Raw genomic sequence first — 56220 nt, 5'->3', positions numbered from 1 at the left:
AGGATCTGGCATCGCTTGTCGGCGTCGACGGCTCGACGCTGGTGCGCCTGCTCGATATCCTCTCCGAAAAAGGGTTGATCGAAAGGCGGACAGGCAGGGCCGACCGCCGCGCCAAACAACTCTTCCTCACCAGCGCGGGTCGCGCCGCAGTAGCGGACATCCGCTCGCAACTGGAGGGTGCCGAGGCCGAACTGTTGAAGGAGATCGGCGATGAGGAAATCGCGACCGTTCTGGATGTGTTGACGCGGATTGCTGCCCGGCTGGAACAGCTTCAGGAAGAATCGGAGCGCAGGGAATGATCGCGCTCGCCGCAAAATGGGGTTTCATCCCGTCGCGCTTTCCCTTTGTCCTCAGGACGGCGATCGGCGCCTGCCTGGCGCTGCTGATCGCCTGGATGATCGGCCTGGAGCATCCGCAATGGTCTGCCATGACCGTGTTCGCAGCCGCCCAGCCCGTTCGCAACTTGCTGGTGGAAAAAAGCGTGTTCCGTGCGGTCGGCACGATTGCCGGCACGCTCGTCGGCATGTTGCTGGTCCTTGCCGCCGAGGGGCACCCGGTATTTCTGGTCGTCGGGCTGGCAGCGTGGATCAGCCTCTGCGCCGGCTTCGGCAATGTGCTTCGCGGTTTCGTCGCTTATGGCACAATCCTCGCCGGTTACTCCGCAGCCATGGTCGCGCTTCTGGAAACGGCCCATCCTGGCCACCTTCTATCCCTCGGCGCCGACCGGGCGCTGACAGTTCTGACAGGTGTCGTTGTCGGCCTCGTCATCGGGCTGATTTTCACCCCTGCGGCGTCCGAAGCCGAAATTGCCGGCCGCACCCGGCGGCTGGCCGCGCGCATGCTCGCCGAAATGGCCACTTTCGCCCGTGGCAGCCCATCCATCTCCGAACGAGACCAGCAGCAGCTGCTTGCCGAAATGGCGGCGATCGATGACGGGCTCGATCCGCACGGCGCAGGCTCCCTTGCTTCCCGCCGCTCGGCACGCAACCTTCGGGCAGTGGTCGCAGCCCAGGTATCCTCGCTCTTGTGGCTGAAGACCGAGCGCTCATTGCCTCTTTCTCCCGGTGTGGCGGACGCGCTCAGCCGTTCCGCGCGGACGCTGGAAGATCCGAATACCGCCGGGCAGACGATCGCTTCATTGCACGAAGCCATCCGACTCGCGCAGCAAAATACGCCGCTCCGCGATATTCTGCAGCGGCAGGCTGCGGCCTTGCGCGACTGGATCGGACCGGAACATCCGTCCGCAGATGTCAGGGCAGTCGCCGAAGATCGTGGTCAGCTGCTTCACCCGGTCGTACTCCATCGCGACTGGATCGGCGCGCGGCACGCAGCGCTCCGCGCGGGATTCGTCATGGTGCTGGTCGGCCTCTTCTGGGTCGTGACAGGCTGGCACGCCGGCCCTTATGTGCTGCTCGGCACCTCGGTGATGATCTCACTGTTCTCCACGTTCGAAAACCCGGCTTTCATGATGCGCAACGTGCTGGCCGGGCAGTTTTTCGGCGCGATTGCGGCCCTTGTCTGCCGCTGGGTGGTCTGGCCGCTCGGGACGTCCGCACTCGATCTTATTTTCCTGCTCATACCATTCATCCTGAGCGGCGTTCTGCCGATGTCGCACCGCCGCACCATGCTCGGCGGAACGGATTATGTGCTGATCCTGCTCCTCCTGTCGCAACCCGCCTATCCATTGTCGGGCAGTTTTGACGCCTCGCTTTCGACCGCGGCTGCCGTCGTCGCAGCGCCCGCGATCGCACTCCTCGCCTATGGACTGATCTTTCCGACCGATGCGCGACGCCGCCTCGACACGCTGATCACGATGATGGTCCGCGAAATTCAGCGGATCGCAGCAGCGCCCGACGCCGCAGCACACAGCCTTGTCTGGCGCGCCCGTCTCTATCATCGCCTGTTGCGGCTCGTGCGGCTGGGCCAGGCATCGGGCGAAAGCCGAATTTCGCCCGCCGGCGGAGGGCTGGCGGTCTACGCATTGGGTGCGACAGCCCTTTCCATGCATGAGCGGATGCAGGATCCGGCCCTGCCGGCCGGCGTAAGGCGCGCGCTGCGCCTCGCCCTCGGCCGAATGGAGCATATCGCAGACCGGCCCCGCGCCGTGCCGGCCGCCCTGTCGCGTGCCGCGGACCGGCTCGATGCCGAGGGGGGCGGGGAGGGGGAGCCCTTGCGCTCCGCCGGACGCGCCATGACGCAGAACCTCGCCTTCTTCGAGCGGGCCGGCAAACGCGGACGAGCCTGACGTTCCTGCCGATTGGTGGGCGGCTACCCGCGCGTGGAGACAGCGCCCACCGACGGCAACAGCAGCCGCATCGCGTTGAGCGTCACGAGCACGGTGGCGCCGGTATCGGCGAAGACGGCGATCCACAGACCGGTCACGCCGAAGATGGTGGTGACGAGGAAAACGGCCTTCAGCCCGATCGCGATCGTGACGTTCTGGCGAATGTTCGCCATGGTCGCCCGGCCAAGCGCGATGGCCCGCGCGACGTCCAGCACGCGGTTGCCCATCAGCGCGACGCCGGCCGTCTCTCGTGCAAGGCCGGTGCCCGATCCCATCGCCATGCCGACGCTGGCCGCGGCAAGGGCGGCCGCATCGTTGATGCCGTCGCCGACCATCACCGTGCCGCGCTGTTGCGAAATCGCCCGCAAGGCCTCGACCTTCTCGGCTGGCAGCAGGCCGCCGCGCGCGTCATCGATCGATAGCGAACGACCGATCGCCGAAGCGGTGACCGGGTTGTCGCCGGAGAGCATCATCGTCTCCACGCCAAGCGCCTTCAGCGCGGCGATGCCCTCCAGCGCGTCGTCGCGCGGCTCGTCGCGCAGCGCGATCGCCCCGATGCCGATCCCGTCGGCGACGACGACCGCGATCGTGTTGCCCGCCTGCTCGAAGGCTTCGATTTTCGCGGCCAGCGCGGGTCCGATCGTACCCTCTTCCGCAGCAAATCGTGGAGCGCCGATGAAAACCATCCGCCCCTGCGCCGATCCGGTCACGCCACGGCCGGCGAGCGCCTTTACTCCGGACGCGGAGGTCGGGGCAAGATCGCGTTTCTTCGCCTCAGCGATGATCGCTTCGGCGAGGGGATGGCTCGAACCCGCCTCGATCGCCGCGGCGAGCGCCAGCAGTCCGTCCTCCGTGCCCTCGGTGGCATGCACGCCGGTCACCGCGGGCCGGCCCTTGGTCAGCGTGCCGGTCTTGTCGAAGGCAACGACGTCGGTCTTAGCCAGTGTCTCCAGGAACACGCCGCCTTTGACGAGGATGCCGGCGCGCGCCGAGGACGACAGCGCGGACGCGATTGCCGCCGGCACGGAAATGACCAGCGCGCAGGGGCAACCGATCAGAAGCAGCGCCAGGCCGCGGTATATCCAGGTGTCCCAGTCCCCGTCGAAGATGAGCGGCGGGATGATGGCCACGAGCAGGCCCAGCGCCGCGACCAAAGGCGTATAGACCCGCGAAAAGCCGTCGATGAACCGCTCTGCCGGGGCCTTGGCGTCCTGCGCCTCCTCGACGAGGGCGACGATCCGGGCGATGGTGTTGTCAGCCGCGGTCTTCTCGGCGCGGATTTTCAGCGCCGCATCGATCGCCACGGAACCTGCGAAGACTTTTTCGCCAGGGCCGCGCGAAACCGGAACGCTTTCCCCGGTTATCGCCGCCTCGTCGAGATGGGCGCGTCCCTCGATAACCGTGCCATCGGCAGCGACGTGGTCGCCCGGACGCGCCAGCACGACATGGCCCGGCCGGATCTCACGCGCGGGAATCTCGCGGACGATCCCGTTTTCCTCGATGAAGGCGCGGTCGGGCACGAGCGAGGCGAGCGCCTCGATGCCGGCGCGGGCGCGGCCGGCCGCATAACCCTCAAGCACCTCGCCGGTCGCAAACAGGAAGACGACCACCGTCGCCTCTGCCGGCTCACCGATGATGACGGCGCCGATCACCGCAACCGTCATCAGCATTTCGATGGTGAATGGGGCACCGGCAATTGCGGCAGCCACGGCCCGGCGCGCAATCGGCAAGGCCAGCAGGATCGCTGCCGCGATGAACATGAAGTGCCCGATTTCCGGCGCCGACTGGCTGACAGCGAAGGCAATGGCGGTGACGGCACCACCGACGATCGCATGCAGCCCCTTGGTCGTCCGCCACCAGGCGATGCGGGCCGGCCGCGGAGCAGGAGTGTCGTCTTCGATGATGTCCGCACCATAGCCGAGGCTCTGCACCCGCTCGCGCACGGCGGAGAGCGGTGTCCTGCCTTCATCGACGGCGACAAACATCATTTCACGCGGGATCGAGACGCGCACGTCGGCAACACCCGGCATGCCGCCGATGGCGGTGCGGATCGTGTTGGCGCAACTGGCGCAGTCCATTCCGGAAACGCGGAAGCGGCGATAGCCGTCACCGGGGGCAATCGGGTCTTCCCCCTTGCCGTTCCCGACCCCGCAGACAGCGCCCTCCGCATGCGCGTGATCGTGGCTGGCAGCACCCGCTGCCGGGTGGCTTTCAAGGTGGTCGTGGTCGGCTTCATGCGCCGCGGCGGGGGCATGTTCGTGGCGGTCGTGGCAGCATCCACATCCGTCATCATGGCCGGCGCCTCCTGCAGGCCCGTGCTCGGCCAGTGCGGGCTTGGTGCCTTTCGTGCCGGCCGGCTTGTCGCCGCGGAATTGCTCGTCCATTGCAAATCTCCTTGATCTGCACCACCTATAAAACCTGTAGTCACTACAGCTTCAAGCGGGAAAATAGCGATGGAACGCACTTTTTCGATCGGCAGGCTCGCCGAGGCCAGCGGCTCCAAGGTCGAGACGATCCGCTACTACGAATCGATCGGACTCCTGCCGGAACCGGAGCGCAACGCCGGCAACCAGCGCCGCTACACCGCGCGTCACTACGACAGACTGGTTTTCATCCTGCACGCCCGCGATCTCGGCCTTTCGATCGACGCAATCCGGCAACTCATTGACCTGTCGAAGCATCCCGACCTGCCCTGTGCCGAGGCCGACGAGATTGCCCGCCGGCAGTTGGAGGACGTGCGCCAAAGGATCGCGCGGCTGAAGCTTCTGGAAGCCGAGCTGGAGCGCACGCTTTCGAGTTGCACCCACGGCACCATCGCCGAGTGCAAGGTGATCGAGGCACTGGCTCAATGCGGCGCCTGCGAGCGACATCAACGCCCCGTTCGCTAATTTTCGGTGCCTAGACCTACAGGTTGCGATATAGTCACCTCTCCAACCCCGACTCAGTGCGTTCAGGTGGCTGTCAGTATCCGATGGTTGATCTGCAGCCGAGCTGAACTGGGGGCGGTCTCGATGCCTCTCGCCTTGCCTATCAGTCTGGGAGAAATGCAGATGGCCGAAACAGCAACATCCATGCCCCTGCCGCTGCGCATCGAGCGCAAGGACCAGGTCTTCGCCCGCGAGGACCTGCCGGTGGGCGACTTCGCCTTCAACGCCACCGTCGCCAACGTCTTCGACGACATGGTCAGCCGCTCCGTTCCCTACTACGAAGAGATGCAGCGGATGGTCTGTGAGCTGGCGGCCGACTTTGCCCAGCCGCAAACCAATCTCGTCGACATCGGCTGTTCGACCGCGACGACGCTTTTGGCACTCGACGGAGCTATCCACCCGGACGTCCATTTCATTGGCATCGACAACGCGCCGGACATGCTCGAAAAGGCCGCGCAGAAGATCCGGGCAGCCAACACGAACCGGCCGATCGAACTCAAGGTGGCCGACCTGAACCATGGCTTCCAGATGGAGAACTCCAGCGTCGCGACCATGCTGCTGACGCTGCAGTTCGTCCGGCCGCTCTATCGCGAGCGCGTGATGAAGGCGATCCATGCCGGCCTCAACGACCAAGGCTGCCTCCTGCTCATCGAGAAGCTGACGAGCGAGGACACCACGTTCAACCGCCTGTTCATCGAGCACTACTACGACTTCAAGCGGCGCAACGGCTATTCCGATATCGAGATCTCGAAGAAGCGCGAGGCGCTGGAAAACGTCCTGATCCCCTACCGGCTGGACGAAAACGTGCAACTCCTGAAGGAAGCCGGCTTCCGCACTGTCGAGGTCTTCTTCCGTTGGTATAACTTCTGCGGCATCGTCGCGGTGAAGTAGGAAGGACACCCATGACCGCAGCCATGATCGGAATCGGCAACTTCTTTTTCAAGTATCGCAACCAGCTCTTCCCTGCGATCATCGTCGCGCTATTCCTGCTGGCGCCGCCCGTGGCGCATGGGAGCACGGCGGTCGAGCAGGTCAGCGCTATCGTCGCGATCCTGCTGGTTCTCGCCGGACTAGGCTTGCGGGCGACCGTTATCGGCTACGCCTATATCCAGCGTGGCGGGTTGAACAAACGGGTCTATGCCAAGGATCTTGTCACCGAGGGTATGTTCGGCGTCTGCCGCAATCCGCTCTACGTCGGCAACATGCTGATCTATTCCGGTGTGTTCCTGTTCAGTGGCAATCCGCTGGCAGTCGTGCTCGGGATCGGTCTCTTCGCCTTCCTCTATCAGTGTATCGTACTGGCCGAGGAGGAGTTTCTCGAGAAGAAATTCGGAGACGCCTACCGGGCATACTGCCGCGACGTGCCGCGCTGGGCGCTGCGGCTGAGACGGTTTCGCAGCGCCACGGAAGGCATGGCCTTCAACGTCCGGCGCGTGATCGCCAAGGACTACTCGACGATGTCGGCAACCCTGATTACTCTGCTCGTCATCGAGTTCTACCGCGCCGCCCTCAATGAAGGCCTGACGCAGAGCCTGCCTTATCTCGCCGTGCTCGCCGGACTGCTGGCCCTGATCGGACTTGCCACCGGTGCGATCAGCCGTCTGAAGAAGCGCGGCGTCTTCAGCGAACCGAAACCAATTCACTGATGCGCGACGCATACCAGGGGGCCGTGCGGTAGCAACCGGCACCTGGCCGCTTGCTCAGCCAGGTGGTCAAATCGCATCCGTCAGCTCGCAAACCGACCGGCATCGGCGCCGTAGTAGTTGATGTAACGGCCCGAAATGCTGCCTATCGGCAGAACGATCAGCACGTCCGTCGTGCGGAAGGCGTGGTCGACGACGGCGCCATTGCCGATCATCGCGCCGAGCCGCAGATAACCCTTGATCAGCGGCGGCATGGCGGCAAGCGCCCGGCGGGCATTTACCGCTTCGCTCGGCATCAGATCCATCGTCCGATACTGGTCAGCATGGGCGTGAACGCTCCACTCATCGCGTGCCAGCAGGTTCTGGTGCAGGAAGGAAAGCGCCAGCGCATGCTCCTCCGGCACGACGCCGCCGAAGGAACCGCATCCAAATAGGACGTCGACGCGGTGCTTCAGCGCATAGGCCCAGGCCCCCTGCCAAAGCAGTTCCACGGTCCGCTTCGTCCGGTATTCCGGCAGCACGCAGGAGCGGCCGAGTTCCATGAAGCGCTTTTCCGGATGGCGGGCCAAGAGCGGCTCGATGTCGAATTCGGACTGCGAGTAGAACCCCCCCGAATTCCTGGCGACATCCTGCCGCAAGAGCCGGTATGTCCCGACGATCTGCTCCTCCGCGTCGCCCTCGATCGAGGTGTCGAGCACGAGCAGATGATCGCAGACCATGTCCCAGGCGTCGATGTCGCGCGCGCGGCGCATCGCGTCGGGGGCCACCTGCGCATTCATTTCCTCGACAAAGACGCGGTAGCGCACTGCCTGCGCCGCATCGATCTCGGCATTCGTCCGTGCAAGCCTGGTTTCCAGATTGCCGATGCGGCCGAACACGTCGGTCGTCTTGTGGACCGGAACCTGGCATGTCGACGGGACAGTCTCGGCCATCACCTGTGGATCTGCAAATTCGACACTCATCGGCGACTTCCTGCTCAAGATTTCCTGTCTCTCTTTAAGCACGAATCTGCAACAGGACCGTGACATCGGACTGCCTGTAGATAGCCCTCCGGTGTTCAGCAGACAAGAAGGCTGTGGCGGTGCGGAAAAGACGGTCAGCGTCCTTTTGCCGTCACCGCGATCAGGCGGGCGACCTCGGCGAGCAAAGCCTTTGGTTCGGCCGGCTTGACCAGGACCGCGGCCGCGCCGCAGGCGATCAAATCGTCGTAGACGCCTCCGCGTCCCTCGGCCGTCAGGACGACAACCGGCACGGCGGCCGCTTCGCCGGTCAGGCGACGCACCACCTCGGGTCCGTCGCCGCCCGGCATGTTCAGGTCCGTTATGACAAGATCCGGCCGCCCCGCCGGGTCGCCGACCGCGGAAAGCAGGGAAGGGAACGTGTCGACGACGCTCACCTCGAAACCCGCCTTCGTCAGCATCGAACGCACGAGCATGGCATTGACGGGGTCGTCTTCGGCCAGAAGGATTCGCGCCGCCTTGCTTGGCCCTTCCGCTATCGGCGCGCACAGCGTCGGCCGGTTGTCGTTGATTGCGTCGCGAACCTCGATGCCCTTCATCCGGCCGCACAGCACTTCGACCAGTGATCGCTCGCGCAAGGGACGGATCAGCCAGGCATCGTAACCCTCGCCGTTGCTGATCGCCCGGCCGGTTCGTTCCTCGGGGTTGACGAGATAGGTGCGGCGGATGTGCCGGGCGTTGAAGGCGGCCAGGCCGGAGAGTTCGCGCCGGTAATCTCCGGAAAGCCGGTTGTCGACGATGATGTCCGTCAACGAGGCGGTCGTTCCCTGCGCGAATTGCAGCGCGTCGGTGGCGGTGGCCGTGTGCGCGCAGGTGCCACCGAGGGTCTCGATCGTGCGTTGCAGCGCGCGCGCCACCGGGCCATCGGGTGCGTAGAGAAAGACCGACGCCCCCCGCAGCGGGCCCGCCCTTCCGCAGACGGCCGCGAGCGTCAGCGCGGCGGGCATTCGAATCGTGAACGTGGAGCCGTGTCCAGGACGGCTTTCCAGCGTCAGCGCGCCGCCAGCTTCGCTTAGGATGCGGGCGGAGATGGCAAGGCCGAGACCGGCGCCGCCACGGCGCTGGGATGCGCCTCCGGCCTGCTCGAACGCCTCGAAGACCCGCATCTGCTCGTCGGCCGTCATGCCCGGGCCGGTATCGGTAACCTTCACGACGATGTGGTCGGGCTCGATCGTCGTTTCGAGATAGACCCCGCCGCTCACCGTGAATTTCACCGCGTTGCCGATCACGTTGTAGAGCACCTGCCGCAGCCGCGATCCGTCAAACGACATGACCGCCGGCACCTCGGCCGAGACGAAGGAGCCGATCTCGATCCCTTTCTCATGCGCCCGCGGCGACATCATCTCGACGACGCCCTCGATCAATGGGCGGACAGGATCCTCGCTCGGGCGCAACTGAAACCGGCCTGCCTCGATCGTGGAAAAGTCGAGCAGGTCGTCGACGAGTTGGACAAGCGCGTGGCCGGACTGGCGGATTCCTGCCAGATAGTTCTTCTGCTCCGCTGTCAGCCGCGTCTGCCCGATCAGGTGCGACATGCCAAGGATGCCCGACAGCGGCGTGCGGATCTCGTGGCTGACCGTCGCAAGCAGCCGCGACTTCGCCTCGCTTTCATCTTCGGCCTTGCTGAGGGCGAGCTCCCGCAGGTGCTCGGCCCTGCGTTCCTCGGTGACGTCGCGGGCGATGGTGTGGATCACCAGTTCACCCGTCGCCGGTTCCCGAATGGTCACATCATGCCACGCATAGACGCGCGTACCGCCCGGTGCCGCAATCTTTACGTCGTAGTGATGTGGCAGGGCCTGCGAGTGGATGTCGAGGCCGATCTGGGTGCAGGTCAGGCCAGCTAGCTCGGCGATACCGACAAGATCGCTTAGGACCGCGTTGGCGCGGATGATCCGTCCGTCCAGCGAGCGCACGAGCACAATGTCGCGCAAAATGTCGTGGATGGCGGCAGACGCCGCCGACGTCTCGCTCTGCTCCCAGGTGCGGTCGTGGTGATGCTCGACATGTCGCCTCAACCGTCGTTCGGCAATGACGCCGCTGCGAAAGAGCAGTAGCGCGCCCGCTAGACCGGCCACGCCAAGACTGAGCGCCGCGACGTGAAACCCCTGCAGGAATCCGGTCACCAGGACGAGGCCGGCTGACAGAACGACGAGGCAGCCGACGATGCCGCTGAGCATCGCATGGTCTGAAGGAGATGCCTGGCCCGCTGCATGCGAGGACATGATCGACGACGAACGCGCGGCGGTCTCCACCCCGCCATCGCGTGGTGGCTGCCTTGCGTCACTCGGCTCGTCCGCGAATTCCGCCTTGAGCCGGTCTTGAAGCTTCGCCGGTTCGCTCATGCGTGCCCGGATAGCACGACAGGCGTTCAAATCCGCTTCAGCAAACCGATCGGATTTTAACGATCAGGCCTTGTGCCTGCGCCCGCGCGATTGCAGCACCTCATCGAGCAGGATGATGCCCGCGCCGATGGTGATGAAGCTGTCGGCGAGGTTGAACACGGCAAACGACCAGGTGGCGGTGTAGAACAGCACGTAGTCGATCACGTAACCAAACAGGAGGCGATCGACGAGGTTACCGATCGCGCCGGCGATGATCAGCGCATAGCCCGCATGGGCCAGCCCCCGCTCCTTGGGCGTCTGCCGCCACAGCCAGGTGACGAAGGCGACGACGACGAGTCTCAAGGCCACGATGAACCAGCCCTCCATGCCCGACAGCATCGAAAAGGCGACGCCGAAATTGTAGGTCCTGTAGAGGGCCAGCATCGGCAGGACATGCACCGGCTGCTCCAATGGCAGCCACGTCTCCACGGCCAGCTTGATGAACTGGTCGACGAGGACGGCAATGACAATGAACGAGACGACCGGGACGGGTCGGGAGAAGAACGGGGCGCGCTTGGTCATTTCGGCTCGTCCAGCGACAGGATGTGACGACGCGCCTCGAACAGCATGATGCCGGTGGCGATCGCGAGGTTGAGGGAATCGGCGCGGCCTGCCTGGGGAATGCGCGCCAGCGAATCGGCTTCGCGGGCCAGTTCCTCCGGAATCCCGGCCTGTTCGTTGCCCATCAGGAGCACGATCGGCTGTTTCCTGTAGTCGATCGTGCGGTAGTCGACCGCACCGGCAAGATGCGTTGCGACCACCTTGACGTGCGTCTCCTTCTTCCAGCGCAGAAAGTCGGCGACCGAGGTTTTGGCGACGGGCATCGCAAACACCGACCCCATGGTCGCGCGAACCGTCTCCAGCGAGAACGGATCGGTCGTCTCGCCGACGAGGATCAAGCCGGAGGCGCCTGCCGCGTCGGCCGTGCGGATGATCGTGCCCAGATTGCCCGGATCGCGCACCCGGTCGAGCGCCACATAGGTCTCGCCCGCCTTCGGGCGGAAGTCCTTCAGGGCGGTATAGCGCTGCTCGAACACGCCGATCACCATCTGCGGATTGTCACGCCGGGTGATTGCCGACATCACCTTCTCGCTGACTTCCAGCACCAGCCCGCCTTTGGCAAAGGTCTTCGCGGCAACCTGCTCGACCTGCGGCTTGCCCTTGGCGGCCTTCGCATAGACCAGCGTGCGGATCGTCCAGCCGAGCTCGAGCGCATCGATCACGAGTTTCAGTCCCTCGGCGATGAAGGATTTCGTTTCATCGCGCGCCTTCTTCTGCGCCAGCGCCTTGATGTCCTTGACGATCGGGTTGGCGAGGCTCGTGACCTCCTTCACCTGCCCCACGCGGTGGGGACCCTGATCGCGGTGGTGATGTTCGCTCATGCGGAAGTCCAACGGCTGAAGAGGGAAGTGGAAAGGGCGCGGCCGGCCGTCCTGCCGTCGGTTCCGCCCTCCCGGATAACAAGTTCGCCGGACTCGACCAGCCCGCCGCGGCCGCGCATCGTTTCCCGCATCAGTTCGTGGATCGAGTAGAAGCTGGCTCGAATCGAATAGGCGGTCAGCACGAAGGCTGCATCGCGTGGCGAGAGGATCTCGCGGCAGACGTCGAGCATCAACGGCAGGCTGTCGAACAGCTGCCACACTTCGCCGTTCGGACCGCGGCCGAATTTCGGCGGATCGGCGAGAATGATGTCGTAGCGGCTGCCGCGACGCTCCTCGCGCAGGATGAACTTCATCGCATCCTCGCAGATCCAGCGGATCGGCAGCGCTTCACCGCGCCCGAGCGCCTGGTTTTCCCGCGCCCAGCCGATCGCTTTCTTCGAGGCGTCGACGTGGGTCACTTCTGCGCCGGCGCGGGCGGCGACGAGCGAGGCGACACCGGTATAGCCGAACAGGTTCAGGACCTTCAGCGGCCGGCCTGCCGCCTCGATCCGCGCCTTCATCCAGCTCCAGTGCGCCAGTTGCTCCGGAAAGACCCCGACGTGGCGGAAGGCGGTGAAGCGGCCATGGAAATCGGTATCGAGCAGACGCATCGGCCAGGTCTCGCCAAGTGCGGCCTCCGGAAAGCGCCAACGGCCCATGCCGTCTTCGTCGGTATCGCCGGTGAACAGGGCGTCCGCTTTCTCCCACACGTGCGCCGGCAGGCTGCGCGGCCAGAGCGCCTGTGCTTCCGGGCGCACGATCCGATAGGGACCGTATTGCTCCAGCTTCTCGCCGGCGCCGCTGTCGATGAGGCGGTAGTCGTCGGTGCCGGCCGTCTCGAGGATCACCGGCACCCGCTCGGAAGGTTTGTCGCCGGTGCGGACGATCAGCTTGCGCTGAGGTTCGGCGGCCTGGGACGCCGTGCGGGCGTTCCTTTCAGGTGCCGTCTTGGTCGCGCCTGCGCCAAAATCCTTTCGCATTGCCGCCGGTTCGATGCGTGAGGCGTCTGCGTGCTTGGCAGCCACCCCGGCCTGCGGCTTGGGGCCAGTGTTGCGCATCGGCGATGGCTGGCGAACGCGTTCGCCAGATCGCGCGGGACCCGTCATGGCGGGCCCCTTCTTCTGCCGGCGGTTCTTGTCCTTCACGTCGGGTCCGTTTCGATTAGTCAGATGGCGGACGCTGGTCCGCGGGAAAGCCAGACCAAATAGCACCGCTGCTCCAGTTGGCAAAGTCCCACTTGGCAAAGCGCTTTCCCATCTGCGATAAATCGGCAAGCACCCGGGCCAGGAGGAGGAACGCCATGGACATGTCAGGTGAAGAGCGCATCGCCGCCCCTCGTGAGGCCGTCTGGGCGGCACTCAACGATCCCGAGACCTTGAAAGCCTGCATCCCGGGCTGCCAGTCGCTGACGATGAAGTCGCCGACCGAGCTCGAAGCCACCGTCAAGATCAAGATCGGCCCGGTCTCCGCCACGTTCAACGGCGAGGTCACGCTGTCCGACCTCAACCCGCCGGAAAGCTACACGATCTCCGGCGAAGGAAAAGGCGGGATTGCCGGCTTCGCCAAGGGCGGCGCCGACGTGAAGCTCGCCGAGGACGGCAACGAGACGGTGCTGACCTATACGGTCAATGCGCAGATCGGCGGCAAGCTCGCCCAGCTCGGCTCGCGCCTGATCGATTCGACCTCGAAGAAGCTCGCAGCCCAGTTCTTCGCTGATCTCGGCCAGCGGCTCAACGGTGGGCCGAATGCCTGAGTTTTGCGATTGAATAGCCGCTCGAGCTAGCCCGGGACGGAAGCGGGCGCGGTGCGGCCGCTTCCCCGCTTCTAAGCCTGGGCAGGCGGATGAGGGGCAAGGATAACGAGTTCCCCTGAGCAGCGAACCCTATTTCGGCGCGGACAGAAGCGACTGGGCATGCAGTGTCTCGGCGCGGGCCTTGTGCTTGTCGGCCTCAGTGTGCCACTTCACCGCCTCGCTCGCCTCGATCCGAGCACGCTTGCGGTATTTGTGCTGGCCGATCCAGGTCGCGGCCGCTCCGAGGATCGCGCCAAGGATCAGCGCCAGGAACAGATAGACGAAAAACGGAGCCGTCATCGACAGCACCGAGTCTTCCGGCCGGAACGGATTGAGCGCCAGGCGCACGGGCTGGCGATTGGCGACCGACAGTACGATCAGCACGATGGCAATCGGCGCCAGGATGACGATATTGATGATCTTCTTGAACATGAAACCACCTCCAGCAATCGGGCTGGTTGAGGGTTGCGGTACCGCAGACGTCAATCGGCGTCGTCGTCCGCGTGATTGGGGTTCAGCCGCTCGCGCAGCTCCTTGCCGGTCTTGAAGAAGGGGACCCACTTCTCTTCGACGAACACCGCATCGCCGGTACGCGGGTTGCGCCCGGAGCGCGAAGGACGGTTCTTCACCGAGAAAGCACCGAAGCCGCGAAGCTCCACACGGTTGCCGGCGGCAAGCGCATCGGTGATCTCGTCCAGGACCGCGTTGACGATGTTTTCGACGTCACGATGATAAAGATGTGGATTGCGTGCGGCGACGATCTGTACCAATTCTGACTTGATCACGGTTGTCCCCTCAAAACGCTTGTCTTTTCAATCACGTCCAACCTGCCAAACGGAGACAAGACCGTCAAGGAACAACTTCTCGCCGCCAAGCTTTTCGAGAGCCTCCGACGGACCGAAACCAAGGCCGACGAGTCCCTTCAACCAGTCAGCGGAGTCCAGACCAAAACCGAACAGGCCGGAACGACGTGGCGGCTCGTAGTCGACCATCGGCAGGCTGCGGCCGACCTTGCGCGTCTCGAGGTAGTCGCGGATCTCGTCCGTCCCGCCAAGTCTGTCGACGAGTTTCGCCTGCAAGGCCTGCCGGCCCGTGTAGATGCTGCCGTCGGCCAGTCGCAGTGCCTCCTCGCGCGGTAGCTTGCGACGCTCTGCGACAAGATCGACGAACCAGGCAAAGCTGTCATCGACCATGCGGCGTATCATCGCCTTGGCGTCCTCGCTTGCGGGATGGAACGGTGAAGGCTCTGCCTTCAACGGGGCAGACTTGATCTCTTCGAGAGAAACGCCGAGCTTGTCCATCAACTCGCTCAACTGCGGATACTGGAAAATGACGCCGATTGAGCCGGTGATCGAACTATCCCCGGCGATGATCGTGTCGCCAGCCGTGGCAATCATATAGCCCGCTGAGGCGGCGAGCGTGCGCACGTCGGAGACGACCGGCTTCTTCTCGGCCACCTTGCGCAGTGCCTTGTAGATCACCTCTCCGCCATAGGTCGTGCCGCCCGGCGAGGTGATGGACACGACCAGCGCCTTCGCCCGGTCGTTCTTGGCGATGCGGTCCAACCGTTGCAGAAGTTCCTCATCGTCCTTAATGATGCCTGTGATCGAAACGTGTGCGACATGGTCCTCGATGGAGGCCGCCTGCCAGTTCCACGTTATGGCTGCGAAACCGGCAATGGCGGCGACGAGGATGGCCGCGACACGCCAGAACGTGAGCTTGCGGCGCAACTGCCGACGGTCGGCTATAGCAGACTGGTCCATCTCGAAAGGTTCCCGTTCGATGGTTTCTTGCGACAAACGACGGTTGCGCCATTTGCCAAATGCCTCATCGATATGGCATTAGCCGGGCAAATAGCAAATCATCTGAGCCGCTTTTTCGGGCATCCATTGTTTGTTCAGGAATAAACTCCATATGGGGCCCGTTATCCTGATTCAGGACGGAGGCGGTTCAACCGGCACTGTCGGCCCTAGACAACAGACCAGAAAACAACGAACAAGGCACATGCTGACCACTGCCGCTGACATTCAATCCGTCGACTACCGGACGGTCTCGCCGATGGAAGCCTACCGTCGCGCGGCACGGCACTCCGCGCGCGTGCGATTTCTGAAGATCGCCTTGCCGGCGATTGGGCTTGTTATTGCCGCCATCTTCGCCGTGGTCTCCATCGTCAGCACCTACCTGCCCGAAGAGCTGGCTGTCGAAAGCGCCACGATCGAAGACGGCAAGGTGGTGATGAAAAACCCGGCGATCTCCGGTCGCAACCGCGACGGCATCAGCTATTCGATGAAGGCCGACCGGGCGCTGCAGGACATGAAGAACCCGGACATCATCCAGCTTGAGAACATCCGGGCGAAAATGCCGGTCAACGAGAAGCTGATCGCGCAGGTAGACGCCGTTACCGGCATCTACGACCGCGGCCGCAACATTCTCGACATGACCGCGCCGTTCACCATCCGTCTGAACACAGGCCTCGAAGCCGCCTTCCGCGACGCACACCTCGACATCAACGGCGGCCGCATGTCGACGCAGCAAGCCGTCTCCATCCAGGCCAAGGAAGCTTCGATTGTTGCGCAGTCGCTGCGAATGACGGATAAAGGGCGAACCGTCGTCTTCGAGGGGGACGTCGTTGTCAATGTAGATCCCGCCGCCATCCGCAACAGAGAGAAGTAGGGCCACGATGTCCGCATTTTCTGAACCCGCGCAAAGACATGCCATTCTCCCGCTGCTTGCCGCCGGCTTCGTGCTGGTCGCAACGACCGCCGGAGCGCAGGAAACGAAGAGCCAGCTGAAGGGGCTTCAGCTGTCCAACGACAAGCCGATCCAGATCCAGAGCGACAAGCTGGAAATCCAGCAGCAGGCCAACACCGCCCAATTCACCGGCAACGTCAAGGTCGTCCAGGGCACGACGACGCTGCAGGCCGGCAGCATGGTCGTCCATTACAAGGCCGATGGCGGCGGATCGATTTCGAGCGGCGATGCCGATATCGAGAAAATCGACGTTGCCGACAAGGTCTTCCTGCAGTCCGGAGTGCAGCAGGCGACCGCTGATACCGGAACTTTCAACCTCATTGACGAGGTCTTCGTGCTGAAGGGTGACAAGGTCGTGCTGTCGGAGGGCAAGAACGTCTTTGTCGGCTGCCAGCTGACGGTGCTGATGCGGACCGGCGAGGCCAAGCTCGACGCCTGCGGCGGCCGGGTCATGATCCAGCTCGATCCGAAGTCCCGTAAAACCACGAACTGACGTACGCCCGTGTCACTTCTATCCCTTTCCCGCATGACGCGTCATGCCAAGAAGTCTGCGCCGGCGGTCCAGCGCAGCCTCGACGCGTCGCGCTACGAAGGCACGTTGATCGCCCGCAACCTGACCAAGACCTATGGGGGCAGGCGGGTGGTCAATGGCGTTTCACTCGTCGTGCGGCGGGGCGAAGCCGTCGGGCTGCTCGGCCCTAACGGCGCCGGCAAGACGACCTGCTTCTACATGATCACCGGCCTGGTCCCGGTCGATGAAGGGGCGATCGAACTGAACGGCAACGACGTCACGACGATGCCGATGTATCGGCGTGCGCGGCTCGGCGTCGGCTACCTGCCGCAGGAGGCCTCGATCTTCCGTGGCCTGACGGTTGAGCAGAACATCCGCGCCGTGCTCGAGGTGCACGACAAGAACAAGGTGCGTCGCGAGCACAAGCTCGACAGCCTGCTGGCCGAATTCTCGATCTCGCACTTGCGCAAGGCTGCGGCCATCGCGCTATCCGGCGGTGAGCGCCGGCGACTGGAAATCGCCCGCGCGCTTGCGACGGATCCGACCTTCATGCTTCTCGACGAACCCTTCGCGGGCGTCGATCCGATTTCGGTGGCCGACATCCAGGCACTCGTTCGCCATTTGACGTCGCGCGGTATCGGCGTGTTGATTACCGATCACAACGTCCGCGAGACGCTCGGCCTGATCGACCGCGCCTACATCATCCACGCCGGCGAGGTCCTGACCCACGGTCGCGCCAACGACATCGTTGCCAATCCCGACGTGCGGCGTCTTTATCTCGGCGACAATTTCAGCCTCTGAGCGTCCGACGTCCTCGACGCCGGACTTTTCTTCGCCTTGATCGGAGGAATTCGTCGGCATCTCCTCCCGGCCGCTTGACCAGTTCCGCCAAAAAAGCAATTTTTGGGCCAGTCCGAATTCCGGATCGGCAAGTGAGGTTTGCCACCCGGTGTTCCGGCAGTCGGCACTGCTCCACGATCCGATCGGTGAGGACATTGCCAGGCAATTCATCGGGTACGGCGTCCATGACGCGTCGTAAAAGACGTGTGGCGGCGTAAGGAGTTCAAGCGTCCGCATGGCACTCGCAGCCAGCCTTTTTCTGCGCCAGAGCCAGTCACTGGTCATGACGCCGCAACTGATGCAGTCGATCCAGCTGCTACAGATGACGCATTTGGAACTGGTTCGGTTCATCGAGACCGAGGTGGAGAAGAACCCGCTGCTTGAGCTCGTCTCGGGTGACGAGAACTCGCGCGGCGCGGACGAAGTTTACCCGGCGGATGGCGCCTATTATTCCGTCAACGAAGAACAGCCGGCTCGGGATATCGCAGACACGGAGGCCGGACCTTCCGGGGACCTTTATGAGACCGCCACAGGCGGCAACGCCAGCGCGATCGCCGAGTCCTTCGATTCCAATCTCGAAAACGTCTTTCCCGATGATGCCGGCCCGCGCACGGCGGATGCGCCGGAACTCCTTGGCCAGTGGAAATCGATGCCGGGCGCGAGCTACGGCGAAGGCTATGAACTCGATGAGTTCGTCGCGGCCCAGACGACGCTGCGCGACCATCTTGCCGCCCAGGTCCCGTTTCTGCTTGTCTCGCCGGTCGATCGGCTCATCGCTGGATACCTGATCGACCAACTCGACGAGTCCGGCTATCTTCTGGCGGACCTGTCAGAGGCGGCGCTCAAACTCGGCAAGCCGATCACCGATGTCGCGCGCGTGCTCGACGCTCTGCAGGAACTCGACCCACCCGGCGTCTTCGCTCGCACCCTGTCCGAGTGCCTGGCGATCCAGCTTCGCGCCCGTGACCGCTTCGATCCTGCGATGGCTGAGCTGGTCGGCAATCTTGAGCTGTTGGCGCGCCGCGATTTCGCCACGCTGAAAAAACTTTGCGGCGTCGACGAGGAAGACCTGGTCGACATGCTGGCGGAAATTCGCAAGCTCGACCCCAAGCCGGGCGCGCGTTTCGAGCCTGGGGTCTCCGATTCCGTCGTCCCCGACATCACCGTTCGTGCGGCCCCCGACGGGACCTGGCTCGTCGAGTTGAATGCCGAGACGCTGCCGCGCGTGCTGGTCAACAACGACTACTATGCCTCCGTCTCCCGCCGCACCGAGCGGGCGAGCGAAGATCAGTCCTTCCTGAGCGAATGTCTGCAGAACGCCAATTGGCTGACCCGCAGCCTGGATCAGCGGGCAAAGACGATCATGAAGGTGGCGACCGAGATTGTGCGGCAGCAGGACGCCTTCCTTCTCAACGGCGTGGACCATCTGCGGCCGCTTAATCTGAAAGCGGTTGCCGACGCCATCAAGATGCATGAATCGACCGTCAGCCGCGTCACCTCGAACAAGTACATGCTGACACCGCGGGGGCTGTTCGAGCTGAAATATTTCTTCACCGTGTCGATCGGCTCCACCGACGGCGGCGACAGTCACTCGGCCGAATCCGTGCGTCAACGCATCCGCACCTTGATCGCCGGGGAGACGCCCGAGGCCGTGCTTTCCGACGACGATATCGTCGACGTCCTCAAGAAGGGCGGCATCGACATTGCGCGGCGAACCGTGGCGAAATATCGCGAGGCGATGAACATTCCCTCCTCGGTGCAGCGCCGCCGGGAGAAGCGCGCGCTTGCCAAAGCCTCCGGTTTTTGACCGTCTGCCAAAGGCGTAGGGCGGTGTCCCGGGAGGGTTGCCACCGAGGGAGCAGTTGACACTTTCATCAGGAACAGATAGATGCCCGCCGCAATTCCGAAGGGAAGACAAACCGGCTCGCCATATCCCCATTTTCCCCCGGTACCGCTGGCGAAAGGGGCGTTGTGCGCGCGAAGTGCTTGGATGACGGGTCCGGTTGGAATAGACTGTTACGCGCAAATCACAATGAGAGAGGAAGCTCCATGAGTGTGCGTGTATCCGGCAAACATATGGACATCGGCGACGCGTTCCGCTTGCGCATTGAAGAACAGATCGGAGCGGCCGTGACCAAATATTTCGATGGAGGCTATTCGAGCCACGTCATAGTGGCAAAGTCCGGTCCGCGATTCAGTGCCGACTGCAAGGTTCACCTCGACACCGGTGCCGCCCTGCAGGCCAATGGCGAAGCGAACGATCCGGTTCTCGCTTTCGACGCCGCGTCGGGGCGGATCGAGAAGCGCCTTCGCCGCTACAAGCGCAAGCTCAAGGATCACCACAACGGAAATGGCCAGGCCTATGCGGAAGTCGCATACACGGTCATGGATTCGATTCCGGAGGATGCGGACGAACTGCCGGCGGACTACGCCCCGACCATCGTCGCGGAAAGCACCAAGACGCTCAAGACCATGTCCGTTGCCAGCGCCGTGATGGCGCTCGACATGACGGACGAGCCGGTGCTTCTGTTCCGCAGCGTTGGCCAGGAGGATCTCAATATCGTCTATAGACGTAACGATGGAAATATTGGCTGGATAGATGCAGCCAATATCAAAGGCTAAAGTGGCAGGGGGGTGCGCCCAGGGGCTGGGCGCATCCCGCCTTACTCCCTTCACTGCGGCTCACGAGGACAAAGGCATGGCATTGGCAGGTTTGCTGCAGCAGAGTGCGATTATTCCGGCGCTGAAGGCCAGTTCGAAAAAGCAATTGCTTCAGGAACTGGCGATAAAGGCGGCAAAGGTCACCGGGCTTCAGGAACGCGAAATCTTCGATGTGATCCTGCAGCGCGAGCGTCTCGGGTCGACGGGAGTCGGCAACGGCATCGCCATCCCGCACGGGAAGCTGAAGGATCTCACCCAGATCACGGGCCTTTTCGCTCGCCTGGAGACGGCGGTGGACTTCGAGGCGCTCGACGACCAGCCGGTCGACCTCGTCTTCCTCCTGCTGGCGCCCGAGGGCGCGGGCGCCGACCATCTGAAGGCCCTTTCACGTATCGCCCGCGTGCTGCGCGATCCGGCCATGGTGGCCAAGCTGCGCGCCTCGGATTCGGCGACGGCGATCTATGCCTGCCTCAGCGAGGAACAAGCCAACGCCGCCTGAGCCGGCCGGGCCGCGAGCGCCGGGGGAACGCGTGTCGCGTCCTTCGCCGATCGTTGCGCGAATCGATCGCGCGCCGATGATTGCGTACGTCGGCTCTCCGCGGAGCCCCTTTCTGCCTTCCTGACTCTCAGCCGGTGATCGCCAGGTAGTGGCGGTAGCGGCCGTAGTGGTTGACGACGTCGGCGATCACCTGGTCTAGATCATAGCCGTAGATGTCATAGCCGCGGCTGCCCTGGGCGAGGAAGACCTCGGCGCGATAGTAGCGGTTGCGCCCGCCTTCATTGCGCGCGGCGTCAATGACGACAAAGGCCGGGATCGGCTTGCTGACGGGACGGACCTCATAGACGAAGGGCGGCACCGTCTCGCCATGGCTGATCACAAAGCGCAGGCCGTCCTCGGTCTTTTCAACGTCGGCCTCGATGTCCTCGGGTTTTTCCAGTTCGCGCGCCACCGTCTCGAACGCCTTGGCTACGGTCGAGGCGATGAACCGCTCCACCTGCGGGCGGCCGGGGTGGTCGATGATGGCGCTGATGCGCCGCCGCCAGAACTTGGCCGCCTCGTGCGGCACCATCGGCGCGGCGGGCAGGCTGGCGCTGGTCGTCAACGCCACCTCGTCGCTCAGCGCCTTCCAGATTCCATAGCACATCAGGACCATGAGGACCGACAGAGGCAGCGCCGCGATCACGGCCGCCATCTGCACAGCATCCAGCCCGCCGGCCAGGAGCAGGCAGGCGGCGACGCCGCCGCAAACGAGCGACCAGAACACCCGCAGCCACAGCACCGGCTCCTCGTCGCCCTGCGAGGTGATCATGGCGATCACCAGCGCGCCGGCGTCCGAGGCAGTGACGAAGTAGACCGCCACCAGCAGACCCGTCAGCCAGGCGAGGAAGGTGGACCAGGGCAGGTACTCGAAGACGGTGAACAGCGCGATCGGCATGTTCTCCGTGACGGTCCTGGTGATCTGCCCATCCGCCACATTCCTGTCGAGCCAGATAGCGACGTCGCCGAAGACGGTGAACCAGATGAAGCTGAAGCCTGCCGGCGCGAAGAGCACGCCTAAAAGAAACTGGCGGATGGTGCGACCGCGTGAGATGCGGGCGATGAACAGCCCGACAAACGGCGACCACGAGATCCACCAACCCCAGTAGAACAGCGTCCAGCTGCCCAGCCATTCGGTCGGCTCGTAGGCATAGATGTGGAAGGTGCGCGCGACGAAGCCGTTCAGGTAGAGGCCGATGTTCTCGACAAAGGCCTGCAGCAGGAAGCGTGTCGGCCCGAGCACCAGGATCAGGAACATCAGGATGAACGAGACGATGATGATCATCTCGCTGAGGCGGCGAATGCCGTTGTCGAGGCCGGTCGCGACCGTGACCGTGGCGAGCCCGGTAACGATTGCGATCAGCACGAGCTGCGTCTCCAGGTTCTGCGCCAGGCCGAAGAGGTAGGTGCCTGTGGCATTGAGCTGCGCGACGCCGAGGCCGAGCGAAGTGGCGAGGCCGGCCAGCGTGCCAACCACGGCGAAGATATCGATGACGTCGCCGAGCGGGCCGTTGATCCGGTCGCCCAGCAACGGACGGAAGGCCGAGCGAATGACCAGCGGCTCATCCTTGCGGTAGCCGAAATAGGCGAGCGCCAGCCCCATGACGGCGTAGATCGCCCAGGCGTGAACGCCCCAGTGGAAGAAGGTTACTTCCATCGCGTCCCGCGCCGCCTGCGCCGTGCGGGGCTCTGCATCCGGGGGGGCGCTGAAGTGCATGATCGGCTCAGCGACGCCGTAGAAGACGATGCCGATGCCCATGCCCGCGCTGAACAGCATCGCCACCCAGGTGCTGTAGCTGTAGTCGGGCTCGGCTTCGTCGGGGCCGAGCTTGACCCGGCCGAGCGGGCTGATGGCAAGAAACAGCAGGAAGATGACGAAGCCGCCGACGGCGAGCATGTAGAACCAGCCGAGCTCGGCGATGATCCAGTCATTGGCGCGCTTGAAGAGGGCTGCGGCCACCTCGGGGAAAATGGAGGCGAAGAGGATGAGCCCGAGCGAGATGATGGCCGAGCCGTAGAAGGAGATGGGCGAAATCCCGGTGAGCGGCTGTTTCATTCCAAGCCTCCCTTTTCCGCGGCCATTCGACGGCACGGGGGTGCACCAGATCCGAGAGTAACGCTCCACGCTCGGGCGGAACAGGCCTTTCATCCCGCCTGTGGAATGCACGGAGGGCCCTGCGGTCGCGCGCGAAAAGCATCCTTTCCGAACCGATTGCGGCAAGGCTAACAAAAAATGCCCGGCGCCGAAGCGCCGGGCTTTCATCCCGTTCATGCCGGAGGCTTGATCGTTCAGCCTTGCTCGGGGTTGTCGCCACCGTTTGCCGGTGCCTTCGGGCCACCCTTGGAGACGCCGACCATGGCCGGGCGAAGCACGCGCTCACCGATGGTGTAGCCGTCCTGGATGACCTGGACGACGGTGCCGTTCGGCACCTCGGTGTTGGGCACCTCGAACATCGCCTGATGGAAATGCGGGTCAAACTTCTCGCCCATCGGCTCCAGCTTGCGCACGCCGTGGCGCTCGAGCGCCGCCAGCATCGACCGTTCGATCATTTCCACGCCTTCAATCAGCGCCTTCAGTCCGGCCTCGCCGGCTTCCAGCGCCTCGGCGGGAACGGCCTCCAGCCCGCGGCGCAGATTGTCGGAAACGCCCAGCATGTCCCGCGCAAAGCCTGCAATGGCGTAGGACTTGGCGTCCTTGACGTCGCGTTCGGTGCGACGGCGAAGATTGTCCATCTCGGCGGCAAGGCGCAGATACTTGTCGCGCAGTTCGGTGTTTTCCGCCTGCAGCAATGCGGCCGGATCGGCCTCTGCCGCCTGCGCGCCGGCTTCGTTGTTCTCGGGCGACACAGCGGCGGTCTCGGCCTCGTCATTTGCGGCTTCGGGGCCGTGTTTGCTGGTATCGTCGGTCATTGGTTTCTCCGGATTGAGAAATCGCGTGCATCGCGCGGGATTACAATACCCAGGCCATGCACAGGTTGATCGGCCAAAGCGACCCTGCCCATCCGGCGGATGCGCGGCGCTCATGTTCCCTCCCAGCCGTCCGCGCGCCTTTTAAGTTGCGCGGACAATGGGAGGGAGTTGAGGCGGATATCGAGCTTCGGATCGAAAAAATCAAGGCTTGTTCGACAAACTTGCAGAACTGGCTTCAGCGCGACAGTCGCGACATCAGTTGTGCGGTGTAGTCGACCATCGGCACGATCCGTGAATAGTTCAGCCGCGTTGGCCCGATCACGCCGACCGCGCCGATGATGCGTTCGTCGCTGTCACGGTACGGAGCCACAATCAGTGAAGAGCCGGAGAGCGAGAACAGCTTGTTCTCGGAGCCGATGAAAATGCGCACTCCCGACCCGGCTTCGGCGAGGTTCAGAAGCTCGATCAGGCTGTCCTTCTTCTCCAGGTCATCGAACAGCATCCTCAACCGATCGACATCTTCGATACCGGCCAGCCCTTCGAGCAGATTGGCGCGGCCGCGCACGATCAACTGCGTCGGCTTGCTCTCGTCGATGCCGCCAGACCAGACTGCAAGCCCGCGCTCGACCAGGTCCTGTGACAGCAGATCCAATTCCTGGCGCACCTCGCGGCGCAACCGTTCGAGCTGGGTGCGAGCCTCGTGGATCGTACTGCCGGCGAGGTGTGCATTGAGAAAGTTCGCCGCTTCGTTCAGCTGCGAATTGGTCGTGCCGGCCGGCAGCTCGATGATGCGGTTTTCGACCTGGTCATGCTCGCCAACCAGCACAACCAGCGCCTTGGTCGGTTCCAGCCGGATGAACTCGACGTGCTTGAGCACCGAATCGTTCTTCGCCGTGATCACGATTCCCGCGCCGCGCGACATGCCGGAAAGCACCTGGCTTGCCTCACCCATCATCGTCTCGATGCTCTGTCCGTGCACCGGTCGATGAACGTGCCGGGCGATCGAGGCGCGATCCTCGTCTGAGATGTTGCCCACCTGCATGAAGGCGTCGACGAAAAACCGAAGGCCCAGCTGGGTGGGAAGCCGCCCGGAACTGACATGGGGCGAATAGATCAGCCCGAGCGTCTCCAGGTCGCTCATGACGTTGCGCACGGAAGCCGGCGACAGTGACATCGGCAGGATGCGGGATAGATTCCGCGACCCGAGCGGCTCGCCATGCTCCAGATAGCTCTCGACGATCCGGCGGAAAATCTCGCCAGAACGCTCGTCCAGCTTTTTGTGAATGTCAGTCTCCGCAGAGTGTCTCAATACCATGCCGGTCAACGTTTCCCTTTGCCTTTGGAACTATAGTGACCCGGCCCACTTGCAGACAAGGGCAAATGCGACCGGCCGGGGAGGCGCCGCGTGAACGAAATTCCCGGAAATCGGCCAATTCGACGATTTCCTCTCCCGGCGAAGTCGTTTAGAAGCATCGCCAGACAAGGACACGACACGGAGTTCGCGATGCGGCCGTCAGGCAGAAAAACCGACCAGATGCGCAAGGTTTCCTTCGAGCGCAATTATTCCAAGCACGCGGAGGGCTCCTGTCTGGTGAAGTTCGGCGATACGCATGTGCTGTGCACGGCGAGCCTTGAGGAAAAGACGCCGCCGTGGCTGCGCAACAGCGGCAAGGGCTGGGTCACGGCCGAATACGGCATGCTGCCGCGCGCCACTGGCGAGCGGATGCGGCGGGAGGCGGCGGCCGGCAAGCAGGGCGGCCGCACCCAGGAAATCCAGCGCCTGATCGGCCGGTCGCTGCGTGCCGTAGTCGACCTGACCGCGCTCGGCGAAAAACAGATCACCATCGACTGTGACGTCATCCAGGCCGACGGCGGCACGCGCACCGCCTCCATCACCGGCGCCTGGATCGCGTTGTACGACTGCCTGAAGTGGATGGAAACGCGCGGGATGATCAAGGTCGAGAAGGTTCTGAAGGACCACGTCGCCGCGATCTCCTGCGGCATTTTCGCCAGCCAGTCGGTGATCGACCTCGACTATCTCGAAGACTCTGCGGCCGAGACGGACGCCAATTTCGTCATCACCGGCACAGGCGGCATCGTCGAGATCCAGGGCACGGCTGAGGGCAAGCCGTTCACCGAGGAGGAATTCGCAAGCCTGATGGCGCTGGCTAAGAGCGGCATCGCCGAACTGGTCGAGCTGCAAAAACAGGCGATCGCCTGACGGCTTCGCGCGCCGGCGTGAGAGACGTTGCATTTCGCCCTTGCCCCTCATCCGCCCTTCGGGCACCTTCTCCCCGCGAGCGGGAGAAGGGCCTGAGGGACGGGGAGAGTGAGAGGCGAACGCAATGCCTGACACGAGACCAGCCCTTCAGAGCATCCTCGAAACGGCTCTCTACGCCGAAAACCTCGATGCGGCGGAGGCTTTCTACGGGGGCCTGCTCGGGCTGGAGAAGATCAGCCGGCATGCGAACCGCCACGTCTTCTTCCGCTGCGGCTCCGGCGTGCTTTTGATCTTCAACCCGAGGGAAACGATCGTCCCACCGCCGCCGCAATCCTTGCCGGTACCCGTCCACGGCACGACCGGACAGGGGCATGTCTGCTTTCGCGTTCCCGCCAGCGATCTTGATTTCTGGGCGGAAAAGCTCAAAGAAGCAGGAATCGCCATCGAGGCCGATTTCCGCTGGCCGACCGGCGCCCGCTCCATCTATTTCCGCGACCCCGCCGGAAACAGCCTCGAATGCGCCGAACCCGGCCTCTGGGGCCTGACCTGACAGGAAACGATATGCGCAAGCTCGACACCCGGACGATCATCGTCGCCAGCCACAATGCCGGCAAGATCCGCGAGATCCGCGACCTGATCGGCCCGCTCGGGTTCGAAGCCAAGTCGGCCGCCGAACTAAACTTCATCGAGCCGGACGAAACCGGCACCACCTTCGAGGAGAATGCCGCGATCAAGGCGCTGGCCTCGGCGAAGGCCGCCGGCCTGCCGGCACTTTCCGACGATTCCGGGCTGGTGATCGACGCGCTCGGTGGCGCGCCCGGCGTCTACACCGCCAACTGGGCGGAGAAGGAAGATGGCAGCCGCGACTTTTCCATGGCCATGGAGAAGGTGGAAACAGCGCTCGTGGAGAAGGGTGCGGACACGCCCGCGGATCGCACCGCCCGCTTCGTCTCCGTCCTCTGCCTCGCCTGGCCGGATGGGCACACCGAGTTGTTCCGCGGCGAGATCGAGGGCGCCGTCATCTGGCCACCGCGCGGCACGCAGGGCTTCGGCTATGATCCGGTCTTCCAGCCGGAAGGCTTCGAGACCACCTTCGGCGAGATGAGCGCGGAAGAAAAGCACGGCTGGAAACCCGGCGACACGCAGGCGCTTTCCCATCGCGCCCGCGCGTTCAAGCGCTTCGTCGAAACCTGCCTGGAGGCTTGAGCCATCCATGACGGCGGTCACCCCGTTCGCACCGAAGCAGCCGATCACCGCGGATCCCCTGGATCCGGGTTTCGGCATCTATGTGCACTGGCCCTTCTGTGCCGCCAAATGCCCGTACTGCGACTTCAACAGCCATGTCCGCCATCAGCCGGTCGACCAGGAGCGCTTCGTTGCCGCCTTCCTGAAGGAGATGGAGACGATGCGGCGGCTTTCCGGCCCGCGCACGGTCACCAGCATCTTCATGGGCGGGGGCACGCCGTCCTTGATGGCGCCGTCGACCGTCGACGCAATCCTGTCCGGCATCGCCCGCCACTGGCACACTCCTGACGGCATCGAGATCACGATGGAGGCGAACCCCTCCAGCGTCGAGGCGGAGCGCTTCCGCGGCTATCGCGCAGCCGGCGTCAATCGCGTCTCGCTCGGCGTCCAGGCGCTGAACGACCGGGACCTGAAGTTCCTCGGTCGCCTGCACGACGTCGACGATGCGCTCAAGGCGATCCGGCTTGCCCGCGAGATCTTCCCGCGCATGTCGTTCGACCTGATCTATGCCAGACCAAACCAGACAGTCGCCGACTGGGATGCGGAGCTGAAGCAGGCTGTCTCCTATGCGGTCGACCACCTGTCGCTGTACCAGCTGACGCTCGAGGAAGGCACGCCCTTCTTCGGTCTGCACAAGGCCGGCAAGCTTGTTCTTCCCGATGGCGAGCAGTCGGCGATCCTCTACGAAGCGACGCAGGAGATTACTGCGCGCGAAGGCCTTCCCGCCTACGAGGTCTCCAATCATGCGCGCCCCGGCGCCGAAAGCCGGCACAACCTCACCTACTGGCGCTATGGCGATTATGTCGGCATCGGTCCCGGCGCCCATGGTCGCGTGTCCACGGGCGGCGCAAAAATCGCCACCGCGACCGAGCGCCACCCCGAGACCTGGCTCTCGCGGGTTGAGGAAAACGGCCACGGCATGGTCGACCAGGAGGTGCTTGAGCTGCCGGAACAGGCCGACGAACTGCTGCTGATGGGGCTGCGGCTCACCGAAGGCGTCGATCTCGCCCGCTGGCAGATGCTGTCGGGCCAAGGCCCGGACCCCGACCGCGAACAGTTCCTGATCGACCACGGCTTCATCGAGCGTCTGGGCAATTCCCGCCTGCGCTGCACGCCCGCCGGCATGCTGATCCTCGACGCGGTGGTGGCGGACCTGGCCTGCTGAAGCGCCAACTCGCCGTCGCGCATCCGCCCAGCCTGCGGCACAGCACCATGGTCACATCAAGTGGCTATCTTGCGAACCGCGCCAACATCAAGTCGGACACGCTTGCAAAATAGTCCCCGCCGCGTCGTTCAGAGCAAATGCGCCTCGATTCGCTGCTCTTCGGGTTTGGCGTGCAAGGACGGATTTCTCCGCCCAGGATAAACATAGACCGGTCTGCCGATTCCGCAGATGAAGATCGGCGAACTGTCGATCTCGGCGCCGGTCTCCTCCTGTTCGTCGGCCTTCCGATGGAAAAACAACCCAAGCCACTCGAATGACGTCCGCCGGGCCGCGCCGAACGACAACCGGCTGCCAAAGTGGAGCGCCATTTTGCCGAGCACATCGCCAGTCATTTCCGCTCTCCCGAGCTGTTTTCCGCAGCCACGGTACAGACCGTTGAGGGCCAAACCTAATTTGTTTCTTAAATGGTGGTATTTCGCAGCCTTTTGCTTTGGCGCGTTCCAGCCTCTCGCGCGCAAAGGGCGGGCTGACGCATGAACATAAACTTTCTAAATGACGCCATGATATGAATAAATTTTGCTGATACAGCCTTCCTCTGTAACGTCGACATCATTCGGTCCTGAGCGATGGAGGAATGCAATGATGGACGACATGCTGCACGTGATGAAATGGCACAACGGCGAAAAGGAGTACTCGCCGTTCTCTGATGGTGAAATGAAACGCCGACAGGACGACGTGCGTCGCTGGATGGCCGAAAACAATGTCGATGCGGCACTGTTCACCTCCTATCACTGCATCAACTACTATTCCGGCTGGCTCTACTGCTATTTCGGCCGCAAATACGGGATGGTCATCGACCACAACAACGCCACCACGATCTCGGCAGGCATTGACGGCGGCCAGCCCTGGCGCCGCAGCTTCGGCGACAACATCACCTACTCGGACTGGCGCCGGGACAATTTCTATCAGGCCGTGCGGCAGCTTACTCCGGGTGCCAAGCGCATCGGCATCGAGTTCGACCACGTCACGCTCGATTTCCGCCGCCAGTTGGAAGTGGCGTTGCCGGGCGTGGAGTTCGTCGACGTCGGCCAGCCGTCGATGTGGATGCGGACGATCAAGTCAGCTGAAGAGCAGAAGCTGATCCGCGAGGGCACCCGCGTCTGCGACATCGGCGGTGCCGCCTGCGTGGCCGCCGTCAAGGCCGGCGTGCCGGAGCACGAGGTCGCGATCGCCACGACCAACGCGATGATCCGCGAGATCGCCAAGTCGTTCCCCTTCGTCGAACTCATGGACACCTGGACCTGGTTCCAGTCCGGCATGAACACCGATGGCGCCCACAACCCGGTGACCAACCGCATCGTGCAGTCGGGCGATATCCTGTCGCTCAACACCTTCCCGATGATCTTCGGCTACTACACGGCGCTGGAGCGGACGCTGTTCTGCGATCATGTCGACGATGCGAGCCTCGACATCTGGGAGAAGAACGTCGCCGTCCACCGCCGCGGCCTCGAGCTGATCAAGCCGGGTGCACGCTGCAAGGACATCGCCATCGAGCTCAACGAGATGTACCGCGAGTGGGACCTCCTGAAGTACCGCTCGTTCGGCTATGGCCACTCCTTCGGCGTGCTCTCCCATTACTATGGTCGCGAGGCGGGCGTGGAACTGCGCGAGGATATCGATACGGTTCTGGAACCCGGCATGGTGGTCTCGATGGAACCGATGGTGATGTTGCCGGAAGGCATGCCCGGCGCTGGCGGTTATCGCGAGCACGACATCCTGATCGTCAAGGAAGACGGCGCCGAGAACATCACCGGCTTCCCGTTCGGTCCGGAGCACAACATCATCCGCAACTAAGCGCCTTGAAACAGAAGCGGGCCAGCAGAGACAACTGCTGGCCCGCTCTGCGCATTCGGACGGAACCCGTCAGCCCTGGAACTCAGTCCGCAACGCCTTGACGATACCGTCTACGCAGACGTTGAGAAGAATCCGGCCCTTTTCCTCGGAGGCCTGCTTGGGTGAGGAAAGCGTGCCGCACTGCGGCGTCCATTCGGGCTTCGGCGGATAGACGTCGTAGGGGGGGAAACTGGCGGGCGGATGGTCGATGGCGCGCTCGAGATGAACCATGTGCGGATGCAGTGCCAGCATCAGCGACGTCTCCAGCACGCCGCCGTGTTCAATGTCCCAGCCGGGAAAGCCGTCCGGATAGAGCTTTGCAATCGTCGCCTTGTCGACGAAGTCCCAATAGGAAAGCACGACGATCTTCATGTCGTCGATGCCACTCCAGCGCAGTTCACGCAGTGCCAGATCGATTCCCTCGATGATGAACCAGGAGTTCTCGAAGTGGCCATTGACCAGGCTTATTTTCCGGACGCCGTGGCGCGCGAATTCCTTGATGACGTCGCGCAGCGCAGCAACCAGCGTGGCGCCATCGAGGCTCGTCGTTCCCGGCAAGTGATTGCCACCGCCGGACTTCTGATGAGACTTGTAGCCATAGGTGAACGGCGGGGCCACCAGCGCGCCAACCTGGCCCGCGACACGCCGGGCGAACTCGACCGGCAGCAGCACATCGACATGCATCGGCATGTGATGGCCGTGCTGTTCCATCGAACCGATCGGGATCAGGATCGGAACGGAGCCGTCCCGCACCTTGGCGTCGTAATCCGGCCAGGGCAGTTCGGCGGCGAAAACGGAATCGGCTGGCATTAACATCTCCTCATCTAAGTTGAAGAGGAATAATTGCTGCTTGCCGGAGAATATGGGAAATTTATAATCGTCATCGTTACATGAGAAATTCAAATCCGTGCGCAACATCGTCAACTTCCAGACAGACCTACTGCGAACCTTCGTCTCGGTCATCGACCTCGGCGCTTTCACCAAGGCGGGCGAAGCGCTTGGGCGAACGCAACCGGCCATCTCGCTGCAGATCAGGCGGCTTGAGGAGCTTGTGGGCTCTCCGATCATCAAGCAGGTCGGCCGTACGCTTCTCCTGACCAGCGAGGGGGAGATGCTCTTGAGCTATGCGCGTGAGATCTTGCGGCTGAACGACGAGGTCGCCTCCTATTTCGACCGGTCAAAAATCGCCGGGGTCATCCGCGTCGGCCTTCCCAACGACTATGCGGTGGCCTTCCTGCAGGGCGTGATCACGGAGTACACCCGCCAGCATACGGACATATCGCTCGAACTGCATTGCGGGTGGAGCGCCGAGATCCTCGACCGGCTGCACGCCGATGAACTCGACATAGCGGTGGCCATGGTCAACGGAGAGCGCGCGCAATATTTGTCGCGGTCGTGGATCGAGCGACCGATCTGGGCGGCGGCGGCAGATGTCAGTTTCGATCCGGCCATCGGCATTTGCCTTGCAGCACATCCCGAAGGCTGCGCCTATCGCGCAAGGATGATCCAGGCGCTGGACGACGCGCAGATCCGCTGGCGTGTCGCCTATACCGGCTCTGGCATCGCCGGCCTTCAGAATGCCGTGGTGAACGGTCTGGGTGTCAGCGCGCTGACGCAGTATACGATGCTTCCGGGCATGCGCGCCCTCGATGAGCGCGACGGCCTCCCGCCGCTCGCCGAGATTCGTGTTGGTCTTTTCTACAAACACCCGCGTCTGTCCGACGCCGGTATCGGGCTGGTCAACCACATCATCTCGCGGCTTGACGAAGCAGGCGTTTCATCGTCCCCGCGGAGTCGTTATTCGGAACTTGATCGGCGATAAGAAAAGCAAATGCAAAAATTATGAGAATTAATTTTTCAAATGCATGGACGCTGCATACGCTTCTCTCATAACAAACGGGAGGGGAATGGAATGAGCGTCAAGGTTATACCGTCGGAGCGCCGTACCCGGCGTGAGTTTCTGAAAAGCACCGCCATCGTGGGCGGCGGGATTTTGGCTACACCCTATCTGAGCCGCCTTGCTTTCGCCGCACCGACCGAGCTGACGATGCTCGCCTGGTACGGTCATGCCGAACCCGACGTCGTCGCGGAATTCGAGGCGGAGAACAACGTCAAGTTCAAGCCAAAATACTATACCGGCGGCGACAACATGCTGGGCCTGATCGCCCAGTCGCCTCCCGGCACCTTCGACATCATCCTCTCCGATGCCGAGTACGTCCAGCAGCTCAACGCTGCCGGCTACATCGAGGAACTCGACCCGAAGGACTACGCTTTCGACGAATTCTTTCCGGAGTTCCAGCAATTCCCCGGCCACTGGCAGGATGGCAAGCTCTATTCGGTGATCACCCGTTTCGGTTTCCTGGGGGTTGCCTACAACACCGAGGCGATCACCGAGAAGGAGGCCTCGACCTACAAAGTCTACTGGGACGAGAAGCTGAAGGGCAAGGTCGGCCATTTCGACTGGCACCTGCCCAATCTCGGCCAGATCAGCCTGCTGAACGGCAACGCCTCTCCTTATGACATCGACGAATCCGCCTGGGAAAAGGTGCAGGAAGTAACCAAAACGCTGCGCCCGCAGATCGGCGGTTTCTTCGACTACGGCGGCACCTTCTCGTCGCTGCAGAACGGACAGATGTTGGTCATGGCCGGCATCGGCGACTGGATCACCGGTGCCCTTGAAAAGGGCGGCGCCAAGGTACGCAGCGTCATCCCGGAGGAAGGCGGTCTCCAGTTCACCGAATCCTTCTCCATCGGCAAGGGCTCGCAGAAGGCCGATCTTGCCAAGAAGTGGATCCAGTACATCACCTCGGCCAAGGGCCAGGTGAAGTCGGCCAACATGGCTGCCTATCCCTGCCTGATCCCGAACAAGAAGGGCTGGGAGCTGCTGGCCGTGGAAACGCCGGAAGAGGCCAAGCGCCAGGGAATGCTGCTCAATGAGAGCAACGCGATGGACCTGATCCGCAACGGCCGCATCAAGTACCGGCAGTTACCCGTGCAGCAGAGCCTCGAGACCTGGAACGACTTCTGGTCCGAATACAAGAGCGCGTAGCGCCACCAGACCTGCATAACTGCCGACACTCGTCAGGGCGGGCCTCGGGGCCCGCCCGTTCTTTCCGGCAATCCTGCGCGGTGCTGGCCGTGCAGTCGCATGGACGTGGGACTACACGATGCGGAAATCAATAACTCTCTATGGTCTGACCTTCTCGCTGCCGATGCTCGTCTGGCAGGTCATGTTCTTTCTCGCGCCATTGTTGTTCCTGATCGCTCTCAGTTTCTGGACGGTCCGGAACTTCCGCATGGAGCCGAACTTCGACACCGTCAACTGGGTCTGGATGCTCTCGCGCGGCGTCTTCTGGGATGCCTATCTGCGAACCTTCGCGCTCGCTACGGCGGCTGCCATCATCACCAGCGCGGTTGCCTTTCCCTGCGCCTATGCGATCGCCTACAAGCTTTCGGACACCGCACGGCGCTGGGCCGTGTTTCTGATGGTGATACCCTTCTTCACCAGCTACCTGGTGCGCATCTACTCCTGGCAGATCTTCCTGTCCGACAACGGCATCTTCAACGCGCTGTTTGCCAAGGTCGGGCTCGGGCCGTTCGGGATGCTCAACTCTACCTTCGGAGTCATGGTCGGCTACCTGACGCTGAGCTTGCCGCTGGTCGTGCTGCTGCAGCTTTTCAGCCTGATCTTCGTGGACAGAACGTTGATCGAGGCGGCGCACAACTTGCGCTGTGGCCGGCTGCGCACCGTCTTCGAGGTCATCGTCCCCTCGGCACGGGTCGGCCTCGTGATCGCCGCGCTGTTCTGCTTCATCCTGACCTTCGGCGATTTCGTCAGCCCGCTCTACCTCGGCGGCGGCGACCCGCCGACCCTTTCCATCCTGATCACGGACACCACCAAATCGGGCCAGCAGTGGCCGCGGGCGGCGGTGATTGCCCTGATCATGATCGCAACGCTGCTGGCCGTCGCCTTCGCATTGGTCAACTACGCCTACAAGGAGCGCGGACGATGACCTTCAACCGCAACCGCCTGATCGACTGGGCATTGAAGCTTTACCTGTTGCTGGCCTTCGCTTTCGTCTTTGCGCCGATCGGCGCAAGCTTCGTCTTCTCGTTCAATGTCGACCGGTTCCCCTCGCTTCCGCTCGGTGGCTTCTCGACCATCTGGTACGAAGCGGTGGCCAATGATCCGTTGGTCTGGGAAGGACTGCGAAACACGCTGATAGCAGGCGTCGTGGTGTCGGTCCTGGCGACGGCGATCGGCTTCGGCGCCGCCTATACCGACTTCCGCTACAGGTTCTTCGGCAAGTCGCTCTATGTCGCGCTGGCGCTGTTGCCGCCCACCATCCCGGTGGTCATCCTCGGCCTCGCCATGCTGGCCTTCCTGTCGAACGTCAGCCTCTCCGGCGCCATCCATTCGGTCATCATCGCCCATGTGGTGATGTGTGCGCCCTTCGCCATGGCAATCGTGCGGCTGCGCCTATCACAGATGGATCCGTCGCTGGAGTCCGCGGCATGGAATCTCGGTGCGTCGGAGTGGATGGCGATGCGACATGTGATCATCCCCTTCTGCAAGCCGGCGATCTTTGCGGCACTGTTCATCACGATGGCGGTGTCCTTCGACGAGTTCGCCGTCGCCTGGTTCGTCTCGGGCCTCAACGAGACGTTGCCGGTCAAGGTGCTCGGCTTCCTGCAAGGCCAGGTCAGCCCCCGCATCAACGTTATCGGCACCTTCGTCTTCATTGTCTCGATGACGCTGGTGATCCTCGCCCAGGTCCTTCTCATGAAACGCAGCGGTGCGCCTAAAGTGACCGCCGAAACTGCCGGAGTACAAGTATCATGAACGACAAGGCTCTCGTTGTCTTCGACGGCGTCGTCAAGCGGTTCGGCGCATTCCTCGCGGTCGAACGGACGGACTTCGAAATCCACAAGGGTGAGTTCCTTGCCATCATGGGCTCCAGCGGTTGCGGCAAGACCACGACGCTGCGCATGCTGGCCGGGCTGGAGGCTCCGAGCGAAGGCGAGATCCGCCTTGCCGGCAAGCGCATCAACGACCTGCCGACCTGGCGGCGCGATACGCCGATGGTGTGGCAAAGCCTCGCGCTCTTCCCCTTCCTGACAGTACGCGAGAATGTGGAGTTTGCTCTGCGGATGCGCGGGCTTGAGAAATCCAAGCGCCGCAAGCGGGTCGACACCTGGCTGGAGCGAATGCAGATCACCGAGTTTGCCGACCGCAATGTCGCGCATCTTTCCGGTGGCCAGCGCCAGCGCGTCGCACTCGCCCGCTCGCTGGTGACAGAACCGGAAATCCTGTTGCTGGACGAGCCGTTGTCGGCGCTCGACGCCCATCTGAAGGTGCGCATGCAGACGGTGCTGTCCAATCTGCAACGTGAACTCGGCATCACCTTCGTCTACGTCACGCACAGCCAATCCGAGGCGTTCTCCATGGCCGATCGCGTCGTGATCATGAGCCGCGGACGGATCGAGCAGATTGGCAACCCGCAGGAAATCTACCGCGCGCCACGCACGCGGTTCGTTGCGGAATTCCTGGGGTCGAACAATATCTTCAGCGGCACCGTCTCGGGCGTCGATGGCGCGTCCGTGAAGATCGCTACACCCGCCGGTGACTTCGTCGTCTCGTCCAATGCCACGACGCCGCTCAGCAAGGGGGACCGGGCGACCTTTGTGGTGTCGGACGATCGGGTCCACCTCAGCGGCGAAAAGCCGACGAATGACTACAATTCAGTGCGGGCATCGGTGGTGGGCGAGGAGTTCGTTGGCGCGACGGCGATCATTCACTTGGAGAATGCCGCAGGCGCTCTGGAACTGAAGGCGCAGAAAAGCCATGATGAACTGGAGAAGATTGACCATTCTCCGGGAGCACAGGTGTGGGTCTCCTGGCGCCCCGAGGCCGCACATATCCTGCCGGGACAGGATTGACCCGGAATTGGCCTTTGGCGCCGGGGCCTTGGTCACCTGTTTTTTGGGAAAGCGGAGGTCGGGCCATATCGTGCGATCCTGCCGGGCGGGTTGGGAAAGGGAGCTGAGATGTTTGAACGTGGCATCGGACAGGTCGTTGCTAACCAGCGAGCGTCCGACAGGGACGAACAGAAGTCCAGGGGGGCAACGCTCAGGGTCGGGTTCGTCCTTGCTCGGCATTTTACATTGAGCGCCTTCTCCCTGTTCATCGACACCCTCCGGCTTGCCAGCGACGTTGACGATCGCTCGGGCCGCGTTCTGTGCGATTGGGAAGTCATCAGCGCCACGCCGCATATGATCAAGTCGAGCAGCGGGGTTCAGGTGTCGCCGACCACCAGGCTCGGAAATCCGGAACGCTTCGACTACATCGCCGTCATCGGCGGCCTGCTTGATGTCGAGGAGCCGCTCGATCGCGAAACGGTCGCCTTTCTGCATCAAGCGTCCCGGAAGAAGGTCAGGATCGTCGGGGTCTGCACCGGCAGCTTCATTCTTGCTGGCGCGGGCTTGTTAAAGGACCGTCTCGCTTGCGTGAGCTGGCTCCACCACGCCGAGTTCAAGGCCCGTTATCCGGCCATTCGACTGACCTCTCAACGGCTGTTTGTCGAGGATAGGAACACGATTACCTGTGCAGGCGGCAGTGCGGTCGCCGACCTCGCCGCGCTGCTGGTTCGCCGCCATGTCGGAGAAGGTCCGGAGCGAAACGCTCTCGAAATCCTTCAGGTCGAGCGCCGGCGCGAGGGCAGCGAATTGCAGAGCCGCATGCCGATCTTGCTGCCGACGCATGACGATGCGCGGATCAAGGCCGCCTTGTTGTGCATGGAACAACACATCGAAGAGAAGGTCGGCATCGAAACGATTGCGGAGAAAGTCGGACTTTCACGTCGCCAGCTGGAACGTGTCTTCCACAACAAGACCGGGATCTCTCCTGCGACGGCCTATGAGAAGATCCGCATGAAGAAGGCGTTGCTTCTGGTCGAGCGCACGTCCAAATCCCTGATCGAGATCGCCCTCGAGGTTGGTTTCGAGAGCAGCTCTCACTTCTGCAGAAAATTCCGTGCGAACTTCGGCTCGACGCCGACCGCCCTGCGCATCAAGGCACGAAGGTCTAGTTGCAGCCGCGCCGGGCGATAGATGCGGCTAAGCGTCCCTGGAAAGGGTTGCGACCAGTCTGAAGAGCTGGCGGAAGAGAATGGGAGTCGAACCCACCAAAGACCGTCTAACGGCCCCTCCCGGATTTGAAGTCCGGACGCCCCACCGGGAACGAGTCTCTTCCAGTCCCGCCAACCTGCGTCAGATCGCCGAACAAGTCCAGTTTCTGGCGATTGAGCCTGCGCCGGTCACCGCGCCGTACCGTTACGCCGCTGCGGTCGAAGAACTCCAGGATCTGGATCGCCACCTTGCGCCCGCTGTCGACGTGATCCCGAAAACCGGCGGCCGTGAACCAGCCGCTATCGACGCTCGGGTGCATTTCCGCGGCGATGCCGATCATTTCCGCGATCGTCTCCCGCAGGAAGAAGCGGTCCTGCGCCACCTCGTGCACCCGGCCCATGCGGCTTGCCAGTTTCAGGAGGCGGCGGATGTCGGCTTCGCGCTCACCCAGCAGTCCGGCGATATCGCGCACGCGCTGGGGCCGGAAACGCGTCTCTTCGCCGATGAGCGGCAGCAAGCGGTGCCAGAGTAACTCATCGGCAGCGCTCATCGTCGCCTTGTGGCTGCTGAGCCGCAGCCAGACGCCGTCGAGTGCGACCGCTCCTTCCGCGAGCAGTACGGAAACCACTGCACGGAACGCAGGGGCGGGCAAGCGCGGCTGCAGCACCAGCCGCAAGCGCTCAAGCCCCATGCCGGCAAGGTCGGGATTGGCCGCGTGGAACAAGGCAAGCTGCTCAAGAAGCGCTGCACAGAACGCTCGCCACCGCTTCGGCAGCATCAGGAGCGCCGATGCGCCGCACGGTAGCATGACGGCACCGAGCGTCCGCGCAAAGGCCGCCGTATCCTTGGGCAGGGCACGGTCCCGCAGGAAAGCCGTAGCATCCAGGTGGTATGGTTCGACTGAAAGCAGAGCCCGTGCTGCTGCAACCGGGTCGTCGATCGCATGGGCTGAAAGTTGCGCCGCGCGCTCCGGGCTTCGCCGCTTGCGCTGCGGGGCGCGCAGGTCGAGGAAGCGCCCGCCGCCGATGGTGCGCCTGGCCGAGACGTCGCGAATGACGTACCGGTCGCCGGCGGCTGCGGCGATCGGGCGATCCAGCACCAGTTGAACGCGGCTGTCGGTCCCGGGCCGCAGATCCTCGTCTCCCAGAAGCACAATGCGCGCGCCGACCTCCGTCGAGGCGTGGTGCAGGCGCGCTGGAAACCACTGGCCAAGCGACTTTCGTTCCGACGGCAGGAGCCGCAATGTCGCGTCGATGCGGCCGGTAGGTGCATGGAGGGTGGGGGAGACCACCATATCGCCACGACCGATCTCCGCTTTCGAGATGCCGTCACCTGCGAGATTGAGCGCGCAGCGGTCACCGGCCTGGCCCGTTTCGGTTTGACGGTTCTGCGCGTGCAACGAGCGGACCCGCACCGCTTTTCCCGAGGGACTGACGATCATATGGTCGCCTACCCTGACCCTGCCGGAAAGCACCGAGCCGGTGACCACCGTGCCGACACCCTGGATGGTGAAGGATCGGTCGACGGCGAGGCGGAAGCGTCCGGCGGCGCGGCGATGCTCGAAGCCGCGCGCCGCCTGCGCCAGCGCCGCCTGCAATTGCGGCACGCCTTCGCCCGTGCGGGTCGATACCACCATGATCGGAATGGCGCCCAAACCCGTTACGCTCAGTTCGTTGCGGATCGTCCCTTCGACCTCGGCGATGCGCTCGGGCGCCACGAGATCGCTCTTGGTGATCACCGCCACGCCCTGGCGGATGCCGAGCAGATCGACGATCGCCAGATGTTCGCGCGTCTGCGGCATCACGCCATCGTCGGCGGCGACCACCAGCATGACGAAATCGATGCTGGCCGCACCGGCCAGCATCGTGTGGATGAACTTCTCATGCCCCGGAACATCGACGAACCCGAGGATCACCTCCGGGTTTTCAGGCAGCGGCAGGTAGGCGAAGCCGAGGTCGATCGAGATGCCGCGGGCCTTCTCCTCCTTGAGGCGATCGGTGTCGACCTGCGTCAGCGCCTTCACCAACGATGTCTTGCCGTGGTCGATATGACCTGCCGTTCCGATAATCATGGCGGGTCAGGCCTTCCGGCGTCCGCTTCGACGGTCAGCCGCTCGTCATCGGTCAGCGCGTCGCGCGCCGCCTTCATGAAAGGCGCGGCAAGCTTGCTGCCGCCTCTTTCAGCGCGCAGCAGCCAGAGGTAGGCCGAAACCGGATCGCGTTCGATGCCGGTGCCGAGGTGCAGGGCCGCGCCCAGCATGGCCCGACCGTCGGCGTCTCCCGCCTCGGCGCCCTTTCTCCACCAGGAGGCGGCCGCCTCCGCGTCGCGCGAAACGCCGAGCGCATTGTGATAAATCATGCCGAGCCGCGTCATTGCGGCCGGGACGCCGCCTTCCGCTGCCTTCAAAGCCCAATGCCGTGCCTCGACCGGATCGGCAGCGACGACTTCACCTTCGAGCAGCATCCAGCTTACCATGTCCTGTGCCTGCGCATCGCCCTGTTCGGCGGCAAGGCGGTAGAGTCGGGCGGCTTCCGGATAGTCCGGTTCGGCGCCCTGGCCATTGAATAGCAGCGATGCCAAGTTGCGCTGGCCGGACGGATCGCCAGCCTCTGCCGACAGCGTCAACCAGCGCCGCGCGAGGCTCGGGTCACGCTCGACGCCGAGCCCGCCGGCAAAACAGGCGCCGATATTGTTCTGCGCGCGGGCGTGGCCGTCCCGTGCAAGCGGCTCCCAGATGGAGAGCGCTGTCGAGTAGTGTCCGGCCTTTGCGGCATCGAGAGCGCTCTGCATCGCGTCTGCGACCTTGTCCGTCTTCGGCTTGCGGGTGAAGAGATCAGCGATCCGCATCTTCGGTGGACCTGCCCATTTCCGCGGGGAGGCCGAAGAGATTGGTGAGGAAGCGCTCCTCGTCCTCCAGACAGCGCAGATCAAGGATAAGCGCGCCGCGCTCGACCCGGCCGATCACCGGCATTGGCAGCCGTCGCAGCGCGGCCGAGAGGCCGGTAAGCCTCATGCCGCTTCCGTCCGTCGGCGTGACCGCAAGCCCGGCGCTGGCGATGGTCGACAGCGGCAGGGCGCCGGAGCCGATCTGGCTTTGGCAGTCGATAACGCTCACATCGAAAGCCGCCCCCAGCGTCGGTTGCAGGGCAGGGGCTAGGCGCGTCGCGAGCGCCCTGATTTCGTCGGCCGATCGTGACAGAAAGCGCATCGTCGGCAGGCGCTCGGCAAGCCGGTCTGGATCACGATAGAGCCTCAGCGTTGCTTCGAGGGCGGCAAGTCTGATCTTGTCGACCCGCAGGACTCGTTTCATCGGGTTGTTGTTGATCTGCGCGATCAGGTCGCGGCGCCCGACGATGAAACCCGCTTGCGGTCCGCCCAGAAGCTTGTCGCCGGAAAAGGTGACGATATCGGCGCCCTCGGCCACCGCCTCGCGCACGGTCGGCTCGTGCGCCAGGCCAAAGGCCTCGAGATCAGCGAGTGTGCCGGATCCCAGATCATTGACGAGCGGGACACCCTTTCCCTTCACAATCGCCGCAAGTTCCGCCGCCGGAACCTCGCGGGTAAAGCCCTCGATCCGGTAGTTGGAGGTGTGGACCTTCAACACCACCCCGGTTTCATCGTTGATGGCATCGGCGTAGTCGCGCGGATGGGTGCGGTTGGTGGTTCCGACCTCGACCAGCCGCGCACCGGCGCGGGTCATGATGTCGGGCATACGAAACGCGCCGCCGATCTCGATGAGTTCGCCGCGCGAGACGATCGCGTCCTTGCCGGCGGCGAGGCTGTTCAGCACCAGAAGGACGGCAGCGGCATTGTTGTTGACGATGGTGGCGTCTTCGGCGCCGGTCAGTTCGCAGACGAGCGCGCGCAGGTGATCGTCACGTTCCCCGCGCTTGCCCGTGGCGAGGTCGAATTCCAGCGCCACCGCCTCGCGCATCGCCATGGCCGCGGCCTCGATCGCCGCGTCTGCCAGCACCGCGCGGCCGAGATTGGTGTGGAGCACCGTGCCGGTCAGATTGAACAGCGGCCTGAGGCTGGAGCGCGCGGCCGTTTCGAGCAGAACCGCCGCCCGCTCGGCGATGACGGTCATCGACGGTGGCGACGTGCCAGCCTTCACCTCCTCGCGCACAGCTGCGAGCGTACGCCGCACGGCATCGGCCACGGCCAGGCGACCGAACCGCGCGATCGATCCGCGGGCCTGTTCCGTCTGCAACACCTGGTCGACCGCCGGAAGCCGGCGCAGGCTTGCCTGCGTGCCGTCATCCCGGAGCTCGCTATTTCTCTGCTCCATTGCACGCCTCACAGCCCAGCAAGCAGCGGCGAGAAGCCGCCACGCCGATAAGGTTCCGACCGCATCAACAGGTCGATGCCGAGGCTGCCCACGTCGTCTGCAATAGGCTCGGCACCGGAGGATTTCTGCTGGTAGATGATCTTCGTCCAGCTCTGGCATTCCTCGCAGGTCTCGGCCTTGACGACTCCGTCGCCGTCCGAGACCTCCTTGTAGCCGACGCCTTTGGTGGAGCCGCAGCAGGTGCATTTGATGCGCACGTAGTGCCACATCGCATTGCACAGCGAACAGGCGCAGAAGCGCGCGCCATGCGCACCGGTCCAGCCGACGACCATGGACGAGCAGGGGAGGCTTCCGCAGATCGGACAGAGACCATCGGCAACGGGCCTTGCGGCCTTGGGATCCAGCCGCGATGCCAGGCCCGAGAAATACACCTGAAGCCCGGACCAGACATAGATGTGCTCGGCGATCGCATCTTCCGGCAACCTGCCGGAGAAGATCGTATCGACCATTGCCCGCCGCTCCTGCCGGCCAACGCTGGCGACTTTCGCGAGCGCCGCAGCCGCGCTCTCAGGCATTTCGACCCCGGCGGCCGCTGCAAAAAGCCGGTCGAAGACGACGCCGAGGCTGTCGTCGTCCGCGCCCTTGTCGCGATCGATGAGGGGCATGCCGAATTCGTGCGCACGGCCTATCGCGGCCGGATCTGGCGCGTGGGTCGGGACGGGATCCGCCTGGACGAGGGCTTGCGTATCGGTGAGCGCCGCAACGAACGTCAGATAGGGTTTGAGCGGACTGAGTTCCGCGAGCTGGCGCAAGCGCGCTGCGCGATCGGCAAAAAGCGTGGAAGGTTCAGGCAATCGCACAAAGGGGGGCGAGGAAACGTCACCGATTGCCGTTGGATCCGGTGCCAGATCTGGCTTGCCTGTCATATCGCTCCCTTACGGACCCGCCGGGCCACGTGGAATTCCATCGACATTGCCGCATCATGCCCGGAAACCGTTCATCCGGGAAGACCGGCAGTTTCTTTATTCATTCCGCCGGCGTCGTTCCCGAAGGCCCGTGCCTGTTCCGGGAAACCAGTTCGCGCAGCCATTTGCGGTGATGCCGCCACGCCCAGCCGCCGGTCACGGTCCCACGCGTCATGGCGCTGATCGTGCCGCGAACCCAGATCGCGGCATAGACATGCACGATCCAGACGCAGATCGCGACAACGGCGGCGACCGAATGGACCAGCAGCCCCCAACGCTGTTGCTCGATGGTGGTGTAGGCGCCGAAATACTGCTGCCAGATGATCATTCCGGAGGCGATCAGCACGACGATCAGAATCGACATGGACCAGAAGACGACCTTCTGGCCGGCATTGTACTTGCCGACCTCCGGCAGCTTCTCTTCGTTTCCAGCCAACACGTCATTGGCCTGTGCCACCCACTGGGTGTCGACGCGCTGCCACAGATTGGCACTCCAGAATCGCAGGAACAATCCGAGGAAGCTGAAGAAAAGGACGACGCCGATCCATGGATGGATCGTGCGGGTCCACTGTCCGCCACCGAACAGGCCGGAGAGGAAAAACAGCGCCGGATGGAACATTGCCAGTCCGGAGAGTCCGAGCAGCACGAGGCTGATCGCGGTGATCCAGTGATTGACGCGCGCTCCGCCCGAATACCGGTGCACCCTCACCGGTCTGCCGGGTATGATGCTGTCGCCCCGCTCGACGTCGTAGTCCACCTTGCTCATGAGCGTTCATCTCCCGTGAGCCGTTCGGCCTGTTCCTCATCCTGTTCGGTCACGACGTTCGGGCCACTGAACAGGTAGTGCAGCAGGCCGCCTGCAGCGGCGAGACCCATGACCGCCATGCCGGCATATTTGGTTGCGCCTTTCCAGACCTCGACCACCCGGCTAATGTGCGGGTCGTTCGGCAGGCCCGCATAGATTTCCGGCTTGTCGGCGTGGTGCAGCACATACATGACATGCGTGCCGCCGACGCCGGGCGGGTCATAGAGCCCGGCATTGGCAAAGCCGCGCGACTTCAGATCCTCGATGCGGCCGTTGGCCCACTCTTTCATCTCGTCCTTCGTGCCGTAGACGATGGCCTGAGTCGGGCAGGCCTTGGCGCAGGCCGGACCCTGGCCGACGGCGATGCGGTCGGAACAGAGCGTGCACTTGTAGGCGGTGTGCGTGACTTCGGAGATGCGCGGGATGTTGAAGGGGCAGCCCTTGACGCAATAGCCACAGCCGATGCAGTTCTCGTGGACGAAGTCGACGATGCCGTTGGAATATTGCACGATCGCGCCGGGGGCGGGACAGGCTTTGAGGCAGCCCGGATCCTCGCAGTGCATGCAGCCGTCCTTGCGGATCAGCCATTCGAGATTGCCGGTATCGGGGTTGTCCCATTCAGTGAAGCGCATCAGCGTGAAGGTGTTGGGTGTCAGATCGTGCGGGTTGTCGTAGACACCGACGTTGATGCCGACTTCCTCATGGGTGTCGTTCCATTCGGCACAGGCCGCCTGGCACGCCTTGCAGCCGATGCACTTCGTGACGTCGATGAGCTTGGCGACCTCTGTCTGGCGTTCAGAGGGCGGCGTTACCGTCGATGCCGACCGCCTGATCAGATCCTTCTCGCCGAAGCGCGGCTCCTGCGGCGCGGTGTCGGGATTGGGAACGGGTGCAAACATCTTCATTCCCTCCCTACGCCACCGGCGCCGTGCTGCGCTCGATGTTGACGAGGAACGCCTTGAACTCCGGCGTCTCGATGTTGGCATCGCCAACGAAGGGGGTGAGCGAGTTTGGCCCGAAGCCCTTCCGGGCAGCACCGGTGAAGCCCCAATGCAGAGGGATGCCGACCACATGCACCGTCTTGCCGTCGCAGGTCAGCGGCTTGATGCGCTTGGTCACCACCGCCTTCGCCCTGACCTCGCCGCGCTTCGACCAGACCCGCACCCAGTCGCCCTTGGCAATGCCCTTCTCTCCCGCCAGCTCCTCCGAGATCTCCACGAAGAACTCCGGCTGCAACACCGCATTCACGGTGACGTGCTTGGTCCAGTAGTGGAAATGTTCGGTCAGGCGATACGACGTCGCCGCATAGGGGAACTCCTCCGACGCGGTCTCGGCGAATTGCTTGAAGTCGTCGTCGAAGACGCGGGCGACCGGATTGCCGCGGACGTTGGGAGCAATGGCATTGGCCACCGGCGATTCGAACGGCTCGTAGTGCGCCGGGAACGGTCCGTCGCGCATCAGCCCCCGCGAGAAAAGGCGCGAGACCCCTTCCGCGTTCATGATGAACGGCCCGACCTCATTCGGCTTGGCGGTCGGGGCGATGTCCGGAACGTCGTAGCCGCTCCATTTCTCGCCGCTCCACTCGATCAGCTTGCGGCTCGGGTCCCAGGCCTTGCCGTTGAGATCGGCGGAGGCGCGATTATAGAGAATGCGCCGGTTGGCCGGCCACGACCAGGCCCAGTTGCCGAAGACCCCGGTCTCGTCGGGGTCGTGGTTGTCGCGACGGGCCATGTTGTTGCCGGCTTCCGTAAAGCAGCCGGCATAGATCCAGCAGCCGCTCGCCGTCGAGCCGTCGTCGCGCAGCACCGCAAAGCCTGGCACCTGCTTGCCGGCTTCCAGCACCACCTTCGTCGGGTCGGTCGGGTCCATCAGCGGCGCCAGCGCCCGGCCGTTCAGCTCCCTGGCCAGTTCGTCGGCCCGCGGTTCGCCCGGATCCTCGTAACGCCATTCGAGATTGAGGATCGCGTCGGGGAACGCGCCGCCCTCGTTGCGGTAGAGATCCCTCAGCCGCAGGTAGAGCTGCCCCATGATCCAGTTGTCGTTCTTCGCTTCACCTGGAGGCGTGGCCCCCGGCCAGTGCCATTGCAGCCAGCGGCCGGAATTGGTGAGTGCGCCTTCGTCCTCGGCAAAACAGGTCGAGGGCAGCTGGAACACCTCGGTCTGGATCGAGGCCGTGTCGACGTTGTTGTAGTCGCCGTGGTTCTCCCAGAAGCGGGAGGTTTCCGTTTCCAGCGGATCGATCGTCACGAGGAACTTCAGCTTCGACAGGGCATCCGTCATCTTCTTGCGGTTCGGCGACGCCAGCAGAGGATTGAAACCCTGGCAGACATAGCCGTTGACCTTGCCCGCATTCATCATGTCAAAGATGCGCAGCATATCGTAGCCCGACACGTCGAGCTTGGGCAGCCAGTCATAGGCGAAGTCGTTTTCCGGCGTCGCCGCCGGACCCCACATCGCCTTCTGGAAGCTGACGAAGAACTTCTTGTAGTTCTGCCAGTAGCTCGTCTGGTTCGGCCGCAGCGGCTTGTAGGCGCGCGTCGACATGTAGGTTTCCAGGTCGACTTCCTTCTCCAAGGGGATGTTCATGTAGCCGGGAAGGAGGTTCGACATCAGCCCGACATCGGTCAGTCCCTGGATGTTGGAGTGGCCGCGCAGGGCGTTCATGCCGCCGCCGCGCACGCCGATGTTGCCGAGGATCAGTTGCAGCATCGCCATGCAGCGGATGTTCTGCGAGCCCTTCGAATGCTGCGTCCAGCCCAGCGCGTACATCGACGTCATCGTCTTGGTCGGCGACGAGCATTCCGAGATCATCTCGGCCACCTTCAGGAATTTCTCCTTCGGCGTGCCGCAGATCCGCTCGACCATGTCCGGCGTAAAGACTGAGACGTGTTTCTTCAGCAGGTTCCAGACGCAACGCGGGTTCTGGAGCGTGTCGTCCACCACCGCAAAACCGTCGGGGCCGATCACATATTCCCAACTCGAGCGGTCGTAGTCTCGCCGGGCTTCGTCATAGCCGGTGAACAGGCCGTCCTTGTAGTCGAACCCGTCCTTGACGATGTAGCTGGCGTTGGTGAAGGGCTTGACGTAGTCCCACTGCACCTTGTTGTTCTCGATGCAGTAATTGATGACGCCAAGCAGGAAGGCGATATCCGTACCCTGTCGGATCGGGGCATAGAAATCGGCGACCGATGCGGTGCGGGTGAAGCGCGGATCGACGACGATCAGCCGCGCGCCGCGGTTGGCCTTGGCCTCCGTCACCCATTTGAAGCCGCACGGGTGGGCTTCCGCCGCATTGCCGCCCATGACGACGACGAGATCGGTATTCTTGATGTCGGTCCAGGAGTTGGTCATTGCTCCGCGGCCAAATGATGGGGCGAGACTCGCCACCGTCGGGCCGTGTCAGACGCGTGCCTGGTTATCGAATGCGACTATCCCTGTGCTGCGCACCACCTTGTAGGTGAGAAACGCCGTTTCGTTGGTGGTGGCGGAAGCGGCCAGGAAACCGGTCGACGTCCAGCGGTTCACCGTGACACCGGCTTCGTTCTTCGCAATGAAGTTCGCGTCGCGATCATCCTTCAAGTGCCGGGCGATCCGGTTCAGCGCATCATCCCAGGAGATCTGCTCGAACTTGTCGGAACCGGGCTTGCGCACCATCGGATACTGCAGGCGGGTCTTCGCCGTGACGAAGTCCTTCAGCGCCGCGCCCTTGGGACAGAGCGTGCCGCGGTTGGTCGGGTGATCCGTGTCGCCTTCGACGTGGATGAGTTCGGCTTTCTCGCCCTTGCGCACGTCACCCCTGGAATAGAGGATGATGCCGCAGGCGACCGAGCAATAGGGACAGGTGTTGCGGGTTTCGGCCGTGTTGGTCAGCTTGAAGGGACGGATCGCTGCAGCATAGGCGCTTTCCACCGCGCCGAAGCCGAATGAACCCATCGCCGTCGCGGCTGCCGTCGCCCCGACCCCGCCGAGAAACTGCCGGCGAGAGAGTTCCACGTTCATGGCATCACACCTCCGCTGTTGCTGTCCCGAACGGCATTTCGGCAAGTTCAGGCAATCAATTAACCCGGTGCATTAAGCAGTTCACCGCAATAAGACCGAACTGTCAACATTGCTCTTTCGCAATCTATGATGCGTGTCGACGCGACCTGCTTCAGGAAGGGTTGTGTCGACGCGCATTGACGTGACGAGCCAAACAACTCAGATTGTAATGGTGACTTCTCTGCCAGCTCCCGGGCTCCGCGGCGCCAAAAAGTCCGCGGCGCGCCGACCATGCGACTGACCCTTTGCCGGAGGCCACCATGGACATCAACGCGCCGATCCGTCTCAGCACGCTTGCCCACGGCGGTGGTTGCGGCTGCAAGCTCGCTCCTGCGGTCCTGCAGGAGCTTCTCGCCGACCAGCCGACTATGCAGCCCTTCAAGCAATTGCTCGTCGGCACCGAGACCGGCGACGATGCCGCCGTCTGGCAGCTCGACGACGAGAATTGCGTGATCGCCACGACCGACTTCTTCATGCCGATGGTCGACGATCCGTTCGATTTCGGGCGCATCGCCGCCACCAACGCCATTTCCGATGTCTATGCCATGGGCGGCACGCCAATCATGGCGCTGGCGATCCTCGGCATGCCGATCGACAAGCTTCCCGCCGAGATGATCTGCGCCATCCTCAAGGGCGGGGCGAGTATCTGCGCCGAAGCCGGTATTCCGGTGGCCGGTGGCCATTCCATCGACGCGCCGGAACCGATCTACGGCCTGGCGGTGATCGGCATCTGCAAGCGTGCAAACCTGCGCAAGAACAGCGGTACGGTGCCCGGCGACGCGCTCATCCTGACGAAACCGCTCGGCGTCGGCGTCTATTCAGCAGCCTTCAAGAAGGAGAAGCTCGGTTCCGACGCCTATGAAGAGTTGATCGCTTCGGTGACGCTGCTGAACAAGATCGGTGCGGAACTCGGCAGGAATTCGGCCGTCCATGCGATCACCGATGTGACCGGTTTCGGCATTCTTGGTCATGGATTGGAGATGGCGCGCGGTTCGGGTGTCGGCATGACGCTGCATTACAACGCTCTTCCTTTCCTCAAGGAGGCGGAAGCGCTCGCCGAACAGGGGTTCGTCACCGGCGCCTCGAACCGCAACTGGGTCAGCTATGGTGACGGCGTCCGCCTGCCGGACGATCTGCTGTCGTGGAAGCGGCAACTGCTGACCGATCCGCAGACATCGGGCGGATTGCTGGTTGCCTGTGACCACGGCCGAGCCGAAGAGTTGCTGCGCGACATACATGCCGCGGGATATCCTGCCGCGGCGATTGTCGGAAAGGTCGAAACCGGTAGCGGACTGAGGGTTCTCCCCTAGCAAAGCGTTGGTTTCTGCGGAATGTCGGGCCTGCACACACCGCTTGGCGTGGTGGATTGCGGGGAGTGGGCGGAGCGAGATGTTCGCCCACATGGACACTCACACGCCGAACACGATTGCGCCCGCCGTCAATCCCGCGCCTGCTGCCGTCAGCAGCAGTTTCTCTCCAGGCATCAGCGGCCGGTCTCGATGCGCCATCGACAGGGACAGCGCGATCGTCGCCGCCGAGGAGTTGCCATAGTCCTCGATCGTGCGGACGGTCGTTTGCGGATCTATGCCAAGCCTTCCGGCGACGGCATCGAAGATCCGGGCGTTTGCCTGGTGCGGCACGAAGCGGTCGATTCCTGCCGCGTCCAGGCCGGCATCGCTGAGCGCCCGGGCGCCACACCCCGCCATCATATCCACGGCTCGTGCGAACACCTCGCGGCCATCCCGCATCGTCATCAGGAAATCCTCTGGCGCCAGACCAGCCGCGAAGGGTCTGTTGCTGCCGCCGGCCGCAATGGAGATCAGGTCGTAGCGGCTTCCGTCGGAGGCGAGATCCACACCGAGAATTCCTTTTCCCGTCTCATTCGTCGGAGCGAGGACGACAGCACCGGCGGCATCGGCAAAGAGAACCGCACTTGCCCGCTCCGCCGGGTTGATCCGCCGGCTGAGGATATTGGCCGCCACGATCAGAACCGGCTTTGCCTGGGTGCGGACGAAGCCGTCGGCAAGCGTCAAGGCGTAGAGAAAACCCGCGCAGGCGCCGGCAAGATCGATCGCGCCACTGTTCGCAAGCCGCAGCCGATCGGCGAGGAGCGGGGCCGAGGGCGGCAGCAGATGATCGGGGGTCGACGTGGCCAGCAGGGTCAGCGCGATGTCGTTTCTGGCAAGGCCGGCATCGTCGAGAGCCGCCTCCGCCGCCCGCGCGGCAAGCCCGCTCAGCGTATCGGCGTCCTTGACCCAGTGCCGCGCCCGGATCCCGGTCCGCCGTTCGATCCAGCCCGGCTCCAGTCCGAGCCCTTGTTCGATTTCGGCATTTTCGACGCGGCGGGACGGAACGGCATGACCGAGTCCGGCCAGGTACGACGAGCGGGCCCCCCTCATAGTTGCCCCGTCTCGAAAAGACCCGCCGCTTCGTCGATCGCGTCATAGGCCCGGTCGAGATCGCTTTCTGTGACGCAATAGGGAGGCATCAGGTAGATGACGTTGCCGAGCGGGCGGATCAGCAGCTTCCGCGCCCGGAAATGGGCCCGCAGGCGCGGTCCGACCTCCGACAGGTAACCGCCTCGTGGCACGACAAGGTCGAGCGCGGCGATCGTTCCGGCCTGGCGAACATTGGCGAAGCGCGGATCGGCCTCGAAGCGGGCAAGCCTCGTCCGCTGGAGGTCCGCAAGGGCCGCAACCCGCTCGCCGACAGGTTCGTTCCGCCAGACGTTCACGTTGGCAACGGCGGCTGCGCAGGCGATCGGGTTGGCCGTATAGGAACTTGAATGGAAGAAGGTCTTGCTCCGGTCCGGCGATCGATGCGCCTCGAAGATTGGAGCGGTGCAGAGCGTCGCCGCCAGCGGCAGCGCGCCGCCCGTCAGTCCCTTGGAGGTGCAGAGGATATCGGGGGTGATCTGCGCCTGCGTACAGGCGAAGAGGCTGCCGGTCCGGCCCCAGCCGGTCATCACCTCGTCGGCGATCATCAGCGTGCCGTGCCGTTCGGCGATGCGCTTCAGTTCCCGCAGCAGCGCCGCACCGTACATCTTCATGCCGCCGGCACCGAGGACCAGCGGCTCGATCAGCAGTGCAGCCACTTGGCGCGATTTGCACGCTTCCTCGAAGGCATCGAGCGTGGCCTGCTCCTTGCCGGCCTCAGGAAAGGGCAACCGGTCGACCTCGAACAGCAGCGGCTGATAGGCCGCGTTGAACACGCCGCGCTCACCGGTCGACATCGTGCCGATCGTATCGCCGTGGTAGCCATGCTCCATCACCGCGATACGGTTGCGAGGCCTGCCACTATTGTGGAAGAAGCCGAGCGCCATCTTCAACGCGACCTCGACCGCGGTCGATCCGCTGTCGGAGTAGAAGACATAGCTCAGGCCGGCAGGAGCAAGCTCGATCAGGCCGCGGGCCAGTTCTTCCGCGGGTTCATGCGTGTATTCGGCAAAGATGATCTGGTCGTAGGTTTCACACGCTCTTTGGATCGCGTCCATGATGGCCGGATGGCGGTGTCCGTGGGTTATCACCCACCAGGAGGAAATCGCGTCGAGGATCGCTGCGTCGTCCTCGTCAATGAGATAAGCACCCTCCGTGCTTGCGATCCGCTTCATCGGCGGTTCCAGCGCGTGCTGGGTGAAGGGGTGCCACACGGGCGAGCGCATCATCTCGGCTCCGTTCGAAACAGGTCGATGTCGAAATTCTCTCGGAAGACCTGCCGCAGACTTTGCGGGGTCACGGGGTCCAGCTTCGGTAGGCGGCCGAGCGATCGGACGCCTCCCAGTTCGGCAAGGATGGTCTGGGTGTCCTCCTGCGGTTCACCGATGAAGGCGACGCCGAAGATCGGAATGCACCGCGCGCGCAGCGCCTCGAGGGACAGCAGAGTGTGGTTGATCGTTCCAAGGCCCGTGCGGGCGCAAAGGATTACCGGGATCTGCCAGCGGGCAAACACGTCCGCAAAGACGACCCGCTCGGTGAGCGGCACCAGCAGCCCGCCGGCGCCCTCAATGACCAGAGGCGCGTCCACCACCGGCGGCGCGAGCGTCTCAAAGTCGATCCGCACGCCGTCGATGCTGGCCCCAAGATGCGGCGAGGCAGGGGTGCGCAGGCGGTAGGCTTCGGGATGGATGCGTGCAGATGGGATTCGGCCGAGCCGCCGGACGGTTTCGCTGTCCGTTTCATTCTCCAACCCGGATTGCACCGGCTTCCAGTAGAAAGCTTCAAGCGCGTCGGTCAGGGCGGCGGAGAAGACCGTCTTGCCGATGCCGGTATCGGTGCCGGTGATGACGAAGCGCGGGTTCATGGCTTCTCCTCATCCAGGGTTGCCGCAAGCGCTTCGAACAGGCGCGAGATCGTCGGCCTGTCGACGTTGAGCGTGATGGCGATCCTCAGGCGCGCCGTTCCCTCTGGCACGGTCGGCGGCCGGACCGCGCGGATGTCGAAGCCCTTTTCGTGCATGCGCATAGCGATCCGCACGGACAGCGCGTTGTCGCCGATCCGGACGGGCAGAATCTGCGATCCGCTGCCTTCCATATCCAGAGCCCGGGCCATCTCGGCATTGGCGAAGAGTTGCAGTGCCGCCAAGGCTTCCTGACGCTCCGGTTCGTCGGAGAGCATGTTCAAGGCTTCGCGGACGCCGGCCGCCATCAGCGGTGACGGCGCCGTCGAATAGATGAAGCCGCGCGCCCGATTGACTAGGTAGTCGCAGAGCGTTCCGCTCGCGCCGACAAGCGCGCCCGCAAGTCCCAGCGCCTTGCCGCAGGTGTGGACGACGATGATGTTTTCCCGCGGTTCCAAGCCGGCGGCGAAGCCGCGCCCACCGGGTCCGAAAACACCGGTCGCGTGCGCCTCGTCGATCACCAGGAAGCCGTCGTGCCGCGCGGCCAGTTCCGCAAGCTCGGCCAGCGGGGCACAGTCTCCGTCCATCGAATAGAGGCTCTCGACCACGATCCATGGATGGTCGGTGCCGCCGGCCTTTCGCCAATTGCGGATGGCATCGGCAAAGGCGTCGACATCGTTGTGCGGCACGCCCACCGCGGGCGCCTTGCACGCCGCAATGCCGTCATGCACGCTGGCATGCACGAGCGCATCGTGGACGATGAGATCGTCGCGTTGCGGCAGGGTGGAAAAGAGCGCGGTGTTGGCGGCATAGCCGCTGCCGAAATAGAGCGCGCGTTCCGAGCCGAAATAGGCGGCGGCCTCGGCCTCCAGCGCCTCATGTTCCGGATGATTGCCGCGCAACAGTCGCGAGCCGCCGGCGCCGGCCGGCACGCCTCGCTCGATGGCAGACGTGACCGCGGCCTTGAGGCGCGGCGCGTCGGCGAGAGCGAGATAATCGTTGGAGGTGAAGTCGATGCCGCCCGGCGGCAACAGCACCCGCCGCCGTCCCTTGCGCTCCAGCCCCGCCAGTGTCCGCTCGTAGCGGACGAGGGCATCGCCGATCATGCGCGCGACTCCAGTTCCATCGGCTTCAAACCGAGACGGCGGAAGAGGCCGGCATCATGATCCTCGCCCGGATTGTCCGCGGTCAGCAGCGTTTCCCCGATGAAGATCGAATTGGCGCCGGCAAAGAAGCAGAGCGCCTGCGTCTCGTCGCTCATCTCGGTCCGCCCGGCCGACAGGCGGACATGGGATTTCGGCATCAGGATACGGGCAAGCGCTACAGTGCGTACAAAGTCGATCGGATCGACCGGTGCCGCGTCGGCCAATTTCGACCCCGGGATCGGGATCAGCATGTTGATCGGCACGCTCTCGGGCGGGGAGGGCAGGTTGGCGAGGGTCACCAGCATCGAGATGCGGTCCTGCGCCGTTTCCCCCATGCCGAGAATGCCGCCCGCACAGACCTTGATTCCGGCCTCGCGCACATTCGAAAGCGTTTCCAGCCGATCGGCAAAGGTCCGGGTGGTGATGATATCGCTGTAGAAGCGTTCGGAGGTGTCGATGTTGTGGTTGTAGTAGTCGAGGCCGGCATCGGCGAGGGTCGCACTGTGCGCCGGCGACAGCATGCCCAGCGTCATGCAGGTTTCCATGCCGAGCGCCTTGACGCCACGAACCATGGCCACGATCGCCTCCATGTCGCGGTCCTTCGGGCTGCGCCAGGCCGCGCCCATGCAGTAACGCGTGGCACCACCCTCTTTGGCCTTCTGCGCCTCGGCGATCACCCTTTCGACCTCCATCAGCTTCGAGGCCTTGAGACCGGTCGGATAGTGCGCCGACTGGCTGCAATAGCCGCAGTCCTCGGCGCAGCCGCCGGTCTTGATCGAAAGCAGCCGGCTCATCTGTACGGCATTCGGATCGAAATTCGCCCGATGAATGCTGTGCGCACGAAAGAGAAGATCGTTGAACGGCAAATTATAGATTTTTTCCGCTGTCAGAAGAGTCCAAGTTTCCAGCGCATCGGTTGATACGTGATCAGTGTCGGCCGTCTCGCCCAGCATTTCCGGCATTCTTGTTTCCTTCGCCTCGAATCAAAATAGATAGAATGAGATTTTATCTATAATTTGCGACGGCATGAGGAAACACAAGCGCCCAGACGGCGAGGGGCGCCGGTTCTTCAACCATTGGAAGTGAAAGCAGAACTGGGGAGAGGTCAGCCGACGATGGCAAAGACGTCGCGCGTGGCGCCGGACGCGCTCTTGACCGGCCGTTGGCCGATCCATTGGACGTGCCGTTCCAGGACCGCCGCGGCGTTGTCGATCTTGCCCTGACGCAGAAAGGCCAGGATCGCCCGGTGGTCGTGGTCGGTCCGCACTTCCCATTCGGACCGCCAGGTCGCAAACAGAAAGCGCGCGCTCGCCGCGTGCAGGTCGTCGATGGCGGCGAGCAGGCGCGGCATGCCGCAGGGTGCAAGAATCAGCCGGTGAAAGCGCCGGTTGGCGTCTTCCCAGGATCGGACGTCGCGCGAATTGTCGCCGGCGACGGTTGCCTGCTCGGCCTCGTCGAGGATGGAGGGCGTCAGGTGCGGTGCGGCGTGCCGCAGCGCCAACACCTCGAGCGCCGCCCGCATCTGTGCCACCTCGCGAACCTCCTTGAGGTCGAACGAGGCGACGCGCACGCCGCGCCGTGGCTCGCTCACTACCAGTCCCTGCGCCTCAAGGCGGCGAAAGGCCTCGCGCACCGGCACATGGCTCGCCCCGAATTCCTCGGCGAAATGGTCCTGCCTCAGCTTCGTCCCCGGAGCCAGATCGCCGGTGACGATCCGGTCGGCAAGGATGCGGCTGATGCGACTGGCAATGGTATCGTCGTTTGGTGCGGTCATGTGTTGCGGATCAGTGCTTTTGGATGAGTTGCACCCGCTCTTATGTCAGATCGCCGGCATGGTGGCGAGCCCTGCCGCACGGGGCTGGTCGGCGCGGAAGACGTCGCCCACCGGGATCAGGATCAGCTCTTCGCCGCGCCGTTGCAGGAACAGCGCGTCAAGGCTCTGTTTCCGTGCCAGTGCCTGTCCTTCCGCCGGCCCCAGCACCATGAACGCCGTTGCCCAGGCGTCGGCGTCCATGCAGCTTTCGGTTACAACCGAGACGGATGCGGTTCCATTGTCGGCCGGTCCGCCACGCGTCCGGTCCATGGTGTGTGACAGGCGCCTTCCGCCGACGTCGACCCAATGGCGATAGTCGCCCGAGGTGCCGACGGCGGCGTCGCGCAATGCGATCAGGCCGAGCGGGCTACGCGCCTCGAAGTCGGGCTTTTCCACCGCCACCAGCCATGGCGTGCCATCGGCCCTGGTGCCGCGCGCCTTCACTTCGCCGTCGAGGCTGACGAGCGCGCCCGCAACGTCGAACGCCTCGACCGTCCGCATCATTTCGTCGACGGCAAAGCCTTTGGCGATGCCGGAGAGATCGAGCGCAACGGGTGCGTGCTTGCGCGCCCGGCCTGCCGACCGATCCAGTTCCAGGACGGCATGGGTTGGCGGCAGCCGCACCCGAAGCGATTGCCGGATCAGTCCCGCGTCAGGCCCGGATCGATCAGGCCCGAAGCCCCAGGCGTTGACCAGGGCGCCGACGCCGATATCAAAAGCGCCGCCTGAGGCAACGCCGATCTCCAGCGCTCGCTCCAGCACCTGCATGAACTCGGCGGGCAGGGAAAGCCAGGTGCCGGGCGGTGCCGCATTGAAGCGCATCAGGTCGCTGTCCGGCTTCCAGGTGGACATCTGCAGGTCGACGCGGCCGACGGATCGGCTCAGCGCCATCCTGATCGATTCGATGTCGGTCGCGGGCGGTGTGTAGACCAGCGCCGACCACCGTGTTCCCATGGTGGCGCCGCTCAGGGCGTGGCGGATCAAGTCAGAAGACATCTTCGACATATCTCCCCTGAGCCTTCAAAACGATCGGGTCGAGGTTGGCCGGGGCCAGGATATCGGTGAGGGCGGCCATGACGCCCGCGGCCATGTCGCCTCCGCCGCACACCATGATCTGCGCGCCGGCAGCGACGAGGGCGCGGAGGCGGCCGGCGTCTTCGCGGAGGCGGTCCTGCACGTAGCTGCCACCCGACACGCGCGAGAAGGTCGTGCGCAGGCTCGTCAGCCGGCTTTCGCCAAGCCAGCGCTCGATCTCGTGCTGGTAGAGGAAATCCGACCCCGGATCGCGCGCGCCGAAATAGAGATGCATCGGCCGGGCATCGTCGTTGGCTCGGATCGTACCCGCGAGTGGCCCGACGCCTGTGCCTGCACCGATGAGGATGACCGGCGCCTTGCCGCGCATAGGTCGGAAGCTTGGGTTGGGCTTGATGAAAGCCGCGACGGTGTCCCCTGGGCGCAGAGCGTGGAGGTAACCCGAGCACAGGCCGCCTGGATGCTTGCG

The 56220-nt window shown here is 63.7% G+C and carries 52 protein-coding genes, 1 tRNA gene and 1 pseudogene (2 of these 54 only partly in view); 24 read left to right on the top strand and 30 right to left on the bottom strand.

Annotated elements, in window-relative coordinates; all coding sequences use genetic code 11:
- Both J2Y48_RS11160 and J2Y48_RS11155 read left to right on the top strand, forming a co-directional pair.
- On the top strand, positions 1-299 hold the 3' portion of the coding sequence (locus J2Y48_RS11160) for a MarR family transcriptional regulator (RefSeq protein WP_310417229.1). Its footprint begins 169 nt before the window's first position; 299 of the gene's 468 nt are visible here — the last part of the coding sequence; its start codon lies beyond the left edge, outside the window; its stop codon occupies positions 297-299.
- Positions 296-2245: an FUSC family protein gene (locus J2Y48_RS11155; RefSeq protein WP_310417226.1), complete on the top strand. Its 1950-nt coding sequence runs from the start codon at positions 296-298 to the stop codon at positions 2243-2245. The genes J2Y48_RS11160 and J2Y48_RS11155 overlap by 4 nt, the downstream gene beginning before the upstream one ends.
- A 23-nt stretch (positions 2246-2268) precedes the next feature.
- Here J2Y48_RS11155 and J2Y48_RS11150 read toward each other — a convergent pair whose 3' ends face one another.
- Positions 2269-4668, bottom strand: a complete 2400-nt coding sequence (locus J2Y48_RS11150) for a heavy metal translocating P-type ATPase (protein WP_310417223.1) — start codon at positions 4666-4668, stop codon at positions 2269-2271.
- Positions 4669-4737: 69 nt separating this feature from the next.
- On the opposite strand from J2Y48_RS11150, the gene J2Y48_RS11145 reads away from it, so the two are divergent.
- The 3 genes from J2Y48_RS11145 (at position 4738) to J2Y48_RS11135 (ending at position 6857) form a co-directional block, all read left to right on the top strand.
- The gene (locus J2Y48_RS11145; protein WP_310417220.1) at positions 4738-5172 is read left to right on the top strand and encodes a helix-turn-helix domain-containing protein; all 435 of its coding nucleotides are present in this window, start codon (positions 4738-4740) and stop codon (positions 5170-5172) included.
- Positions 5173-5334: 162 nt separating this feature from the next.
- Positions 5335-6102: a carboxy-S-adenosyl-L-methionine synthase CmoA gene (gene cmoA / locus J2Y48_RS11140; protein WP_310417217.1), complete on the top strand. Its 768-nt coding sequence runs from the start codon at positions 5335-5337 to the stop codon at positions 6100-6102.
- An 11-nt stretch (positions 6103-6113) separates the two neighbouring features.
- Positions 6114-6857, top strand: a complete 744-nt coding sequence (locus J2Y48_RS11135; RefSeq protein ID WP_310417213.1) for an isoprenylcysteine carboxylmethyltransferase family protein — start codon at positions 6114-6116, stop codon at positions 6855-6857.
- Positions 6858-6937: 80 nt separating this feature from the next.
- Here J2Y48_RS11135 and J2Y48_RS11130 read toward each other — a convergent pair whose 3' ends face one another.
- From J2Y48_RS11130 to J2Y48_RS11110, 5 genes are all read right to left on the bottom strand, one after another.
- Entirely contained in the window at positions 6938-7786 is an 849-nt protein-coding gene (locus J2Y48_RS11130) for a GNAT family N-acetyltransferase (protein WP_310417776.1), read from the bottom strand.
- Positions 7787-7950: 164 nt separating this feature from the next.
- Positions 7951-10215 carry an ATP-binding protein gene (locus J2Y48_RS11125; RefSeq protein WP_310417210.1) on the bottom strand — a complete coding sequence of 755 codons (2265 nt, stop codon included), beginning with the start codon at positions 10213-10215 and terminating at the stop codon, positions 7951-7953.
- A 63-nt stretch (positions 10216-10278) separates the two neighbouring features.
- Complete coding sequence (lspA, locus tag J2Y48_RS11120; protein WP_310417207.1) at positions 10279-10776, bottom strand: signal peptidase II; 498 nt, start codon at positions 10774-10776, stop codon at positions 10279-10281.
- Positions 10773-11636: an RNA methyltransferase gene (locus tag J2Y48_RS11115; RefSeq protein WP_310417204.1), complete on the bottom strand. Its 864-nt coding sequence runs from the start codon at positions 11634-11636 to the stop codon at positions 10773-10775. The genes lspA and J2Y48_RS11115 overlap by 4 nt, the downstream gene beginning before the upstream one ends.
- A complete protein-coding gene (locus tag J2Y48_RS11110; RefSeq protein WP_405030214.1) occupies positions 11633-12733 on the bottom strand; it encodes a class I SAM-dependent methyltransferase in 1101 nt (366 codons plus the stop codon). Before J2Y48_RS11110 ends, J2Y48_RS11115 begins: the two co-directional genes overlap by 4 nt.
- Positions 12734-12975: 242 nt before the next feature.
- Here J2Y48_RS11110 and J2Y48_RS11105 point away from each other — a divergent pair, with 242 nt between their 5' ends.
- Positions 12976-13428, top strand: coding sequence for a carbon monoxide dehydrogenase subunit G (locus tag J2Y48_RS11105; protein WP_310417198.1), 453 nt, complete (start codon positions 12976-12978; stop codon positions 13426-13428).
- Between the two features lie 129 nt (positions 13429-13557).
- On the opposite strand, the gene J2Y48_RS11100 is transcribed toward J2Y48_RS11105, so the two are convergent.
- From J2Y48_RS11100 to sppA, 3 genes are read right to left on the bottom strand one after another with little or no spacing between them, the layout of a single operon-like run.
- On the bottom strand, positions 13558-13899 hold the full coding sequence (locus J2Y48_RS11100; RefSeq protein ID WP_310417195.1) for a DUF1049 domain-containing protein: 342 nt from the start codon (positions 13897-13899) through the stop codon (positions 13558-13560).
- 50 nt (positions 13900-13949) lie between these two features.
- Positions 13950-14252 carry an integration host factor subunit beta gene (locus tag J2Y48_RS11095; protein WP_192248690.1) on the bottom strand — a complete coding sequence of 101 codons (303 nt, stop codon included), beginning with the start codon at positions 14250-14252 and terminating at the stop codon, positions 13950-13952.
- Positions 14253-14279: 27 nt separating this feature from the next.
- Positions 14280-15230, bottom strand: coding sequence for a signal peptide peptidase SppA (gene sppA, locus J2Y48_RS11090; protein ID WP_310417190.1), 951 nt, complete (start codon positions 15228-15230; stop codon positions 14280-14282).
- Positions 15231-15471: 241 nt separating this feature from the next.
- On the opposite strand from sppA, the gene lptC reads away from it, so the two are divergent.
- The 6 genes from lptC to ptsN all read left to right on the top strand — a co-directional run bounded on the left by lptC (position 15472) and on the right by ptsN (position 20729).
- Positions 15472-16140 carry an LPS export ABC transporter periplasmic protein LptC gene (gene lptC, locus J2Y48_RS11085; RefSeq protein ID WP_310417187.1) on the top strand — a complete coding sequence of 223 codons (669 nt, stop codon included), beginning with the start codon at positions 15472-15474 and terminating at the stop codon, positions 16138-16140.
- Between the two features lie 7 nt (positions 16141-16147).
- Positions 16148-16711, top strand: coding sequence for an LptA/OstA family protein (locus J2Y48_RS11080; RefSeq protein ID WP_310417184.1), 564 nt, complete (start codon positions 16148-16150; stop codon positions 16709-16711).
- 33 nt (positions 16712-16744) lie between these two features.
- Positions 16745-17530: an LPS export ABC transporter ATP-binding protein gene (gene lptB, locus J2Y48_RS11075; protein WP_310417773.1), complete on the top strand. Its 786-nt coding sequence runs from the start codon at positions 16745-16747 to the stop codon at positions 17528-17530.
- A 274-nt stretch (positions 17531-17804) separates the two neighbouring features.
- Positions 17805-19376, top strand: coding sequence for an RNA polymerase factor sigma-54 (gene rpoN, locus J2Y48_RS11070; RefSeq protein ID WP_310417181.1), 1572 nt, complete (start codon positions 17805-17807; stop codon positions 19374-19376).
- A 242-nt stretch (positions 19377-19618) separates the two neighbouring features.
- Positions 19619-20191: a ribosome hibernation-promoting factor, HPF/YfiA family gene (hpf, locus tag J2Y48_RS11065; protein WP_310417179.1), complete on the top strand. Its 573-nt coding sequence runs from the start codon at positions 19619-19621 to the stop codon at positions 20189-20191.
- A gap of 76 nt (positions 20192-20267) precedes the next feature.
- The gene (gene ptsN, locus J2Y48_RS11060) at positions 20268-20729 is read left to right on the top strand and encodes a PTS IIA-like nitrogen regulatory protein PtsN (protein WP_310417176.1); all 462 of its coding nucleotides are present in this window, start codon (positions 20268-20270) and stop codon (positions 20727-20729) included.
- A 127-nt stretch (positions 20730-20856) separates the two neighbouring features.
- Here the strand turns inward: ptsN and J2Y48_RS11055 are convergent, their stop codons facing one another.
- The 3 genes from J2Y48_RS11055 to hrcA all read right to left on the bottom strand — a co-directional run bounded on the left by J2Y48_RS11055 (position 20857) and on the right by hrcA (position 24993).
- On the bottom strand, positions 20857-22824 hold the full coding sequence (locus J2Y48_RS11055) for a BCCT family transporter (RefSeq protein WP_310417173.1): 1968 nt from the start codon (positions 22822-22824) through the stop codon (positions 20857-20859).
- 233 nt (positions 22825-23057) lie between these two features.
- Positions 23058-23678 (bottom strand): nucleotide exchange factor GrpE, encoded by a 621-nt coding sequence (gene grpE, locus J2Y48_RS11050; protein ID WP_310417170.1) that lies wholly within the window; start codon positions 23676-23678, stop codon positions 23058-23060.
- A gap of 235 nt (positions 23679-23913) precedes the next feature.
- Complete coding sequence (gene hrcA / locus J2Y48_RS11045; protein ID WP_310417167.1) at positions 23914-24993, bottom strand: heat-inducible transcriptional repressor HrcA; 1080 nt, start codon at positions 24991-24993, stop codon at positions 23914-23916.
- 189 nt (positions 24994-25182) lie between these two features.
- Here hrcA and rph point away from each other — a divergent pair, with 189 nt between their 5' ends.
- The 4 genes from rph (at position 25183) to hemW (ending at position 28309) form a co-directional block, all read left to right on the top strand.
- Complete coding sequence (gene rph / locus J2Y48_RS11040; RefSeq protein WP_310417164.1) at positions 25183-25899, top strand: ribonuclease PH; 717 nt, start codon at positions 25183-25185, stop codon at positions 25897-25899.
- A 124-nt stretch (positions 25900-26023) separates the two neighbouring features.
- Positions 26024-26449 carry a VOC family protein gene (locus J2Y48_RS11035; RefSeq protein ID WP_310417161.1) on the top strand — a complete coding sequence of 142 codons (426 nt, stop codon included), beginning with the start codon at positions 26024-26026 and terminating at the stop codon, positions 26447-26449.
- A gap of 11 nt (positions 26450-26460) precedes the next feature.
- Positions 26461-27105 (top strand): RdgB/HAM1 family non-canonical purine NTP pyrophosphatase, encoded by a 645-nt coding sequence (rdgB, locus tag J2Y48_RS11030; RefSeq protein ID WP_310417158.1) that lies wholly within the window; start codon positions 26461-26463, stop codon positions 27103-27105.
- Between the two features lie 7 nt (positions 27106-27112).
- Entirely contained in the window at positions 27113-28309 is a 1197-nt protein-coding gene (hemW, locus tag J2Y48_RS11025; protein WP_310417155.1) for a radical SAM family heme chaperone HemW, read from the top strand.
- A 128-nt stretch (positions 28310-28437) separates the two neighbouring features.
- Here hemW and J2Y48_RS11020 read toward each other — a convergent pair whose 3' ends face one another.
- Entirely contained in the window at positions 28438-28755 is a 318-nt protein-coding gene (locus J2Y48_RS11020) for a hypothetical protein (protein ID WP_310417151.1), read from the bottom strand.
- 193 nt (positions 28756-28948) lie between these two features.
- On the opposite strand from J2Y48_RS11020, the gene J2Y48_RS11015 reads away from it, so the two are divergent.
- Positions 28949-30163 (top strand): M24 family metallopeptidase, encoded by a 1215-nt coding sequence (locus J2Y48_RS11015; protein ID WP_310417148.1) that lies wholly within the window; start codon positions 28949-28951, stop codon positions 30161-30163.
- Positions 30164-30232: 69 nt separating this feature from the next.
- Here J2Y48_RS11015 and J2Y48_RS11010 read toward each other — a convergent pair whose 3' ends face one another.
- Positions 30233-31012: a creatininase gene (locus J2Y48_RS11010; protein ID WP_310417145.1), complete on the bottom strand. Its 780-nt coding sequence runs from the start codon at positions 31010-31012 to the stop codon at positions 30233-30235.
- A gap of 97 nt (positions 31013-31109) precedes the next feature.
- Between J2Y48_RS11010 and J2Y48_RS11005 the strand changes: the two genes are divergently transcribed.
- The 6 genes from J2Y48_RS11005 to J2Y48_RS10980 all read left to right on the top strand — a co-directional run bounded on the left by J2Y48_RS11005 (position 31110) and on the right by J2Y48_RS10980 (position 37312).
- A complete protein-coding gene (locus J2Y48_RS11005; RefSeq protein ID WP_310417142.1) occupies positions 31110-32024 on the top strand; it encodes a LysR substrate-binding domain-containing protein in 915 nt (304 codons plus the stop codon).
- Positions 32025-32114: 90 nt separating this feature from the next.
- A complete protein-coding gene (locus J2Y48_RS11000) occupies positions 32115-33251 on the top strand; it encodes an extracellular solute-binding protein (RefSeq protein WP_310417139.1) in 1137 nt (378 codons plus the stop codon).
- 118 nt (positions 33252-33369) lie between these two features.
- Entirely contained in the window at positions 33370-34215 is an 846-nt protein-coding gene (locus J2Y48_RS10995) for an ABC transporter permease (protein WP_310417135.1), read from the top strand.
- Entirely contained in the window at positions 34212-35045 is an 834-nt protein-coding gene (locus J2Y48_RS10990) for an ABC transporter permease (protein WP_310417131.1), read from the top strand. The genes J2Y48_RS10995 and J2Y48_RS10990 overlap by 4 nt, the downstream gene beginning before the upstream one ends.
- The gene (locus J2Y48_RS10985; protein ID WP_310417128.1) at positions 35042-36142 is read left to right on the top strand and encodes an ABC transporter ATP-binding protein; all 1101 of its coding nucleotides are present in this window, start codon (positions 35042-35044) and stop codon (positions 36140-36142) included. Before J2Y48_RS10990 ends, J2Y48_RS10985 begins: the two co-directional genes overlap by 4 nt.
- 108 nt (positions 36143-36250) lie before the next feature.
- Positions 36251-37312, top strand: coding sequence for a GlxA family transcriptional regulator (locus J2Y48_RS10980; protein WP_310417125.1), 1062 nt, complete (start codon positions 36251-36253; stop codon positions 37310-37312).
- 46 nt (positions 37313-37358) lie between these two features.
- Here the strand turns inward: J2Y48_RS10980 and J2Y48_RS10975 are convergent.
- The 8 genes and pseudogenes from J2Y48_RS10975 to fdnG form a co-directional block, all read right to left on the bottom strand.
- Positions 37359-37454: transfer RNA gene (locus J2Y48_RS10975), tRNA-Sec, on the bottom strand.
- Positions 37455-37562: 108 nt separating this feature from the next.
- Positions 37563-39401 (bottom strand): annotated as a pseudogene (selB, locus tag J2Y48_RS10970) (selenocysteine-specific translation elongation factor); the annotation flags it as partial.
- On the bottom strand, positions 39398-40177 hold the full coding sequence (locus J2Y48_RS10965; RefSeq protein ID WP_310417122.1) for a tetratricopeptide repeat protein: 780 nt from the start codon (positions 40175-40177) through the stop codon (positions 39398-39400). The gene J2Y48_RS10965 and the pseudogene selB, both read right to left, overlap by 4 nt.
- Positions 40164-41618 (bottom strand): L-seryl-tRNA(Sec) selenium transferase, encoded by a 1455-nt coding sequence (gene selA / locus J2Y48_RS10960; RefSeq protein WP_310417119.1) that lies wholly within the window; start codon positions 41616-41618, stop codon positions 40164-40166. The genes J2Y48_RS10965 and selA overlap by 14 nt, the downstream gene beginning before the upstream one ends.
- An 8-nt stretch (positions 41619-41626) precedes the next feature.
- The gene (fdhE, locus tag J2Y48_RS10955) at positions 41627-42544 is read right to left on the bottom strand and encodes a formate dehydrogenase accessory protein FdhE (protein ID WP_310417116.1); all 918 of its coding nucleotides are present in this window, start codon (positions 42542-42544) and stop codon (positions 41627-41629) included.
- Between the two features lie 100 nt (positions 42545-42644).
- The gene (locus tag J2Y48_RS10950) at positions 42645-43349 is read right to left on the bottom strand and encodes a formate dehydrogenase subunit gamma (protein ID WP_310417113.1); all 705 of its coding nucleotides are present in this window, start codon (positions 43347-43349) and stop codon (positions 42645-42647) included.
- A complete protein-coding gene (gene fdxH, locus J2Y48_RS10945; RefSeq protein ID WP_310417110.1) occupies positions 43346-44287 on the bottom strand; it encodes a formate dehydrogenase subunit beta in 942 nt (313 codons plus the stop codon). The genes J2Y48_RS10950 and fdxH overlap by 4 nt, the downstream gene beginning before the upstream one ends.
- A gap of 13 nt (positions 44288-44300) precedes the next feature.
- A complete protein-coding gene (fdnG, locus tag J2Y48_RS10940) occupies positions 44301-47387 on the bottom strand; it encodes a formate dehydrogenase-N subunit alpha (protein ID WP_310417107.1) in 3087 nt (1028 codons plus the stop codon).
- A gap of 299 nt (positions 47388-47686) precedes the next feature.
- On the opposite strand from fdnG, the gene selD reads away from it, so the two are divergent.
- A complete protein-coding gene (selD, locus tag J2Y48_RS10935; RefSeq protein ID WP_310417104.1) occupies positions 47687-48736 on the top strand; it encodes a selenide, water dikinase SelD in 1050 nt (349 codons plus the stop codon).
- 99 nt (positions 48737-48835) lie between these two features.
- Here selD and J2Y48_RS10930 read toward each other — a convergent pair whose 3' ends face one another.
- The 8 genes from J2Y48_RS10930 to J2Y48_RS10895 form a co-directional block, all read right to left on the bottom strand.
- Complete coding sequence (locus J2Y48_RS10930) at positions 48836-49825, bottom strand: beta-ketoacyl-ACP synthase III (RefSeq protein ID WP_310417102.1); 990 nt, start codon at positions 49823-49825, stop codon at positions 48836-48838.
- The gene (locus tag J2Y48_RS10925; protein WP_310417099.1) at positions 49822-51090 is read right to left on the bottom strand and encodes an adenosylmethionine--8-amino-7-oxononanoate transaminase; all 1269 of its coding nucleotides are present in this window, start codon (positions 51088-51090) and stop codon (positions 49822-49824) included. Before J2Y48_RS10925 ends, J2Y48_RS10930 begins: the two co-directional genes overlap by 4 nt.
- Positions 51087-51725 (bottom strand): dethiobiotin synthase, encoded by a 639-nt coding sequence (gene bioD / locus J2Y48_RS10920; protein WP_310417096.1) that lies wholly within the window; start codon positions 51723-51725, stop codon positions 51087-51089. Before bioD ends, J2Y48_RS10925 begins: the two co-directional genes overlap by 4 nt.
- The gene (locus J2Y48_RS10915; RefSeq protein ID WP_310417093.1) at positions 51722-52867 is read right to left on the bottom strand and encodes an 8-amino-7-oxononanoate synthase; all 1146 of its coding nucleotides are present in this window, start codon (positions 52865-52867) and stop codon (positions 51722-51724) included. The genes bioD and J2Y48_RS10915 overlap by 4 nt, the downstream gene beginning before the upstream one ends.
- The gene (bioB, locus tag J2Y48_RS10910; RefSeq protein WP_405030205.1) at positions 52864-53868 is read right to left on the bottom strand and encodes a biotin synthase BioB; all 1005 of its coding nucleotides are present in this window, start codon (positions 53866-53868) and stop codon (positions 52864-52866) included. The genes J2Y48_RS10915 and bioB overlap by 4 nt, the downstream gene beginning before the upstream one ends.
- 143 nt (positions 53869-54011) lie before the next feature.
- Positions 54012-54680 carry a GntR family transcriptional regulator gene (locus J2Y48_RS10905; protein ID WP_310417090.1) on the bottom strand — a complete coding sequence of 223 codons (669 nt, stop codon included), beginning with the start codon at positions 54678-54680 and terminating at the stop codon, positions 54012-54014.
- A gap of 45 nt (positions 54681-54725) precedes the next feature.
- The gene (locus J2Y48_RS10900) at positions 54726-55724 is read right to left on the bottom strand and encodes an FAD:protein FMN transferase (RefSeq protein ID WP_310417086.1); all 999 of its coding nucleotides are present in this window, start codon (positions 55722-55724) and stop codon (positions 54726-54728) included.
- A protein-coding gene (locus J2Y48_RS10895; RefSeq protein ID WP_310417083.1) for a PepSY domain-containing protein crosses the window boundary here: on the bottom strand, positions 55705-56220 show its 3' portion. The gene runs 1695 nt beyond the window's last position; only the last 516 of its 2211 coding nucleotides appear in the window; the start codon falls outside the window, past its right edge; the stop codon is at positions 55705-55707. Before J2Y48_RS10895 ends, J2Y48_RS10900 begins: the two co-directional genes overlap by 20 nt.

The sequence above is a fragment of the Mycoplana sp. BE70 genome (genome assembly GCF_031455855.1).
In the GTDB taxonomy this organism is placed as follows: Bacteria; Pseudomonadota; Alphaproteobacteria; order Rhizobiales; family Rhizobiaceae; genus Mycoplana.
This window is presented reverse-complemented; position numbering and strand designations above follow the sequence as displayed.

Coding starts and splice junctions, on each gene's coding strand:
- bioD (WP_310417096.1), bottom strand. CDS start 51,725: ATGAACCCGCGCTTCGTCATCACCGGCACCGATACCGGCATCGGCAAG.
- selD (WP_310417104.1), top strand. CDS start 47,687: ATGGACATCAACGCGCCGATCCGTCTCAGCACGCTTGCCCACGGCGGT.
- J2Y48_RS10925 (WP_310417099.1), bottom strand. CDS start 51,090: ATGATGCGCTCGCCCGTGTGGCACCCCTTCACCCAGCACGCGCTGGAA.
- J2Y48_RS10900 (WP_310417086.1), bottom strand. CDS start 55,724: ATGTCGAAGATGTCTTCTGACTTGATCCGCCACGCCCTGAGCGGCGCC.
- fdxH (WP_310417110.1), bottom strand. CDS start 44,287: ATGTTTGCACCCGTTCCCAATCCCGACACCGCGCCGCAGGAGCCGCGC.
- J2Y48_RS11135 (WP_310417213.1), top strand. CDS start 6,114: ATGACCGCAGCCATGATCGGAATCGGCAACTTCTTTTTCAAGTATCGC.
- J2Y48_RS10990 (WP_310417131.1), top strand. CDS start 34,212: ATGACCTTCAACCGCAACCGCCTGATCGACTGGGCATTGAAGCTTTAC.
- rpoN (WP_310417181.1), top strand. CDS start 17,805: ATGGCACTCGCAGCCAGCCTTTTTCTGCGCCAGAGCCAGTCACTGGTC.
- hrcA (WP_310417167.1), bottom strand. CDS start 24,993: ATGGTATTGAGACACTCTGCGGAGACTGACATTCACAAAAAGCTGGAC.
- lptC (WP_310417187.1), top strand. CDS start 15,472: ATGCTGACCACTGCCGCTGACATTCAATCCGTCGACTACCGGACGGTC.
- rdgB (WP_310417158.1), top strand. CDS start 26,461: ATGCGCAAGCTCGACACCCGGACGATCATCGTCGCCAGCCACAATGCC.
- J2Y48_RS10965 (WP_310417122.1), bottom strand. CDS start 40,177: ATGCGGATCGCTGATCTCTTCACCCGCAAGCCGAAGACGGACAAGGTC.
- J2Y48_RS11055 (WP_310417173.1), bottom strand. CDS start 22,824: ATGAAACAGCCGCTCACCGGGATTTCGCCCATCTCCTTCTACGGCTCG.
- lptB (WP_310417773.1), top strand. CDS start 16,745: ATGACGCGTCATGCCAAGAAGTCTGCGCCGGCGGTCCAGCGCAGCCTC.
- lspA (WP_310417207.1), bottom strand. CDS start 10,776: ATGACCAAGCGCGCCCCGTTCTTCTCCCGACCCGTCCCGGTCGTCTCG.
- J2Y48_RS11010 (WP_310417145.1), bottom strand. CDS start 31,012: ATGCCAGCCGATTCCGTTTTCGCCGCCGAACTGCCCTGGCCGGATTAC.
- J2Y48_RS10915 (WP_310417093.1), bottom strand. CDS start 52,867: ATGATCGGCGATGCCCTCGTCCGCTACGAGCGGACACTGGCGGGGCTG.
- J2Y48_RS11125 (WP_310417210.1), bottom strand. CDS start 10,215: ATGAGCGAACCGGCGAAGCTTCAAGACCGGCTCAAGGCGGAATTCGCG.
- J2Y48_RS11145 (WP_310417220.1), top strand. CDS start 4,738: ATGGAACGCACTTTTTCGATCGGCAGGCTCGCCGAGGCCAGCGGCTCC.
- J2Y48_RS11110 (WP_405030214.1), bottom strand. CDS start 12,733: ATGCGCAACACTGGCCCCAAGCCGCAGGCCGGGGTGGCTGCCAAGCAC.
- hemW (WP_310417155.1), top strand. CDS start 27,113: ATGACGGCGGTCACCCCGTTCGCACCGAAGCAGCCGATCACCGCGGAT.
- grpE (WP_310417170.1), bottom strand. CDS start 23,678: ATGACCGACGATACCAGCAAACACGGCCCCGAAGCCGCAAATGACGAG.
- ptsN (WP_310417176.1), top strand. CDS start 20,268: ATGGCATTGGCAGGTTTGCTGCAGCAGAGTGCGATTATTCCGGCGCTG.
- J2Y48_RS11000 (WP_310417139.1), top strand. CDS start 32,115: ATGAGCGTCAAGGTTATACCGTCGGAGCGCCGTACCCGGCGTGAGTTT.
- selA (WP_310417119.1), bottom strand. CDS start 41,618: ATGGAGCAGAGAAATAGCGAGCTCCGGGATGACGGCACGCAGGCAAGC.
- J2Y48_RS11130 (WP_310417776.1), bottom strand. CDS start 7,786: ATGGCCGAGACTGTCCCGTCGACATGCCAGGTTCCGGTCCACAAGACG.
- J2Y48_RS11150 (WP_310417223.1), bottom strand. CDS start 4,668: ATGGACGAGCAATTCCGCGGCGACAAGCCGGCCGGCACGAAAGGCACC.
- J2Y48_RS11115 (WP_310417204.1), bottom strand. CDS start 11,636: ATGAGCGAACATCACCACCGCGATCAGGGTCCCCACCGCGTGGGGCAG.
- sppA (WP_310417190.1), bottom strand. CDS start 15,230: ATGGACCAGTCTGCTATAGCCGACCGTCGGCAGTTGCGCCGCAAGCTC.
- J2Y48_RS11035 (WP_310417161.1), top strand. CDS start 26,024: ATGCCTGACACGAGACCAGCCCTTCAGAGCATCCTCGAAACGGCTCTC.
- bioB (WP_405030205.1), bottom strand. CDS start 53,868: ATGCCGGAAATGCTGGGCGAGACGGCCGACACTGATCACGTATCAACC.
- hpf (WP_310417179.1), top strand. CDS start 19,619: ATGAGTGTGCGTGTATCCGGCAAACATATGGACATCGGCGACGCGTTC.
- rph (WP_310417164.1), top strand. CDS start 25,183: ATGCGGCCGTCAGGCAGAAAAACCGACCAGATGCGCAAGGTTTCCTTC.
- J2Y48_RS10905 (WP_310417090.1), bottom strand. CDS start 54,680: ATGACCGCACCAAACGACGATACCATTGCCAGTCGCATCAGCCGCATC.
- fdhE (WP_310417116.1), bottom strand. CDS start 42,544: ATGACAGGCAAGCCAGATCTGGCACCGGATCCAACGGCAATCGGTGAC.
- cmoA (WP_310417217.1), top strand. CDS start 5,335: ATGGCCGAAACAGCAACATCCATGCCCCTGCCGCTGCGCATCGAGCGC.
- J2Y48_RS10985 (WP_310417128.1), top strand. CDS start 35,042: ATGAACGACAAGGCTCTCGTTGTCTTCGACGGCGTCGTCAAGCGGTTC.
- J2Y48_RS11155 (WP_310417226.1), top strand. CDS start 296: ATGATCGCGCTCGCCGCAAAATGGGGTTTCATCCCGTCGCGCTTTCCC.
- J2Y48_RS10950 (WP_310417113.1), bottom strand. CDS start 43,349: ATGAGCAAGGTGGACTACGACGTCGAGCGGGGCGACAGCATCATACCC.
- J2Y48_RS11080 (WP_310417184.1), top strand. CDS start 16,148: ATGTCCGCATTTTCTGAACCCGCGCAAAGACATGCCATTCTCCCGCTG.
- J2Y48_RS11015 (WP_310417148.1), top strand. CDS start 28,949: ATGATGGACGACATGCTGCACGTGATGAAATGGCACAACGGCGAAAAG.
- J2Y48_RS10995 (WP_310417135.1), top strand. CDS start 33,370: ATGCGGAAATCAATAACTCTCTATGGTCTGACCTTCTCGCTGCCGATG.
- J2Y48_RS11100 (WP_310417195.1), bottom strand. CDS start 13,899: ATGTTCAAGAAGATCATCAATATCGTCATCCTGGCGCCGATTGCCATC.
- J2Y48_RS10930 (WP_310417102.1), bottom strand. CDS start 49,825: ATGAGGGGGGCCCGCTCGTCGTACCTGGCCGGACTCGGTCATGCCGTT.
- J2Y48_RS11105 (WP_310417198.1), top strand. CDS start 12,976: ATGGACATGTCAGGTGAAGAGCGCATCGCCGCCCCTCGTGAGGCCGTC.
- J2Y48_RS10980 (WP_310417125.1), top strand. CDS start 36,251: ATGTTTGAACGTGGCATCGGACAGGTCGTTGCTAACCAGCGAGCGTCC.